38 protein-coding genes and 1 pseudogene are annotated in these 41,914 nt (G+C 64.5%); 15 read left to right on the forward strand and 24 right to left on the reverse strand.

The genetic code is table 11. The annotated features are described in order from the left end of the window. Nucleotides 1-187, forward strand: a pseudogene (locus VFH65_RS23400) (hypothetical protein); the annotation flags it as partial. Here the strand turns inward: VFH65_RS23400 and VFH65_RS23405 are convergent. Beyond that, complete coding sequence (locus VFH65_RS23405; RefSeq protein WP_353324664.1) at nucleotides 181-498, reverse strand: hypothetical protein; 318 nt, start codon at nucleotides 496-498, stop codon at nucleotides 181-183. The pseudogene VFH65_RS23400 and the gene VFH65_RS23405 sit on opposite strands and share 7 nt — an antisense overlap. A 484-nt stretch (nucleotides 499-982) precedes the next feature. Here VFH65_RS23405 and VFH65_RS23410 point away from each other — a divergent pair, with 484 nt between their 5' ends. From VFH65_RS23410 to VFH65_RS23420, 3 genes are all read left to right on the forward strand, one after another. Further along, nucleotides 983-1,675, forward strand: coding sequence for an O-methyltransferase (locus tag VFH65_RS23410; RefSeq protein ID WP_353324665.1), 693 nt, complete (start codon nucleotides 983-985; stop codon nucleotides 1,673-1,675). Between the two features lie 77 nt (nucleotides 1,676-1,752). Continuing rightward, on the forward strand, nucleotides 1,753-2,520 hold the full coding sequence (locus VFH65_RS23415) for a siderophore-interacting protein (protein WP_353324666.1): 768 nt from the start codon (nucleotides 1,753-1,755) through the stop codon (nucleotides 2,518-2,520). Between the two features lie 85 nt (nucleotides 2,521-2,605). After that, on the forward strand, nucleotides 2,606-3,637 hold the full coding sequence (locus tag VFH65_RS23420; protein WP_353324667.1) for a fused (3R)-hydroxyacyl-ACP dehydratase subunits HadA/HadB: 1,032 nt from the start codon (nucleotides 2,606-2,608) through the stop codon (nucleotides 3,635-3,637). Nucleotides 3,638-3,672: 35 nt separating this feature from the next. Here VFH65_RS23420 and VFH65_RS23425 read toward each other — a convergent pair whose 3' ends face one another. Both VFH65_RS23425 and VFH65_RS23430 read right to left on the reverse strand, forming a co-directional pair. After that, on the reverse strand, nucleotides 3,673-4,290 hold the full coding sequence (locus tag VFH65_RS23425; protein WP_353324668.1) for a class I SAM-dependent methyltransferase: 618 nt from the start codon (nucleotides 4,288-4,290) through the stop codon (nucleotides 3,673-3,675). A gap of 156 nt (nucleotides 4,291-4,446) precedes the next feature. Further along, complete coding sequence (locus VFH65_RS23430) at nucleotides 4,447-5,400, reverse strand: glycoside hydrolase family 6 protein (RefSeq protein WP_353324669.1); 954 nt, start codon at nucleotides 5,398-5,400, stop codon at nucleotides 4,447-4,449. Between the two features lie 191 nt (nucleotides 5,401-5,591). On the opposite strand from VFH65_RS23430, the gene VFH65_RS23435 reads away from it, so the two are divergent. Next, nucleotides 5,592-6,341, forward strand: a complete 750-nt coding sequence (locus tag VFH65_RS23435; protein WP_353324671.1) for a hypothetical protein — start codon at nucleotides 5,592-5,594, stop codon at nucleotides 6,339-6,341. An 85-nt stretch (nucleotides 6,342-6,426) separates the two neighbouring features. Here VFH65_RS23435 and VFH65_RS23440 read toward each other — a convergent pair whose 3' ends face one another. The 3 genes from VFH65_RS23440 to VFH65_RS23450 form a co-directional block, all read right to left on the reverse strand. Continuing rightward, nucleotides 6,427-7,632, reverse strand: coding sequence for a cytochrome P450 (locus VFH65_RS23440; protein ID WP_353324673.1), 1,206 nt, complete (start codon nucleotides 7,630-7,632; stop codon nucleotides 6,427-6,429). Between the two features lie 8 nt (nucleotides 7,633-7,640). After that, on the reverse strand, nucleotides 7,641-8,426 hold the full coding sequence (locus tag VFH65_RS23445; protein WP_353324674.1) for a spirocyclase AveC family protein: 786 nt from the start codon (nucleotides 8,424-8,426) through the stop codon (nucleotides 7,641-7,643). Nucleotides 8,427-8,864: 438 nt separating this feature from the next. Then, nucleotides 8,865-9,485, reverse strand: coding sequence for a TetR/AcrR family transcriptional regulator (locus VFH65_RS23450; RefSeq protein ID WP_353324676.1), 621 nt, complete (start codon nucleotides 9,483-9,485; stop codon nucleotides 8,865-8,867). Nucleotides 9,486-9,605: 120 nt separating this feature from the next. On the opposite strand from VFH65_RS23450, the gene VFH65_RS23455 reads away from it, so the two are divergent. Further along, nucleotides 9,606-11,168: an MFS transporter gene (locus tag VFH65_RS23455; protein ID WP_353324678.1), complete on the forward strand. Its 1,563-nt coding sequence runs from the start codon at nucleotides 9,606-9,608 to the stop codon at nucleotides 11,166-11,168. Between the two features lie 3 nt (nucleotides 11,169-11,171). Here VFH65_RS23455 and VFH65_RS23460 read toward each other — a convergent pair whose 3' ends face one another. From VFH65_RS23460 to VFH65_RS23485, 6 genes are all read right to left on the reverse strand, one after another. After that, nucleotides 11,172-11,978 (reverse strand): class I SAM-dependent methyltransferase, encoded by an 807-nt coding sequence (locus VFH65_RS23460; RefSeq protein WP_353324679.1) that lies wholly within the window; start codon nucleotides 11,976-11,978, stop codon nucleotides 11,172-11,174. A gap of 63 nt (nucleotides 11,979-12,041) precedes the next feature. Further along, nucleotides 12,042-13,178 (reverse strand): cellulase family glycosylhydrolase, encoded by a 1,137-nt coding sequence (locus VFH65_RS23465; RefSeq protein ID WP_353324680.1) that lies wholly within the window; start codon nucleotides 13,176-13,178, stop codon nucleotides 12,042-12,044. 135 nt (nucleotides 13,179-13,313) lie between these two features. Continuing rightward, nucleotides 13,314-13,847 (reverse strand): DoxX family protein, encoded by a 534-nt coding sequence (locus tag VFH65_RS23470; protein WP_353324681.1) that lies wholly within the window; start codon nucleotides 13,845-13,847, stop codon nucleotides 13,314-13,316. Nucleotides 13,848-13,917: 70 nt separating this feature from the next. Further along, nucleotides 13,918-14,565 (reverse strand): maleylpyruvate isomerase family mycothiol-dependent enzyme, encoded by a 648-nt coding sequence (locus tag VFH65_RS23475; RefSeq protein ID WP_353324683.1) that lies wholly within the window; start codon nucleotides 14,563-14,565, stop codon nucleotides 13,918-13,920. A gap of 302 nt (nucleotides 14,566-14,867) precedes the next feature. After that, nucleotides 14,868-16,520, reverse strand: a complete 1,653-nt coding sequence (locus VFH65_RS23480; protein WP_353324685.1) for a PQQ-binding-like beta-propeller repeat protein — start codon at nucleotides 16,518-16,520, stop codon at nucleotides 14,868-14,870. Between the two features lie 83 nt (nucleotides 16,521-16,603). Continuing rightward, a complete protein-coding gene (locus tag VFH65_RS23485; RefSeq protein ID WP_353324686.1) occupies nucleotides 16,604-17,581 on the reverse strand; it encodes a hypothetical protein in 978 nt (325 codons plus the stop codon). A 291-nt stretch (nucleotides 17,582-17,872) separates the two neighbouring features. Here VFH65_RS23485 and VFH65_RS23490 point away from each other — a divergent pair, with 291 nt between their 5' ends. The 4 genes from VFH65_RS23490 (at nucleotide 17,873) to VFH65_RS23505 (ending at nucleotide 21,397) form a co-directional block, all read left to right on the forward strand. Beyond that, on the forward strand, nucleotides 17,873-18,232 hold the full coding sequence (locus tag VFH65_RS23490) for an FCD domain-containing protein (protein WP_353324688.1): 360 nt from the start codon (nucleotides 17,873-17,875) through the stop codon (nucleotides 18,230-18,232). A 109-nt stretch (nucleotides 18,233-18,341) separates the two neighbouring features. After that, entirely contained in the window at nucleotides 18,342-19,382 is a 1,041-nt protein-coding gene (locus VFH65_RS23495) for a tripartite tricarboxylate transporter substrate-binding protein (RefSeq protein ID WP_353324690.1), read from the forward strand. After that, complete coding sequence (locus VFH65_RS23500) at nucleotides 19,379-19,888, forward strand: tripartite tricarboxylate transporter TctB family protein (protein ID WP_353324692.1); 510 nt, start codon at nucleotides 19,379-19,381, stop codon at nucleotides 19,886-19,888. The genes VFH65_RS23495 and VFH65_RS23500 overlap by 4 nt, the downstream gene beginning before the upstream one ends. 3 nt (nucleotides 19,889-19,891) lie before the next feature. Further along, nucleotides 19,892-21,397 carry a tripartite tricarboxylate transporter permease gene (locus tag VFH65_RS23505; protein WP_353324694.1) on the forward strand — a complete coding sequence of 502 codons (1,506 nt, stop codon included), beginning with the start codon at nucleotides 19,892-19,894 and terminating at the stop codon, nucleotides 21,395-21,397. Nucleotides 21,398-21,992: 595 nt separating this feature from the next. On the opposite strand, the gene VFH65_RS23510 is transcribed toward VFH65_RS23505, so the two are convergent. Together VFH65_RS23510 and VFH65_RS23515 are read right to left on the reverse strand one after the other, a co-directional pair. Beyond that, nucleotides 21,993-22,430 carry a hypothetical protein gene (locus tag VFH65_RS23510; protein ID WP_353324696.1) on the reverse strand — a complete coding sequence of 146 codons (438 nt, stop codon included), beginning with the start codon at nucleotides 22,428-22,430 and terminating at the stop codon, nucleotides 21,993-21,995. A 154-nt stretch (nucleotides 22,431-22,584) separates the two neighbouring features. Further along, nucleotides 22,585-23,697, reverse strand: a complete 1,113-nt coding sequence (locus VFH65_RS23515; RefSeq protein ID WP_353324720.1) for a coiled-coil domain-containing protein — start codon at nucleotides 23,695-23,697, stop codon at nucleotides 22,585-22,587. Nucleotides 23,698-24,565: 868 nt separating this feature from the next. On the opposite strand from VFH65_RS23515, the gene VFH65_RS23520 reads away from it, so the two are divergent. Beyond that, entirely contained in the window at nucleotides 24,566-26,647 is a 2,082-nt protein-coding gene (locus VFH65_RS23520; protein WP_353324721.1) for an AMP-binding protein, read from the forward strand. A gap of 237 nt (nucleotides 26,648-26,884) precedes the next feature. Then, complete coding sequence (locus tag VFH65_RS23525) at nucleotides 26,885-27,622, forward strand: hypothetical protein (RefSeq protein WP_353324698.1); 738 nt, start codon at nucleotides 26,885-26,887, stop codon at nucleotides 27,620-27,622. Between the two features lie 1,180 nt (nucleotides 27,623-28,802). On the opposite strand, the gene dnaB is transcribed toward VFH65_RS23525, so the two are convergent. From dnaB to VFH65_RS23575, 10 genes are all read right to left on the reverse strand, one after another. Continuing rightward, nucleotides 28,803-31,436 (reverse strand): replicative DNA helicase, encoded by a 2,634-nt coding sequence (dnaB, locus tag VFH65_RS23530; protein WP_353324700.1) that lies wholly within the window; start codon nucleotides 31,434-31,436, stop codon nucleotides 28,803-28,805. A gap of 484 nt (nucleotides 31,437-31,920) precedes the next feature. Continuing rightward, entirely contained in the window at nucleotides 31,921-32,379 is a 459-nt protein-coding gene (gene rplI / locus VFH65_RS23535; RefSeq protein ID WP_353324702.1) for a 50S ribosomal protein L9, read from the reverse strand. 32 nt (nucleotides 32,380-32,411) lie between these two features. Next, the gene (gene rpsR, locus VFH65_RS23540) at nucleotides 32,412-32,672 is read right to left on the reverse strand and encodes a 30S ribosomal protein S18 (protein ID WP_353324704.1); all 261 of its coding nucleotides are present in this window, start codon (nucleotides 32,670-32,672) and stop codon (nucleotides 32,412-32,414) included. Between the two features lie 32 nt (nucleotides 32,673-32,704). Continuing rightward, nucleotides 32,705-33,220: a single-stranded DNA-binding protein gene (locus VFH65_RS23545; RefSeq protein ID WP_353324706.1), complete on the reverse strand. Its 516-nt coding sequence runs from the start codon at nucleotides 33,218-33,220 to the stop codon at nucleotides 32,705-32,707. 74 nt (nucleotides 33,221-33,294) lie between these two features. After that, nucleotides 33,295-33,585 (reverse strand): 30S ribosomal protein S6, encoded by a 291-nt coding sequence (gene rpsF / locus VFH65_RS23550; RefSeq protein ID WP_029371044.1) that lies wholly within the window; start codon nucleotides 33,583-33,585, stop codon nucleotides 33,295-33,297. A gap of 117 nt (nucleotides 33,586-33,702) precedes the next feature. Next, nucleotides 33,703-34,341, reverse strand: a complete 639-nt coding sequence (locus VFH65_RS23555; protein WP_353324708.1) for a DJ-1/PfpI family protein — start codon at nucleotides 34,339-34,341, stop codon at nucleotides 33,703-33,705. A gap of 12 nt (nucleotides 34,342-34,353) precedes the next feature. Continuing rightward, the gene (locus VFH65_RS23560) at nucleotides 34,354-36,018 is read right to left on the reverse strand and encodes a glycosyltransferase family 87 protein (RefSeq protein WP_353324722.1); all 1,665 of its coding nucleotides are present in this window, start codon (nucleotides 36,016-36,018) and stop codon (nucleotides 34,354-34,356) included. Nucleotides 36,019-36,062: 44 nt separating this feature from the next. Beyond that, nucleotides 36,063-38,381, reverse strand: a complete 2,319-nt coding sequence (locus tag VFH65_RS23565; protein WP_353324710.1) for a transglycosylase domain-containing protein — start codon at nucleotides 38,379-38,381, stop codon at nucleotides 36,063-36,065. After that, complete coding sequence (locus VFH65_RS23570) at nucleotides 38,378-38,527, reverse strand: hypothetical protein (protein WP_353324712.1); 150 nt, start codon at nucleotides 38,525-38,527, stop codon at nucleotides 38,378-38,380. Before VFH65_RS23570 ends, VFH65_RS23565 begins: the two co-directional genes overlap by 4 nt. A 29-nt stretch (nucleotides 38,528-38,556) precedes the next feature. Next, nucleotides 38,557-38,982, reverse strand: coding sequence for a DUF5318 domain-containing protein (locus VFH65_RS23575; protein ID WP_353324714.1), 426 nt, complete (start codon nucleotides 38,980-38,982; stop codon nucleotides 38,557-38,559). Between the two features lie 111 nt (nucleotides 38,983-39,093). Between VFH65_RS23575 and VFH65_RS23580 the strand changes: the two genes are divergently transcribed. The 3 genes from VFH65_RS23580 to VFH65_RS23590 all read left to right on the forward strand — a co-directional run bounded on the left by VFH65_RS23580 (nucleotide 39,094) and on the right by VFH65_RS23590 (nucleotide 41,733). Then, a complete protein-coding gene (locus VFH65_RS23580) occupies nucleotides 39,094-39,954 on the forward strand; it encodes a DUF1707 SHOCT-like domain-containing protein (protein ID WP_353324715.1) in 861 nt (286 codons plus the stop codon). 114 nt (nucleotides 39,955-40,068) lie between these two features. Beyond that, nucleotides 40,069-40,611 (forward strand): PadR family transcriptional regulator, encoded by a 543-nt coding sequence (locus tag VFH65_RS23585; protein ID WP_353324716.1) that lies wholly within the window; start codon nucleotides 40,069-40,071, stop codon nucleotides 40,609-40,611. 45 nt (nucleotides 40,612-40,656) lie between these two features. Further along, nucleotides 40,657-41,733 (forward strand): inositol-3-phosphate synthase, encoded by a 1,077-nt coding sequence (locus VFH65_RS23590; protein WP_353324718.1) that lies wholly within the window; start codon nucleotides 40,657-40,659, stop codon nucleotides 41,731-41,733. The last annotated feature ends 181 nt before the right edge of the window (nucleotides 41,734-41,914 follow it).

Consider the following 41,914-nt stretch of genomic DNA (forward strand, 5'->3'; position numbering starts at 1 on the left):
AAGATCGGGGGGAGGGACCAAGGAAAAAGCCGGCGGCCTGACCGACCGGCAGATCCGCGGCGTCGACGCCCTGGTCACCGGCTGGCGGGGGCAGGGCGGCGTCGCGGTCGGATCGTCGCTACCGGCGCAACGGCTGGTGGCGGGGCGTCACGATGGTGCGCTGACCCTGCGTACGTTAGCTCAGTAGAGGCCGACGGGCGATGGCTCGCCCTCCATGATTCGGTACCCCACCTCGACCTGCCCGTGGGTCGAACCGGCGCGACCGGCGTGACCGTAGTACCAGGTGTGGCAGACGTTCATGTCCCACTTGACGTCCGGTTCCCTACCCCATTCGCCGACGGGCAGCGGCTGTCCGGGGCACCACACCTGGCTGCACATGCTCAGCATGTTGCACCTGGCTTCGGCGGTGCCGGGAGTCAGCGCGACGCCGGTGAGGGCAAGGCCGCCCGCGAGCACGGCGCCTGCGAGGAACCGGGTGCCCATCTTGTGAGTGGTCATGTGTGTCCTTCCGTGTGCTGCGCCACACCGTGTGGCGTCGTTGAGACAAGTTGACCCGACCCGCTCGGCTACCGATCCCAAAAATAGCGGCCGGTCCGCGCACGCTTATTGCGTAGTGTGCTCGACACGCCCGCCCCGGCACATGAGGCGTTTACCTCATATTTGCCCTACCCGGCCGACGGCCAGTGCTGGTCGGCGCGCCCTAACCGGTGACTCCCGAATTCACAGTCAGTGACTTCACCGCGACAACACCGACTCCGAAACTCGTGATCAAACGACTCCGGAATCAGCAGTCAAAGTCATTGGGGGGTCAAAGCCATGGCGAGGGTGAGCGCAGGTCCGCTTTGTAGCTTCCCGGGGTCTGTCCGACCACGGCGGTGAACGCCTCGATGAAACTCGTCGGGTTCGACCACCCACACTCCATCGCGGTGTCAGTCAACCCTTACTTAGACACCCGCCATGTGAATCATTCAAGGAGAACGGCATGGACACGCTCACCTCTACACCGGTCGCCGACGTGCTGGCGCGGTTGTTCGCCGAGGCGCAGGCTGCCGACGGGCCGCTGCAGGCTCAGTGGCTCGCGGCATTCCAGGACCGCAGTGATTCTCTTACGGAACTGCTGGCTCAGGAGGCGACAGACTACAAAGGCGTCTATCACGAGTTCGCCGACAACTTTCTGAACGTGTCGCCCGAATTCGGGCGATTCCTCTACGTCTGTGCGCGGTCGCGCCAAGCGAAACGCATCGTGGAGTTCGGTACATCATTCGGCATCTCCACGATCCATCTCGCCGTTGCCCTACGCGACGGCGGCGGAGGCCAACTCATCACCACCGAACTGGAGCAGACGAAAGCCCGTCGCGCACAAGAGAACCTGAGTGCCGCGGGCCTGGACGATCTCGTCGACATCCGCGTCGGCGATGCCCTGGAAACACTTCGCGAGGGTGTCGGTGACGGTGTCGATCTCGTCCTGCTCGATGGGGCATGGAGCCTGTATCTGCCGGTGCTCAAACTTGTCGAACCCCACCTGAACGCAGGGGCCCTGGTCATCGGAGAAAACGCCATTGAAGAATCCAGCGAGTATCTGACCTACGTGCGTAACCCCGACAACGGCTACCGCAGCATCCCTCTCCCCTTCGAACCAAGCCGCGGCAACGAATTATCCGTTCGCACGGCGTAATTCGGGGCACCCCCGGCTCGCGGACGGCACCCGTCTTTCGAACGTTGAATCCACAAACTGACTTCTTGGAGAAATTCGTGGCGACAATTATTGACACGATCCCGTTCCTCACCACGTTGCGCGACAGCGTGTTCCTGTCAGCAACCGTCAGCGAGATCGAGCATCTGACACCCAGAATGCGACGCATCCGGTTCCACGGTCCCCGACTGCAGGGGTTGACGTGGACGCCGGGTCAACATATTCGGCTGCAGGTCGCGGGGCTCATCGAATCAGCTCTGCGGCTGCATCCACACGACGCCCTGCGTACCTATTCCATCTACAACGCAGACTCAGACAGCGGCACCCTCGACATCGCGATGCTCGAGCAACCTGGAGAGCCGAATGTCGATACCCCCGCCAGACGCTGGGCGGCTGCCATCACGATCGGCGGCCAGGTCCAATTCATGCGCCCCCAAGGCAACTTCGTCATAAGCCAGGACGCGCCCTACCACGTGTTCGCCGGCGAGGAAACCGCGTCGGTCGCGTTCGCCGCGATGCTGCGATCGCTACCCGCAGATGCCGACGTCCATGGGGTTATCGAGGGCGCGACTGACACGGACCACCTGCCTCTCGCCCGACCCCTGACCCATGTAGAACGCGGGGACGTCTCCGCCGCGAACTCCGACGTCCTCGCTCGAGCCCTGCGTGGCCTCCAGCTGCCCGACCATCCCGGCGTCGCCTACCTCGCCGGTGAAGCCCGCACCATCCAAACCCTGAGAAAAATGCTGGTCACTGAACGCGGCTGGGATCGCCGCAACATCCGCACCAAACCCTTTTGGACTCCGGGCCGCTCCGGCATGGAATAGCCGGCCTCTACCGGCAGTCCCCCGCGCGTTAATGTGCTTCGATCGGCCTCAGCGAACAGGCCGGTAGAAAAGTTGAGCGATTTTCATGACCGCAGCAGCAGAAACGTCGGCGCTCGAATCCCGGGTCGGCCACTACTACCAGATGGACGACACCTATCTGGTGGGCCGCGAGAAGGTGCGCGAGTTCGCACGTGCAGTGCAGGACTACCACCCCGCGCACTGGAATCTGGCCGCGGCCGCGGAGCTGGGTTACCCGGACCTGGTGGCGCCGCTGACGTTCACGTCGACCCCGGCAATGGCCTGCAATCAGCGCATGTTCGAATCGGTGGTCGTCGGTTACGACATGTACCTACAGACCGAGGAAGTCTTCGAGCAACACCGCCCAATCGTCGCCGGCGACGAACTCCGTACCGACGTCGAACTGTCGTCGGTGCGCAGGATCGCAGGCAGAGACCTGATCACCGTCACCAACACGTTCACCGACGCCGCCGGCGAGCGGGTGCACACCCTGCACACCACCGTCGTCGGCATCACCGCCGAGGATGTCGATCCGGCGATCAGGTCGGCGGTGCAGGGCGTGATGATGCACGACGTGAACCTGCTCGGCGTCGACGAGTCCGAAACGGCGTATCAGAAAACAGTGCGCCCCGAGGGCGACGTGCGGATCGCCGAGGGCGGCACGGCCCGCACGCCGGGTACGGCGTCCTTCGATGACGTGAATGTCGGCGACGAGCTGCCGGTGCACCACACGCGGCTATCCCGCGGCGACCTGGTGAACTATGCCGGCGTGTCGGGCGACGCCAACCCGCTTCACTGGGACGAAGCCATCGCCAAGCTGGCGGGGCAGCCCGATGTGATCGCCCACGGAATGCTCACCATGGGTCTGGGTGCCAGCTTCGGCGCCGCGTGGTCGGGCGACCCCGGCGCGGTCACCCGCTATGCGGTGCGGCTGTCGCAGCCCGCGATTGTTCCTGCCGCCGGTGGCGCAGACATCGAGTTCAGCGGGCGGATCAAGTCGCTGGACCCGGCGACCCGCACCGGTGTCGTCATCGTCGGCGCGAAGGCCGGTGGCCGCAAGATCTTCGGCCTCGCGACGTTGAACGTCCGCTTCCGCTGACGCCGGCGGCCTCGGCCGCGGCTGATCCGATCTCGTCAGGGCAAGCGTCGCGCTCTCAGCACCACATCGTGAGTGTGATGTCCTCCGGGAGCGCCGGCAGGTACGTCTCGGACGCGCTGGGTATCGATCTGGACATGCCAGTGACCGTCGAGCAGCGCAGCAACGATGTCGGTCGGAAGGACGTAATCGGCGGGGTCGATTCCGCGGGCTCTGGCCTCCTCACCGTCGAACCCGGCGTGGTAAACCATCAGCAGCAGTCCACCGGACGCCACGGCTGCCAGAAGCGCGCGCTCAGCGTCACGATCTGCAGAACTGGGCAGAGCCGGGTACTGCGCGGACACCAAATCGAACCCCGCCAGTGTCAGCCCCGCCTCGACCAGGCCGGCATGCACCCAGTTCACTTGCACTTCTGCTTGTTGGGCGCGCTGCTCAGCACGCTGCAGCGCCACTTGTGAAACGTCCAGCGCCGTCACTGCCCAGCCCTGACCGGCCAACCAGACCGCGTCGGCGCCCTCACCACACCCGACATCGAGCGCTCGCCCCGGTTGAAGTCCGTTTACCTCGGTGACGAGCGCGAAATTGGGGTTACCGCTGAACATTTGCGCTGTGCTGGCATATCGCTCATCCCACTCCGCAGGGTCCTTAGGCGCCACCCATACACAAGGATCGCCCGAGGGTTCGCGACAAGACGAAGGTGTCATCGCTACAGCCTGCTCGACACGTGTCAGCGCTTGCAAACGAAGTTGCTGATATGGCAAGCAAGGCATTTCGCCTGCCGACGGCGGCACTCTGCGCGTGGGGCCCTACTACTAGCCCCCGTTGCGGGCGAGGTCGATGGCGTACTGATTCACGAAGTTGCCCGCCGGCGGATCACCTTTGTCGCAAGTTCCGTCGGATTCACCGGGGCGTTTGATCCACAGGTAGGCGTCCGCGTGTGCGCCCGCAGTTTCCGCGGTGGGCGCAGCGCCGAGTGCCCGGCCGCTGGGGTTGCACCAGTCGAGCGGCGAGTCGGGCGCTGGCCCGTTGCCGTTGCGCGACGTGTCGATCACGTAGTGCGAGCCGTTCGTCAGCCCCGAAATCGCTTCGCCGTAACCGATTTCATCCTCGGTGGTGAAGAAGTTCGCCGTGTTGAGGCTGAAACCCCGCGCGGTGTCGACACCAGCCTGGTTGAGCCGGGCGGCCATTTCCTCGGGGCTATGCCACCGCAGGTGGCCGGCGTCGACGTAGACGGCCGTGGCCGGATTGCGGGTGAACGTATCGACGGCGTAGCGGATCAGGTCGAAGCGTTCCTGACGCTGGTCTCCCGACAGGCAATCGGCCATGGCGAGTGCATCCGGTTCGAGGATGACTGCCGCCCGCATGGGACCCACATCGGCAGCGATGCGGTCGATCCATTGGCGATACTCCGCGCCCGTCGCGAATCCACCCGCGGCGAAGCTGCCGCAGTCGCGGTGTGGGATGCCGTAGAGGGTGAGCACCGGAATAGCACCCGCAGCCTGCGCGTCGCCGACGTACTTCGCGACCGTGGCCGCGGACGAGCCTGGGACGATCCAGTACGCCTGCGGCGTGTTGGCGATAGCAGTCAACTCGGGACTCGGCGGATCGGTCTTCTGCGCGGCGCGCATGGCCGCCGACGTGGGATTGACGTAGAACGGTGCTCCGGCCAATGGGTTCACCTCATCGACCAGGCGCACGGTTGGGGCAGGACCGACCAGCGCCGGGGCGCTGACAAGACCCATGCCTACAACGGCCGCAGCCGTCATAAAGGGGGCGATCCACCGGGCGACTGCGCCTACAACTGGGGATATCACTTCAGGAAAATTAGTGGGTCAAGGCATCGAGCGCCAATCAGCGTCGGCAGACGGCTCGTTCAGTCCCCCGGCACGCCTGGGCCATCTAGTCGCTGATTGCCGCGCGACGCAGAGGGTGACGGCACAGTCTCGGTCAGGTTGAGATGTGGTTTCACATCATCGGAGTTGGGACCGGCGATGACATCATCGGACGAGTGTCACGGAGAGCAGCGACGAAAACCGACAGCGGGCTGGCTGCTCGGCTCGCCGCGATCGCTTCACTTGGAGCCGCGGTAATCCACTTCGCCGTCGTACCGACGCACTGGAAAGAGTGGGTACCGTCAGGGCTGTTCTTCGTCTCAGTTGCTCTGTTCCAACTGATTTGGGCGCGAGTGCTGCTGGCCCGGACAACCACGGCAGTTCTCGCCGTTGGAATCCTGGGCAATGTCGGTGCCGCCGGTCTTTGGGTCGTGTCCCGCACCGCGGGAGCACCGTTCGGCCCACACGCCGGAGAACCTGAGTTCGTCCAAGCCGCCGGCCTGTGCACTCTGTTGCTCGAGGTTTACGTCGTCATGGGAGCCGGCTGGGTGTGGTACCGAGGCCGACAGCCCGCGCCGATTCCAGCCTTCGCAAACGCGATCGTGCTAGTCGGGCTCGGCGCCGTAGTCGCCTCCGCGGCAACGTTAGGAGTGGCTTCTGGCCTGCAACACGGCCACCACACCCCGGCTGGCGCAGAACCCGACCACCACACGTCGACTATCGGACGTGGCGACGGCGACCACGTTCATCCGGAGCAAGCGACTCCCCCGATTGCCGGGTCAATCCGCCCGTCCAGCACGCCGACACCCGTCGAAGCCCCGCCGCGAGCCGTCGATCCGTCGCATAACACCGACGGCGATCACCACCATGAGTGAAGCCGTTTCTTGCTTGTGACCCGCCTGATCCGCAGTGCGACTAATGCTCAACCGCAACGGTTTTCGTTGCATCAAACCAACGCATTCATTTGGTCTTGACCGGCAGCTGCGCCCAGCCACGCACGCTTGATGTGCGTGCTCTTCGCGCGTTGTCGTAGTCGACGTCCCAATCGGTCCATCGCTTGAGGACTTCTTCGAGTGCCACCCGCGCCTCGAGCCGCGCCAGTGCTGAGCCGAGGCAGAAGTGCAATCCCTGCCCGAAGCTCAGATGTCCGCCCTGGCGGTGAATGTCGTATCGGTTCGGGTCGGTGAACTTTGTTTCATCGCGGTTGGCTGAACCGTTGAGCAACAACATGTATGAACCCTCGCTGACGGTGTGCCCGTAATGTTCGACATCGCGGGCCACGTATCGCGCCTGCACCGGTGATGGCGGCTCGTATCGCAGGGTTTCCTCCACCGCCGATGGAATCAGCGATGGATTCGCGGCGAGTTCGTGTCGTTCCTCGGGGTGCTCACCGAGGAGCTGGCCCATGAATCCGATCAACCGAGCAGTGGTTTCGTTACCGGCCCCGGCAATCATCGCGGTGTATGCGAGGACCTCGGTGCGGTCGAGTTGACGTCGCGTTCCGTCCTGCTCTTCGACCTCGGCGCTGAGCAGCTCTGTCATCAGGTCGTCGGATGGATGGGTCGCCCGCCACTCGATGTACTCGGCGAACAGCGCGATCGCATCCTGGAAGATCGTCGGGCTGATATCAGCGGCGCCTGCGTCCGGTGAGCCCACCGTGATGCTCTTGTCGTTGAGATCGCGGATCTGCTGCTGGGCTTCCTCGGGGATTCCCAACAGGTATCCGATTGTGCGCATCGGCATTATGGCTCCGAGGTCGACCACAAAGTCGAACCCGTCGGCGTCTTGAAGGGGATCGAGTGCGCGCGAACAAAACCCACGCACCAGGTCTTCGACGGCCAGCATCCGGCGCGGCGTGAACACCCGCGACAACAGCCGCCGGTGCAGATCGTGTAGCGGCGGGTCCTCGAACAGCAGGATTCCTGGCGGGACTTCGATCCCGCTGAACAGGATGTCGGCTGTTGTGCCCCGCCCCGACCGATACGTCTGCCAGTCCGGCAATGCGTGCGCGACGTCGTCGTAGCGGCTCAGCGCATAGAAGTTGTACTTGTCGTTGAAGTACAGCGGCGCTTGTGAGCGCATCCGCTGCCACACCGGGTACGGATCATCGTCGATGCTGAAATCGAACGGGTCGTAGTACAGGTCCGCGGCCGGGTCCACAGTCACAGCACTCCCTATCTGGGTTGGTTCGGCGCACCGGGAAACAGTTGCTCAGACGGCCCGGAGGTCACATACCCGCCCAGTTTCGTTGCCAGGTGGGGCGCGAAAACAGCGCTATAGAGCAGGTTTCCGATAACGATGACTGACGCGATGGACACGATTGCCGATTGCGCACGGGTCTTCGATACCTTGTCGGCCAACATCTCGATGACGTTTCGCCCTTGCGAGTCGGTCCTGCCCAGAAGGTATGTGAAGACCATCATTTGCACGCCCATCGCGATGGCGTCATAAATCGGGTACTGGTTCTTGGTTCCCTCGAAGATCGCGAGCCCGGGAATCACGTAGGCGTAGTAGAAGACGCCGAGTTGTGCGCCGATGACCGCGTTGAAAAACAGGGCCCAGCAGAAGCCGACGACAAGGCCAACGGTCAGCAGCGTTGTGGGCCTTCGCAAGTCAAAGCGTTTACTCACCCACCGACCCAGTGCCGCACCGACCACCGCGGGCAGCACGAAATACGAGATGTAGCCCACGGGTACCGACGATGGCAGACCACCCCACGTCATGTTCAACGGCCACCACGAGGGCATGCGCGGTAGCGCGGGCGGAAACTGCGCGTACATCGCCCAGTCATAGGGCGCTTCGATCCATGAGAACGAGATCGCACAGATGCACAGGAGCAGTAGCGGGTGAAGTCGGCGGTGGCGAACACTCAGATAGATGCCGGCCGCGGTGAACAGTATGCCGCCGCCCCAGCCAAAGAACACAGCCCCAGTCAGCAGCGGCGTCAACTCGGTGTTCACTGTTCGCGTTCGTCGTTTGGGCGGCTTCGCGCTTCGGGATCGAAGTAGAGCACCACGCCGTAGATCACGACGATCAGTCCGAACAGAGTTCCGAGCATGATGAATTGGCCCACAACTAAGGCCCTCCTAAACGGTCACCGGTCCGGCGGTCGAGCGCATGTCGAAGCACAGCGTGAACATCAGCGGAGCGGGTACGCGCGGGACTTCAACTGGCCGCGTATAACCTAACATTTGTTCAGCCGAGTCTTTGATCCGTAAGGTGGCGCGCGTCGGTAACTGGCCATCGTGCGGGTGATCAGTAAGTGATGAGCAAAGGTTAGGTTGGTTCTGCAATCTGGAGATACGCATTCAAGTAGCGGCGATCAGCGGCACATATCACTAGCAAGCACGAATCACATTCGGTCACAGGCTAATTGGCCACATAGTGGTGGTCTGGGCTCAGGGGTGCGGCGCCGTGGCTCGGATGCCAGCGAGCACCACGTCGACGATACGCTCGGCGTCCGTGCGGGTAAACGGTCGCGTACCGCGGTTGACGATGAGGCGCACCGGTCCGGAGATCATCTCGCCGAGGAAAGCGCTGTCGACCGGTGGCAGCTCGCCCCGGTCAGCGGCGAGGTTCACCCGCTGCCGCATGGCGACCCCGCGCTGCTCGAGGATCCTGGCCACCGTCTGCCGGACGACGGGGTTCTCGTGGGTGGGCTGGAGGGCCAGTTCGAGAGCCTGGCCGAAAGGCGTGTCGAGACCACGGGCGATGGCCATCAGGTAGTCCACCAGGTCACGGTGCAGGTCGCCGGTGTCGGCGATGGACGCGAGGTCCTCGGCATACTGCAGCAGCGCCTCTGCGACCAGCTCCTCGCGGTCGGGCCAGTTGCGGTAGACGCTGGTCCTGTGCACGCCGGCGCGCTCGGCGACGTCCTCGTAGCGGAATCCCGCGATGCCGTCGCGCGCGACTAGCTCGGCCGTCGCGCCGAGGATCTTCGCGCGCACCAGCGCGTTGCGACCCCCGGGACGTCGTGCCGACGGCCGGTTCGCGGTGCCGTCGGCCATCCCCGTGCTCACCTCGTGTCCTCCGCCCGGGTGCCGATTGTCGTCATGTCGACCGTTGCGGTGCAAGCCAATCATGATTAGCCTTCGTTAAAGCGACAATTTGTCGCTTTAATCAGACCTGGAGCACGCACCTTGCATGTCCTCATTTCCGGAGCCGGTGTCGCCGGGCTCGCCAGCGCAATCGAACTCGGTACCCGCGGCCACGACGTGAACGACACGCCAGGCGCGCCCGCGCCCGTCGTCCAGGAGCACCGGTGGAGTAGACGACTCGTCATCTGGGTGGCCGTCCTGATTCTCGCCAACGTCCTGGCCGATGTCGTCATCGGCTCGCCGATGATGGTCCTGCCCCAGTTGCTGGATCAATTCGACACCGATCAGGCCGCGTGGCTCAATGCAAGCGCGATGCTTGCGGGGGCCATCTGGTCACCGCTGCTTGCGAAGAGTTCCGACATCTTCGGCAAGCGTCGGATACTCATCGCCGCGCTGCTGCTCGCGTGCGCGGGAGCGCTGGTTTGCCTCGTCGCGCCCAACGTCTGGATCTTCCTGGCGGGGCGCTTCCTCCAGGGCGCCGCCTTCGCGGCGGTCTTCATCACCGTCGCCCTCGCACGCCAGATCTGCACCCCGCGGGTGGCGATGGCCGTGGTCGGGCTGCTGACGTCGGGCTCATCGATCGTCGGAATCATCGAGCCGTTCCTGATGAAGCCGATCATTGATGCGTTCGGTTACCGAAGCGTGTTCATCGCGGCGGCGCTGCTCGCCGCGGCGGCGGCGCTCTGCGTGCGTTCCTTCATCCCGGAGTCGCCGGTCCGCAGCCCCGGCCGGATCGACGTGGGCGGGGCGCTCCTGCTCGGCGGCGGCCTCGGCGCGGTGCTCGCCTACATCAGCCTCGGGAGAGACCTCGGATGGATGTCCGGGGGCATGATCGCGCTACTGGCGGCCGGTGTCGCCGCGTTGGCGGGTTGGGCATCGCTCGCGCTGCGTGTCAACGAACCCATCATCGACATCCGGGCCCTCAGTCGCCCAATCCTGCTGACACTGCTGGCTTTGGTACTGGCAGCAGGCTCGTTCCGGAGCATGCTGCAACTGACGGGCATTACCGCCCAGGTGCCCCCCGACCTGAGTCTCGGCTACGGGCTGGGCAATGGAGAGGCGGTCGCGGTTTTGCTCGCCGCACCCAATCTCGGCATCGTCATCGGCGGTGTCTGCGCCGGATGGATCGCCGGGAGGTTCGGTCCCGCACTGCCGCTGCTCGGCGGCATCGCGGTCGGGATAGTGGCGACCTTCGCGATGCTGGCGGGCGTATCAGTGCTACCGCTGGCGATTGCTTGCGGAACCATGCTCGGTATGGCGGCGGGAGCCATCGGCGCCTCCGGCTACAACCTGGCGACCGACCTCGAAGCGCCCGAACGGCAGGGCACGATCGCCGGCCTGGTGTCGGTCGTGCTCGCCCTCGGATCGGTCGCCGTCAATGTCGCCGGAGGTGAAGTGCTCAAGGCCACCCAAGTCCCTGGCGTCTTCGCAGATGGCGCCCCGGTGAGCACGGCGACCGGCGTCCACCTCTACGTCCTCATGGCCGGGGTGCTCTTCGTGCTCGCCGCGCTGCCCGCGATAGCGCTGACGCGAAACCGGCGTGCCGCGTCGTCCCCGGACACAACACCGGCGTTTGCAGTGGTCAACAAGCGCGGCATGGTGTAACTTTCAGAGTCGGCCGGCGCCGACCAAAGCTGTTGCGACTACTCGTAATCCGTCTTCAGTGCAGGCCTTCTCGGCGACGTTGCGCAGCGCTGGGAGCAGTCGGTCGCGGTCAGCTTGGGAGAGCTCGGCGTAGGTTGGCATCCGTTCGTACAGCGGACCGCACTCGTCGAGGAACGCGTCGACGGACGGTGCCGACCAGACGACTTCGACCGTTCGGATGTCGACGTCGTTGAATCGGGCGGCTGCCATCTCCGCCCGAAACGCTTCAGGTGACCGGAGCGCGGTGACGCCCTCGGGTCGGGGAAGCGCGGGCGCATCGGGGAACGTCATGCGCAACGCCTCGGCGAGAAAGCCAAGCGGTCCCACAGTAAAAGGATCACGCCATGTACTGATGCAGCCGTAGCCACCGGTGCGGGTGACGCGGGCCAGCTCGCGGACAGCCCGGCGCCAGTCTGGAACGTTCACGACGCCAAACAGCGAAAATGCCGCGTCAAAGGAGCCGTCCTGGAGTCGAAGCTCCTGAGCGTCCATCACCCGGGCAGTGCAGTTTGGATACGGCTGCAGACGCTGAGCGGCCCTTTCCACCATGGCTTCGGACATGTCGGTGGCAAGTACTTGCGCGCCCGCCTCGGCGGCCGCGACGCTCAAACCGCCTGGGCCCGAGGCTATATCGACAACACTCATGCCGGGCCTGATCCCGCCCACCATCGCGAACGCCGACGGGATGCACTGCCGCGTCAAGGGCTCAGCGACAGCTTCGTACTGCGTTGCTTGCACACCATCGATGACGGCTGCTCGATCTTGTTCCATGCCTCCATGCTGCGGCCGACCAACTCATTCGGCAAGGGAACTTGCCAATTTGTCAAACCAGCCTCAGGTGGGGCGACCTGTTCCAGCGAGTTGTCGGATCACGCGTATCTCGTTGTCGTCATGGGGGCGTCCGTCGGGATACAGCAGATCGCTGAACCACGTTTCGGGAGGAGAGGCGTAGGGCCGTTTCCAGGAATCCCATGGCAGATACGTCTGCGTCCTTCCAGCGATGAAGCCCCAGTTGTAGGCGGCGACGTTGCGTCTCTTGGCAACCGGCAGGATGCCTTCCACAGTGCTGCCCAAGTTGCGCGCAAGGTACTCGGTGCAGAGAATCGGTCGTCCGTGCGGAGTGAGCTCGTCGATGCGGGCCTCGAACTCGGCTGGATCCCCGTAGCTATGAAAGCTGATGACATCTGAGTGCTCGAGCTGCAGGCTGCAGACTGCGCTGCGCCGCGCGGGTTCTTTCCAGTGCCCTTGCCAAACTCCACTGGTCAACGGCTGCACCGGGTTAACGGCGCGTACCCATTGGAACACGTGGGGAAGGAACGCGGCGACGAGTTTCTGCTTGTCCTCGTGTTCAACCTTGCGGTAATCGCGCGCGGGATTGTCCGGCTCATTCCACACGTCCCAACCGAGGACGCGAGGGTCGTTGTGGAACAGGCCCACCACTCCGGTGACATAGCTCTGCAACACGCGGGTATAGGCCGGATCCTGCAGCCGATGGGCCCCGGGGCTCTGCACCCAACCGGAGTTGTGCACTCCGGCTATCGGCGCCCGCTGACGGCCCGTCCTGGGCAACGGATCCCAGCACGAGTCGAAAAGCACGAAGAGCGGCTTGATGTTGTGACTCGCCGCGATACCGACGAACTGCGCAAGCCGGCGGCTGAATCCCACTTGGTCTGTGGCCCACAGTTGATCGTGGAGGAAAACCCGCACGGTGTTGAATCCGATTTGCTGTGCCAGGCGAAGTTCGGCGTCGATGCGGCGCGGGTCATAGGTGCCACCCTGGAACATTTCGATCTGATTCACGGCGGTCGAGGTGACATAGTTGGCGCCGAGCAGCCAGCCCTGCGCTGCATACCAGGCGTTGGCGCGGTCGGCCGACCATCGGGCCGCCTCAGCAGAGACGAGGGGCAACTTGGTCAGCGCCGCGGCTGCTGCCAGGTACAGCGGGATCTTGAGCGCGGTTCGCCGGTGCACGACGTGACCATAGTGGCCGTGGCCGAATTGACGCCGCATTCGTGTCGTCCTGCAACACAACAGGTTTCGAATCGTTACCCACTGGGCTCAATTCGCGGTCAGGACAGCGGAGTCACGCGCGCACCGGCTCGGGCGCTATAGCACCGCTTTGAGCAGCAGGACTGCGATGGCGGCCGCAATGCCTGTCACGATGCTGGCCGCGGCCCATGCTGCACCTTCGCGCTGCCACGTACGGCCATGATCCAGTGCCAGTACGCCCGCGCCTGTGCAGGCGATGAGCGCTCCTGCAGTCGCGTAGAGCAGCGGGAGCTGGTAACCAGCTTGGCCGAAGAGCCCGCCGGACCACGTGGCGCTGACGGCGTTGATCATCACGCCGATGACGATCGAACTGGCCAATGTGGTGAACAACCCCAGCAATAGCAGCAGTCCGCCGACGGCCTCGAGCAGACCGGCTACGGCGGCAAAGAAAACGCCTGGGCTGTAGCCGATCTGTTGGAAGGCCGCGCCGGTTTCGGTCAGGCCTGGCCCACCGAACCAGCCGAAGAGCTTCTGCAGACCCGCGGCGGCCAGAAGTCCACCGAAGACGACGCGGACGAGCAGCAGCCCCAGATCCGCGGTGCGTGCACGACTGGAAGTTTCTGAGGTGAGTTGTGAGTCAGTGATATTCATGAGTCATGACCGTAGGACCTCAACAATGATTTAGGTCAACTTCATCGGGCTCACAAGATTTGTGGCGCGATCAGGTGAGCCGGGACTGCAGCACGGACACCCCTGCGCCGTGGAGTCGGTCAAGCGCGACGGTGCGTCCGCACACCGCCAACATCACCTCAAAGCCTGGTCCGCGGATCGATGCGCCGTCGCCCCAAGTTCGCGCGGTGTCCTCGTCGTGTAGAGCGATACCGCGCAGGCGTCGGCGCGGGAGGAAGCCAAGTTGCGTTGGACTGGTCAGGAAGTCGAGCACCCGAGCGACATGCTGTGGATCCGGCCGATGCGGAAGTCCCAAGGGTATGCGCATATCTGCACCGTGTACTAGAACGTCGGTGAGGCCCGACAACGGGCCGGTCACCGGCGGGCTGAGCCTATGATCAGCTCGACAACGTAACGTCTCGGCGATCTCGGCGGCTGAGGCTCGCGCCCGGCGACGGGCCAGTGCGTCGATTCCCCGATCGATGCCGCCGTGACGAATGCCGCTGGCCATAAAGCCCCAGAATCCGTCGGCGAAATCGCTAACAAGGTGCGCGGCAACAGTTTTGATATCCCACCCAGCGCATAGACTTTCCGTGGCCAACTGGTCGGTGTTGAGGCCGTCGATCAAGGTGGCGATCGACCGCCGCTCGTCCGCCACCGCCGCGAAAACCCTCTCGCGTTCCGCTCGGCTAAGCCGCACGTGCGCAGAATATCGCGCTGGTGACTTGCTGCCTGGGAAGCGCGGGTCGCCAGCACGCGCCGACAAACTCCGCCTTACGTGAGAAAGGCACGGCTGGGCCGCCGCCGACGTCGATCGAGAACATCTCGCCGCCATCGGTTGCAACACGCCGAGAGGGCAGCTGATCATATTCAGCGATGTCCATGAACGGCTCCCGACACCTGCTCAATCATCACGGTATCTAGCCAACCGTAATCGGGGACTGTGCCGAAAGGTCGCCCTCCGCACAATGCCATTGTCTGTAACCCGGTCAGAGGCGGCCATCAAGGGTCTTCGGGCACCAGCCCGACCACATCGGCGGAACGGCACTGCACGACAATGGCACCCGCGACAGCTTGGACGCCCCGCGGGGATTGTCCACGCGGGCAGGGCGATTCGGCGGTAGTCGGCTCGGCAGTAGGTCGAGTCAAGTCCACGAGCTCAAAGCGGTGCTGGGGGTCGTAGGGGTTGGTGACGACCAGTCTGTTCTTGAGCCAGATTGTCTCAACATCCGCCAGCGCACTACCGGCAGGGATGCGAATTGGTACCGGCGTCGACCGATGGTTGCGGTAGTCGCGCAACACCCAAGTGTCGCCGCCACCGTAAACAAGAAGAACACCGTCGTGAGGCTCGGATGCCGGGTAGGTGCCAGGGACCTCATCGATCACCTTTCCGGCTGGATCCATCACGCGGGTCACATCCGTCGGTGCCGGATCACTATGTGGCAGCGGCGTTGCGATTACGTACGCGTCCGTGCCCGCCCGGGGGGTGTATTCGCCGGGCACATCGATTGTGTCCCCGCTGTGGGCATCCATGATCGACGGCTTTCCGCAGTCGAACCCGAACTGGCCGGCAGTCCCTGGAGTGAGGGTTGGATTGCTGCACGAGATAGGTCGGCTCCAGCGCAGTTGACCGGTCGCCGGATCGAATGAATAGAAGCGCGTGCGCGAGCGATCGGGACCCTCACCCGCGGAATCCGCCGTAAACACGGCCATGCCAAGCGCGTCGACGGATCCGGTCGCTGCGGTCACCTCGCCGCCGTCGTTGTATTGGCGGCGCCACAACACTTCGCCCGAGCTGCCGTCGAGTGCGATCAACCCGTAGTAGAGGAACAGGACGACGATCCCTGCGGTGTCGTCGCGGTCACGGCGCACCACCAGCAGCCGTCCGCTGGTCCCGTAATCGTTGACGTGCCAACGTTTGGCCCCGGTTGGGCCTTCATAAGCGGTCAATCCTCGTCGGGTGTCGACGAGGAAACCGTTGCCGGCGGCGTAGATATCGGTGGAGTATTCATTTGCGCCGAGAGGGATCCGGTAACGGACGGGCCCGATCGCGTCGGGAACTGCCGCCGGCGCAGTAGCGGCCGCAGTGAGTTCGGGATGCCAGACGCCCGCGCGGTAGTTCTGGACGGTCCGATAGGTCAGTAGCGGGAGGACTAGAACCACGACGAGAAAGCCGCACAACACTATTCGATGGCTGACAGAGTGTGCGAAGGCGGCCGCGCCTACGCCCAACACCACCGCCGCGATGGCGGCAAGCGACGCGGCGACCGCGATAACCGTGGCCCCCGTGGAATCCACAAACGGCAGCGCGCCACGAGATCTGTACAGGCCGATTCCGTTCCAAGAACTCCATACGCCCAGCCCCACGGCGACGAACGCGGCGAGTACGCCCAAACGCCTCACAGCCTGGTATCGCCTCAGCAGCGTGCTTCCCACCAGCGTGAGAACAACACAAACCCCAATTACGATGGCGACAACGCCCATTCCGGTCAGGGAACGCGACATGTAGTCACTCGACGACCGGACACCCCACATGACTATGGGTCCGATGATCGCTGCGACGGCTGCTGCGATCGCTGCACCGACGCAGAGGCTGATCGAGACCCTGCGCGCACGCCCTGGCCGCGGTTCGATCGAGGGGGATTCCTCTGGCATCCGTTAATCGTATGGGCCCGTAGGTAGTCCGAATGGCGGCAAAACTCACGTCAATCCCGCTTCGCGGCACTGCAGTTTGCGAACTACTTGGCGGCGAGTTTGACGATCTGGCGTCCTTGGTTGATGACGTAGACGTTGCCGTCGCCGTCGACGGTGATGTCGGACGGGCGCTGGAGGCCGCTGAACGGTAGCTGGGCCCAGTCGCCGCCGCCTGCAGACATCCGGGACACGGTGTTCGCCTTCACGTCGGTGGCATACAGATTGCCCGCGGCGTCGACCGCCAGGCCGCCCACGTGGTCGGTCACTCCAGCAACCGGCTCGGCAGTCGTCCCGTTCTTCGCGATCTTGACGGTCTTTCCCATCATGGATACGAACAGGTTGTCTTCGGCGTCGATCACCATGTGTCCCGGCCCGTTGACACCGTCGACAGCAAGCTCAGTCGGGGCCGTCGCACCGGGCGCGAGCTTCAACAGCTTGTGCTGGTCGTCGCCGAGGTAGACCGTGCCGTCCTGCGCCACTGCGATCTGGCTGAATTGTTTGAGCTTGTCGAAGGGCAGCGGTTGCGGAGTGGTGGATCCGGGTGTGAGGGTCTTGACGACACCGTCGAGGGTGACGAAGTACAGCGTGCCGTCCGGCGCTGCCGCCAAGGTCGCCACGGTGGGATAACCGCTGAGCTTCAACGGGTTCGGCTTGGCTGCACCTGGCGCCAACGTCGAAATCCCGCCCGCACCGGCCAGATAGAGGACGTTTTTCGCGTCGACGCCTATCGCCGAAATACCCATCGCGTCGAACGGAAGCGTGGTCTGTTTTCCCGTCTGCAACGGCACGTCCGCCGTTCGTGAAGTGGGCGCAGAATCCGGCGAACATGCCACCAAGCCACTCGCCACGACGATGGCGGCTACGCCGAGGAAGAATCCGAACGCCGCCTCCTGGCACCGCCGCCACGGCCTTGGGCGGGGTTCGACCATGACGCTTGGTATCGCCGCCGACCGCTCGACGGTGTTCACCAGCACCCGCAACCCTCGCCGCCAGCGCGTACAGTCCGCATTCGCCGTCTCCACGCCAGGGATCCTATTCTGGCTCTCCCCTCGGAGAGGTATCCAGGCGGTGGATCCGCTCGAAGGATTGCGCGATGACGGCCCGGACACTAAGCAGCGCAGTACCTTTGGCCGCCAGGTAGGCGAGGACCCGCCACCGTAGTCGCGGCTCGCCACAACCACCGTCGGAACCTGGGCTTCCCGGTATGTGGTCGCAGCCTCGAAAATCGTTGTCTCACAGCCACCGTCGAGAAGGTTTCGGGTCCGGCCGCCGTTGGCCCCAGCGGATGCGGAAAGTCCCACGTCTCCTCGACCTTGGACATCCAGGCCATCCGCACCACGCACGCCGTTCTCGAGCCCCTTCCTACACATCCAGCGATTGGACAACTGGTTGCGCATCGCGACTTCCACGCCGCGGTATACCGCGCCAGAGACAACGACCTGCTCATTGAGTCCTTGGAAGGGCTTTGGGACAAGGCCGACCGCATTCTGCGGCAAACTCCTGACCTCGACGATCGGGCGTGCCCGTATCGCGTGGTGAGACGCTGTAATCGGGCGTATCTGGTGGCGTTCTCCTCGCCCATGCCCAGAAGGAATGCAACGACCGTAGGTTTCGGCAGCGTGCACCGACAACCTGCGGGCGACTCACTCGATCCGGCAGGGCTCGTGTGCTGACGCTGCAAGGGGAGGGCGCCGTGCACACAAGGTGCATAAGATCGACCCAGGCAAGAGTGTGACCTAGGTCTCATTCCGATCCGGCCTCGTATCCGACGAAGGAGCTGCCATGACCACGTCTGTCGCCAGTTCAGATCGAAGCGGGGGGTCGCGCCTCCGCACGTCACGCTGGGCACTCGCCGGGGTTGCCGTCCTGGCCGTCATCAACCTCGCCGCCTGCGGCGCGCGAGACTCCGAACCCGCGGCGTACCCGGAGAAGGAGATCACCCTCGTGGTGCCCTTCTCGGCCGGTGGTCCGACCGACACCGTCACCCGGCTGATCGCGGAGCCCATGAGCGAAAAGCTCGGCCAGCAGATCGTGGTCAAGAATGTCGAGGGCGCCGGTGGCACTGTCGCCGCCGGGCAGGTCGCCGACGCCAAGGCCGACGGCTACGAGGTGCTCATCCACCACATCGGCATGTCGACCGCGCCCGCGCTCTACCCCGACCTGCCCTACGAGCCGCTCACGGATTTCAAGACGATCGGGCTGATCACCGACGTACCGATGACGATCGTCGCCCGCAAGGACTTCGAACCGCAGACGCTGCAGGAGCTGGTCACCTACGTCAAGGCCAACAACGACAAAGTCTCCCTCGCCAACGCCGGGGTGGGAGCCGCCTCCCAGCTGTGCGGGCTGCTGATCGAGCAGGCGATGGGCGTCGACCTGACCGAGGTCCCGTATGACGGCACCGGGCCGGCGCTCACCGATCTGGTCGGTGGCCAGGTCGACTTCATGTGCGACCAGACGACCAACACCGCGGGGCAGATCCAGTCCGGTGAGATCAAGGGCTATGCGGTGACCACCCCGGAGCGGGTCGAGGCGCTTCCGGACCTGCCGACCACGGCCGAAGCGGGTCTTCCGGACGTCAAGGTCGGCGTCTGGCACGGGCTCTACGCGCCGGCCGAAACTCCCGACGAGGTCGTCGGGAAGCTCACCGAGGCCCTGCAGGTGGCTCTCGCGGACCCGGCCGTCATCGACAAGATGGCCGACCTCGGCACCACGCCGGTGGCCAAGGACCAGGCGACCCCGGACGCCCACACGGTCAAGCTCCAGGAGCAGATCGAGCTGTGGACGCCGATCATCGACGCCGCCGGGGTCAAGGGCGGATGAGCGAGGACCCGGCGGCGGCGGAGAAGCCGGGGAGCCGGCCCGCCGTCCCTGACCTGCTGGCCGGCGGCACCTTCATCGCGCTCGGCCTCGCCTTCGCCCTCGGGGGCAGCTCGTACGAGATGGGGTCGGCGCTGAAGATGGGCCCGGGCTACGTACCGGTCGTGCTCGGCGGCATCCTCACCGTCCTTGGCGCGGTCATTGCAGTGCAGGCCTTCCGCGGCGGTGACCCGCACGTCCGCGAGGAAGAGGACGAGCGCGGACCGGTGCCCTGGGTGCGCGGAGGCATGGTGGTCGCCGCGATCGTGTTCTTCGGCGCCACCGTCGAGGGGCTCGGGCTCGCGCCGACGCTGTTCGTGACGACCTTCGTCGCCGCGCTGGCAGGCCACCGCAATGGTCCGCTCAAGGCGCTGGCAATCTCGGGCGGCCTGACGGTACTCAGCCTCGGCATCTTCGTCGGGTTGCTGCAGCTGCGCCTGCCGCTGTTCGGCGACTGGCTGGGCGGCTGAGTCGTGGATCTCTCCGGACTGGTCCTGGGGCTCGAGACGGCGCTTCAGCCGAGCAACATCCTGATCTGTCTGCTCGGCGTCACGCTCGGCACCATGGTGGGCGTGCTCCCGGGCATCGGGCCGACCGCCACCGTCGCGCTGCTGCTCCCGATCACCTTCGGCTTCGACCCGATCGCGTCGCTGATCATGCTCGCCGGCATCTACTACGGCGCACAGTACGGCGGCTCGACCACCGCGATCCTCATCAACCTCCCTGGCGAGTCGTCGGCCGCGGTCACCGCGCTGGACGGGCATCAGATGGCGCGACAGGGCAGAGCCGGACCGGCGCTCGCCACTGCGGCGCTGGGCTCCTTCTTCGCCGGGACCGTCGCGACCGCGATCGTCGCGCTGTTCGCTCCGCCGATGGCCTCCGTGGCGCTCGAGTTCGGCCCGGCAGACTACTTCTCTCTCGTCGTCCTAGGTCTGGTCATCTCCATCGCGCTCGCCAGCGGCTCGGCGGTGAAGGCGCTGGCGATGATCGTGCTGGGGCTGCTGCTCGGCACCGTCGGCCAGGACCTCTTCTCCACCGGAGTCCCCCGGTTCACCTTCGGCATCCGCGAGCTGTACGGGGGCCTCGACTTCGTCTCGATCGCGGTCGGCCTGTTCGGCCTGGCCGAGATCATCCGCAACCTGGAGCGCCGGCAGACCGTGAGCGCGGTGACCAAAAAGGTGAAGGGGCTGTGGCTCAGCCGCGACGACTTCCGCAGGATCCGGATGCCGGTGCTTCGCGGCACTGCGCTGGGCTCCGCGCTCGGCGTCCTGCCCGGCGGCGGACACGTCCTGGCGGCGTTCACGTCGTACTCCGTGGAAAAGCGTGTGTCGAAGCACCCCGAGAAGTTCGGACGAGGTGCGATCGAGGGCGTTGCCTCGCCCGAGTCCGCGAACAACGCCGCGGCGCAGACCTCCTTCATCCCGCTGCTCACGTTGGGCCTGCCGGCGCACCCGGTGATGGCGCTGCTCGTCGGCGCGTTCATCATCCAGGGGATCACGCCCGGACCCAATGTCATCAACGACGAGCCGGAGCTGTTCTGGGGCCTGATCGCGTCGTTCTGGGTGGGCAACCTGCTGCTGGTGCTGCTCAACCTCCCGCTCATCGGCATCTGGGTGCGGATGATTTCGGTGCCCTACGAGGTGCTGTTCCCGGCGATTATCGCGTTCGCCACCATCGGCTGCTTCTCCCTCGGCCTGAACCCCTGGGACGTTTACGTGATCGCGATCATCGGCGTTCTCGGCTATTGGCTCATCCGCTGGGGATGCGAGCCCGTGCCCCTGCTGTTCGGCTTCGTCCTCGCCCCGTTGCTCGAGGAGAACCTGCGGCGGGCGATGATCATCTCCCGGGGCGACCCGAGCGTGTTCGTGACGCGGCCAATCTCGGCTGTGTTGCTCTTCCTCGCCCTGGTCGCGCTGGTCATCGCGATCCTCCCGTCCGTACGACGTAAGCGCGAGGCCGTCTTCAGCGAGGAGGAGTGACCGAGTCAGCGTCCCCCGCACCGGGGCTCCCGCAGCTGGGCCATCGCCGCCTCGTGTAGCCGTCGGGGCCAGGCCCTTCGGAAGACTGGCCGCGCCGCCGTCAGGTCGGTACATGTCGAGCAGGACGAGGTCGACGGCCCGGGCCAGCACACAGCGACCTGTGTCGCAGTCTCACTTTCATGTCATATGCGACATCCGCACAACACGTGAATGGAGAATGCGACATCCGAAATGAAAAACGTTGATCACGCCTTCGCCATGTTCGTGCACTTCGACAGATCCAGCTGATGCGCAGCAGTGATGGTCTTGGTAGTTCAATTGCGGCGCCACCGATTTCACAGCTCAGCCGATTTCATTCCGCTCCGGTCACCACCGCCGTCTTCCGTCTCTGCGTTTAACGCTGAACTGTTGACGTGACTCGCATAGCTTCTCTTGACAAGATCCTAGGCGTGTCGCGCGAGCTTGTTGATGTTACCCGCTGCCGCCAGCAACTGATCGGCCCTAATACGGGCTCATGAGCGAAATTACTTGTAAGAGAACACTTCTGGCCCGTCACCACAGTAGGCCACGAGCCTCGGGAAAGCCGACACCCGCCTCACGCCGTGACCCACAGTTCGGCACCCGGGTGCGAACTAAGCGTGACGATCACCGTGCCGCTACCCGATTCGAATGTGGTGTTGGCATAACCGACGAAACCGTAGTGCCCGTCAATCGTCGATACCGCGGTGATGTCACTGCTTCCAGAGGCGCCAGTGTCGAGATTCGCCCAACCGGCGGTCACGGTAAGCGCGCACGATCCGTCGTAGATGCCGGCGTCGTAGTGGATCGCAACGCGGACACCGTCCTCGACACGGTCGTTGACCTGCACCGGTGTCACCTGGGCTTCGGCGCTGACGCTACCGGCACACGTCGGGGATGCCACGACCGGAACCTGACCGAGTTGCGCGAAGGCTTCGGCATGGGCCGTTGCCGCCCACAACCAGGGCGCAGTCAGCGCGATGGCGAGCGCGCCGGCCGTAGAAAACGGAGTCATGCCTCTGTATCGACGGCCGCCAGGGCGGCGTTAGCGCATGGTCAGAGCGCCTCGCCGCGGCTGCCGACTTGTACAGATGAGACGAACATTGACAGGACACGCCCGGCTACTTTGACAAGGCTCGGGCGTGTCGCGGGGCTTGCCGATTGGTCGGTTACCGGCGTGGTGTCGTGGTGATGTGCACGTGGTCGTAATGGCCGTAACCCGATCCTGCCGGACCGCTCGGCGTGTAGTACGTGCCGCGCCAGATCACATCCTGTAGACCGAATCGGGCCGCATTGGCCATCGCGAACGCGAGAATCTCGTCTCCGAGCGCGATGCCCTCGGGGCTTTCGGGATTGGGAATCATGATGTCGATCGCAAGGCCGTTCGGATGCCACGGCTTCGAGTCCGGCCGGACACCGTCGATGTCGGCAATCTGGGGGAACCTTTGGCTGACGGCGCGGGCAGCCACGATGGTGTTGGGCTGAAGTCCGGCCTCATACGCGACGCCGACGGGCAACGCCTCCGGGATATCCACGGCAGCCGCGGGGGGAGGGACAGCGGCGGCGGGAGGTGGGCCGGGCATCGCGTTGAGCAGCGGGTCTGCCGGAGCGGGCACACTCTGCGCCGGCGGCGGCGCGGTTGCGTTATCGACGACCGCCTGCTGAGCGGGTGTCAACGCTGCGTACTGGGCCTCCGCGGCGGCGATCTGACGCAGCAGTTCACTCAGTTTCGCCTGCAGGTCTGCGCGCACCGCAGCAGACCGCTCCGCGGCGCCGCGGGCGTCAGCGGCCGATGTCTCTGACGCCCTCGCGGCGGCTGCCGCACGCTCACGCGCTGCTTGAAAGGCCTTCATCTGACTGGCCGTCTCAGCGATGACTATCCGCTGCAGGGACAGCTGGTCGATCAGCTGTTGCGGAGAGCCTGCGGTCAGCACCGCCGCCATCTGACCGGTGCGTCCACTTACATACGTCATCGCCGCGACCTTGTTGGCTGCGGCTTGATTGGAGGCGAGCTGGGAGTTCGCGGCGTCGAGGGCTACCAGGTCGGCGCGATGTCGGTTTTCGGCCGCGGTCTGGGCAGCCAGTCTGTCGTCCGCTTCACGTTGTGCGGCGGTGACGGCTTCACGAGTCTGCAACGCCTGTTGGGACAACACATCGAGTCTGGTCAGCGCGTCGGCCGCCGGGTCCGCGTTGACGTCGCCCGCTGTCGAGATGACTAGCACCAGGACCCCGGCCGCGAATCCGCACACCGTTCGCCGAAGAGAGTGGCGGACCCGACTCATTCGGATTGTCACGATCCTTCGTTGCAGGCCCCCCGCAACATGTGTCTCGGACAGGTTAGGAACTGGCATCGACAATGTCTACTCGGCCGTCAACGTGATCGCCGCCCGCCGCGCCCCCGCGACCATCGAGAAGGCTAGTTGTAGGGTCTTAGATCGCGTGACATTTCGATCTTGTTTGACCGGCGCGTTCGCTGGTGTCTCACGGAATGTCATTTAGGTTGAGTCTCAGTTCCATGGCATGTCTTCAGATTTCGCGCTTTCTGCGTCGTAGCTTGTTCGGCGGCCCTGCTTGAGGTTGAGGTGCCCGGGTCCGGTTCGCCGGCGGGCCGCTGCCGTCAGAGGGCGAGGTCGAGATCCGTCGGGTGCCCGAGCCGGCCGTCAACGTCCACGTCGTGCCGAAGGCAGGTCATTTCACCTTTATGCACGACCCTCCGCCAGGCATCGTCGACGACGCCGACTTCGATCGCGACCAGTTCCCTCTCCGACCTCGCTCAGGCAACCCTAGAGTTCGTGCAAGGGCCCTAAAGCGGCTCGGCGTATGTCATATATCCACGTTCGCATAGCGCGAGCTCCAGGCCAGACTCCTAGATGGCGCTGCTCGGTCGACGACTAATAGGTGCACACACGTAGTCGAGATGCAGCGAAGATTGACGAGACACGCCTGGCTACTTTGGCAAGGCCTCGGCGAGCCAAGAAGGCCTGTCAATCTAGGCTGCTCACCGAGCACCTCGGAACCAGCATGCAAGTTGATGTTGCGTCAATGTCAACTTGCCCCAGCGGTCCAGTCGACGAAACAGGTCCGCATCGAGGCCGGATGAACCACAATGTGTTCTCTCAGTTGGCCTACGAACAACCTGGCAGGACCAACGTGGTAAGTGACGTGATCGCTTTCGGCGTGACGCTGGATCACTCATGTGTGGATATCTGGGGCATCCTGCAGGCACCCGACTGGTACCCGCGATTCTTCCGTGGACTCGGGTCGTGCGAGCAGGTTTCCGGCAAAGCGCGACAGTTCGAGGCCCGCCTGTCCACCCCCCGCGGCGCCGTCGTCGTTCACGAGATGCGGCAGACGATCCGTGAGGCGCGCATGGAGATGCGGCTCGACGCAACGCAGGTGAGTCGTTGTTTCGTGTCGATTCGTCTGACCCCCGAAACGGGCGGCACTCGAATCGCGTTGCGGATCTTCGCTATCGGCCTGCTCCACCCCGACATCGCGAAGGCCAGTGACAGCGCCGTCCAGAACTGGGTCCGGGAAGGCTTGCTGCGAATCTCGGACTATCTCGAAGGCAAGCAGTCGTCACTGCTGGCCAATATGGGCGACGGGCATTCTCTGCAACTCAGCGTCGTGAAGACCATGATCGTCAGCGGTGTTGTGCGCGCGTCCCGGCCCGATCGTGGTTTTCGACAGCTCAATTCCCTCGCCAAGTGGGGATTCACGCTCGCGGGCGGTCTTGGGGCGGCAGCCGCGCGGTCTCCGCACAACATAGCTTCGGTCGATCGGTACGGGACGTTGACCTTCGCGGACATGGCCGAGCGCACGACATGCCTGGCGTCGGGCCTCGCCGCAGGTGGCTTCACCAAAGACAGCAAGTTCGCGGTCCTCGCACGCAATCATTCCGCGATGGTCGAGTGCATGGTGGCTGCGAGCAAGTTGGGTGCAGACCTGGTGTTGCTCAACACGGGCCTGGCAGCCTCAGTCATCGAACAGATCGTCAAACGCCACGCGGTCGACGCAATATTCGTCGACGACGACTTCGACCCGCAGGTGCGCTACGTTCCCGCGGAGATCACGCGAATTTCGACACACCCCAATTCGATGGTGCCGCAGCGGCGTTCGGTCGATGAGTTGATGTCCGCCGGCACCGGTGCGAGACAGGTGGCGCCACCTAAACGACCCGGCAAGCTGGTCGTTCTCACGTCGGGTACCACCGGCACGCCCAAGGGCGCACGCCGACCCACACCACCTGGCTTCGGCGCGATCGCCGCGATGTTGTCGCGGATGCCGCTGCGTCGCGACGAAGTGATGTTGCTGTCCGCGCCGCTGTTTCACGCCTGGGGCCTGGCCGCGCTGCAGGTGAGCACTCCGATACTCGCGACGGTGGTGCTCATGGAACGTTTCGACGCCGAAGAATGTCTGAAAACCATTGCGCTGCACCGCTGTACCGTTCTGGTCGTAGTTCCGGTGATGTTGCAGCGCATTCTCGAGTTGCCCGCCGCCGTGGTCAACCGATACGACACGTCGTCGCTGAAGGTGGTCGCCAGCAGTGGGTCTCCGATTCCCGGTGCATCCGTCACCAAGTTCATGGACACCTTCGGCGACATTCTCTACAACTTCTACGGCTCCACCGAGGTGTCGTGGGCGACGATCGCCGATCCCACCGATCTGCGCCTCGCCCCGACGACCGCAGGTCGACCACCCCTCGGTACTCGTGTCGCCATACTCGATCAGAAAGGCCACCCCGTGCCGATAGGCGCCGTCGGTCGCATCTTCGTCGGCAACGACATGCTGTTCGACGGCTATACCAATGCGGCATCACCAGCCATCGAAGATCAGCTGATGGACACCGGCGATCTCGGGTATCTCGACGCCAGCGGGCGGCTCTTCGTCGCCGGCCGCGACGACGAGATGATCATCTCCGGCGGAGAGAACGTGTTTCCGCGGCCTGTCGAAGAAGCTATCGCCCTCTTGCCACAGGTCGCCGAGGTCGCAGTGGTCGGCGTTCCCGATCCGGAATTCGGTCAACGCCTCGCCGCGTTCGTCGTCCGCGCCGTAGGGACATCGCTGGACGAAGAGATGGTCAAGGGCTACGTCCGGAACCGCCTGAGTCGCTTCTCGATTCCACGCGACGTCACGTTCGTCAATGAGCTGCCGCGCACCGCGACGGGAAAGATATTGAAGCGCCATTTGACCGACGGACAGGTCCCACTGGAGACGGGCTGGCCGGGTTAGCGCGGTTTGGTCGGGCAGTTCGGTGTCGTTTCATGATCGGGTCACACGTCGCGGGAACGCGGCATAGCTCCTCCACGGAAATCACCTCAGCCCGCAGACTCCGGCGATGTTGCGCGCGGGGTCCCAGGGCGCCGCTTGTCGCCGACAACTGCGATCAGCGCAAGCCCAGGCGCTGGGACGTTGCCGTTAGAACGTTCTCGACATCCCGACGGACTTTCCCGGGGGCACCATGGAGAAATGGCGACCACACGCATCACAACCGTTTTGAGCGCGCTGATACTCGGCACAACACTCACCACCGGTGGTGGACTGTTGGCACCCCCGGCGCTGGCCGATCCCGTCGACACCACGACCGCCCCGACACCTGGCGGCTTCACCTACCAACCGTTGTGGCCGTTCGCTTCCCAAGACGAGGCGGACCGCTGGCTCCGGGACGACGCCGCCGCAGGGGCCGCGCCTTGGCATGCGGACCCGGACACCACGGCGCTGTTGTTCGCCCAGGACTATTTGGGCTTCGCCGAGATCGACCGCACCACCACCGTCACCGAGCACGTCGCCGAAGCCTGGGTCGGCGTCGGCTACGCATCGCCCAGCGGCGAGTCCACCACCGCCGCAACGATCCACCTGGCCCGCTTCGGCACCGCCCCGAACGCTCCGTGGGAAGTGGTTGGCAGCCTCGACGACGCGCTCACCCTCTCCACACCCCGATACGGCAGCACCGCCGGAACGCTGATCGAGGCCGGCGGCACCATCACCGGCGTGGACGAGAGCCTGCACCTGCAGGTCCGCCAAAGCACCCAGGAGGACGTGCTCGGGGATTACTGTTGCGTTCCGGCCGGCGGCGAGTCCCGGCCGTGGTCGGCTACGTTCAGCACTTCGCCGCCACAACCAGGTGCGCTCACGTTAGTGGTGTGGACCGGTGGGCACGTCGCCAAAGTCGAGAGATTCGCAGTCACCGGGCTTCGAGCCCAGTAGAGCGGCCGGTTCTCGGCGGTGACGGATACTCGACTGTGCTGGCGACCCGCGGTTTCTTCACGTCTCGCGACCGCTTTAAATTTGAAGTTCAGGGGGTCGTCGCCTACGTGCGCGGGGCGATGAGTGCTCCGGAATGAATCCCTACATACCCAAATGTGCGAACCGCTTGACGACCTGTTGTCGATCTAGTAAATATTAACTGACTCATCGGTAAGTTACCGAGTCGCCAGCGACGGTCCACGTTGCAACGCCGGACTTGCCACGTGCGACCGCGTTTCATGCCATTACCTGCATGAGCTGAACACCGCTACCGGGGTGGACAAGGAGTTTCAATGGTTGCTGGACGTGCGCACGGCCCCGACGGGCCAGACCTGCGGCCGACGGCTGCGACGCGCCAAGGGGCGGGTCGCATAGGCCCTTCCGACGCCAGCGCGTCGGCATGCCCGCAATAGGGGACACGATCGTCATCGCCTACCTGGTGGGCGCGGCGGTCCACGGTTGTGTTGTGTTCGGCGGCTGCCTGATGCGCGACCGCTCGGGGCTGAGGACGGCGACCGCACTTGGCATCGCGGCCGGCACGGCCTGGCCGGTGGTGGTGTTCGGATTCATTCAGATTCTGTTCATTGCGGCAGTTTTGGATGCGGCGCGCTACATCGCACGGACCAGAGTTCGTCGCGCCGATCGATCGGGCGTCCTGCGGCACTCTGCAGTGAGGAGGGCAGCGAAGAACACGACCGAAGGCGGGCGGGCGACGAGGGTCCAGACGGCCGGCTGGGGTATCACGTTCGGCCCCATACTCATTGCCAGCGTGCATCGAACGCAGTCACCACACGTCCTCAGGTCGATCTCGTCCCCCGCACCAGCGTCCACCATGCATTGCTGCTCGTGCTGCCTCGAGTGTTGACGCCCGCATGCGCCTGCAACCGTCGAATGCATGACCCAGGCTCCCGAGCTACCGCCGTTGCACTTTCGGCGCAACACGTCGCGCTCGTCGGCGTCAATACCGCTGGGGCTGGTCGATATTCGCGTCCAAGTACCATTGGCCGCGCCTGTCAGTTTGTTGGCCTGCGTGGCGGACGCCGACCGCCCCCCGGTTTGCAGCAGTGTCATTGAAATGGCGGAAGGCCTTTTGGCACCTTCGGGGCGAATAGATAAGGCGCCGCAACAGCAACAACGACCATTACGCCTTGGCCATGTTGGTGAACCGCGACAGGTGCAACTGATGCGCGACGGTGATGGTCTTGGTTGGGCCGTTGCGATGCTTGGCCAAAATGAGATCCGCCTCGCCACCGCGCGGATCGTCTCGCTCGAACGCGTCAGGCCGGTGCAGCAGGATGACCATGTCCGCATCCTGTTCGATCGCGCCCGACTCACGTAGGTCAGACAGCATTGGCTTTTTGTCGGTGCGCTGTTCCGGGCCACGGTTCAGCTGGCTCATCGCCACGACGGGAACTTCCAGTTCCTTCGCCAAAAGCTTGAGCTGCCTGGAGAATTCGGACACTTCCTGCTGCCGCGACTCGACCTTCTTGCCGGATGTCATCAGCTGCAGATAGTCGATGACGATCAGGCTCAGGTTGGCCTTTTGCTTGAGTCGACGCGCCTTGGCCCGAATCTCCATCATCATCAGGTTCGGCGAATCGTCGATATACAAAGGCGCTTCACTGATTTCGCTCATCCGCCGCGCGAGCCGGGTCCAGTCATCGTCACTCATCCGGCCCGACCGCATATCGGCCAACTTGATTCGCGCCTCGGCTGAAAGGAGTCGCATCACGATCTCGGTCTTGCTCATCTCCAGGCTGAAGATGACGCTCGACATGCGATTCTTGATTGAACAGGACCGCAAGAAATCTAAGCCAAGCGTGGAGTTGTGGGTTGGCACCATTGCGCGACCGGCCAAGTACATATGGTCATCGTTGTCGACCTGTACGCAACGAACTGGAACGCTCTCGACGGGCCTTACATCGACGATGAATCTCGAGCCCGACCGCGCTGTGCCACATGCAGCACGACGCTCCTTGTGTAGCAGTGCTTTTCGATGCAGCCCAAATACCTCGTCTTCAGTCGAGAAATTGAGCGTGTAAGCAACCGACGTCTCCTCACTGCGACCCTTCACTCGCTTGGTGGCGACCTGGCAACGGTATCCGAGACTTACAACCAGCTCCTGGACATCGCTCGCGAGGCGGCGGTCGGTGACCGAGAACTGCACCGCGCCTCCCGCTGTCACCGTGCCGTCGGTGTCGAGGAGTCCGGCCAACAACGCCCGCCGTTGTTGCTCAGAGGCGCGCAGATACTCGGCAGGTATGTGCTTTCGTCCGAGTACACCGATGGTGCGTAGCCGACCCTGGAAGGTGCCAAAGCTATGGCGGCAGCCTTGGCAGAGCCTCAGTCCACAAGATGGTCCCCCGCAACGCGAGCATGTCGGGGAAGCCACCGGCTCCGAAACGAATCGCGCGCGTCCACCGCACGAACGACCGCACGTCCGCACCTGACTGGTGTGCGGGACAAACAATTTCCCGCAGACCACACATTCGCGCTCAGCGATTGGTGGCGCATCCGGAAGGCGCAGTTGGTATCGATACTTCGCCGTGGCTGACGGGTGCGCGGCGATACCTTCTGCCTCGATGCGCATGATTACATCCAAATCCGCGGCCGTTATCTGTGCTGCCGCGGTCGTGCCGTCACCGAGCCAGGCGCCAAGTGTGTAAGGCGGGACCAGCAGTTCACGCTCCGCTGCCTGGATAGGTGCGGCATTGACGACGGAGTGGTTCAGCCGTCGATCGGCGGTAGGACACCGCAGCGTCTCGGCGATTTCCCGGGTCGTTCGAACTGATGCGAACGTGCGCTGGTTCTTGCAGCGGTTGTACCCGATCGCAGCGGCCTGTGCGGACTTCCGAGACGCCCGGGTTTCTGTCAACCACTGGTGCTGTTCGTCGGCCACAATGACTGTGCCGTCGGAGAACTCGACCTCGTAGCAAGGTCGACCGAGCATCACCTCTGTCGCGGCGACCACCTGGGTCGGCTGGCCATCTGCGCCGATTAACCAATCTCCAACGGCCACTTCGCCCATCGTGGTCCACCCCGTGGGAGTCGGGAGGGGCGTATCCAGCTTCAGTGCCTTGCCCATACCGGGTCGAGCCGCGATGACGATCATCTGGCCCGGGTGCAAGCCGTTGGTTACCTCGTCAAGATCAGTGAAACCGGTTGGCACACCGCGGGCTAGGCCGCCATTGGAGGCGATCGCATCGATCTCGTCCATCGTCGGCTGCAGCAGGTCCTCGAGCGGCACGAAATCTTCCGACGTGCGTCCCTCGGTGACGTCGTAAATCTCGGCCTGCGCCCGGTCCACGATCTCCGTGACGTCAGCACCCTCAGCGCCCGCATAGCCGTACTGCACGACTCGGGTGCCGGCCTCGACCAGCCGCCGCAGCAGCGCCTTCTCCGCCACGATGCCCGCATAGAACCCCGCGTTCGCGGCGGTGGGCACCGTCGAGATCAGCGTGTGCAGATACGGCGCGCCGCCGATCCGGCGCAGTAGTCCGCGGCGGTCCAACTCCGCGGCAACAGTCACCGCGTCGGCCGGCTCACCACGCCCGTAGAGGTCGAGGATCGCGTCGTAGACGTTTTGGTGCGCGGGACGGTAGAAGTCGCCGGGCCGTAGCCGCTCCAGCACGTCGGCGATGGCGTCCTTGCTCAGCAGCATGCCGCCCAGGACGGACATCTCCGCCGCGTTGTCTTGCGGGGGTTGGCGGCCGAAGTCCTCACTGGGTGGCGGGACGTCCATACCCGAATGGCCAAGGTCATCCACGACAGCCACGGAGCGTCTCACCCCCTCCTGGTTGTTATCGAACGTACATTCGATCAACGCTTACCGCGACTGTATGCCAGACGTCTGACAGCCACTACATCATTGGCGCCGGAACTGCCTAGCGACGGCCAACGCTAGACGTTGCTGGCAGGGCTGCAAAACGGCCCTGTTAATGAACCTGGGGATGGGGTGTGCATATCTCTGGACAGCCATGTTGAGTCGCTGGGGAGAACTTGTGCATAACCAACTTTGTTTGGTGTATCCGCGCAGATAGCCGCACCATAAAGCCAGTGAAGGTCTGGGGATGGTAATTGCCTCGGCGTGTCGGCCCAGGTTGCGACCTCGGGCGTGTTGTGTTTCGCCGAGGGGCCGACCAGGTTAACAGCCGGTTAGCTTCGCTGCAGACTAATTAATTCGAAATGTTCGCCAGCGGGTACAGCAACGACCGGGTGAAGACTTATCAAGGTCTCCACCCGGTCGATTGACGTTGGTGTTATTGCCCGGCGACGACGCTCAGTGCGACCGAGGCATCCACCTCGGGGTGCAGCCGCACGGCGATCGGGTGAGTGCCGACCGACTTGATGTGCGACTTGGGCAGCTGGACGGTCCGCTTGTCCAGATTCGGTCCGCCGGCCTTCTTGATCGCCGCGACAACGTCGGCCGCCGTCACCGATCCGAACAACTTGCCGGTGTCGCCGGCAGCCTTAACGGCCAGCTCGACCGAGCCGAGACCCTCGATGGCGGTCTTCAGCTCCTTGGCGTGCTCAAGGCCCTGGACGCTCTTGATCTCGCGCGCCCGTTTGATCTCCTCGGCCTGCCGCTCTGCGCCGCGTGACGCGACGATGGCCAGTCCGCGGGGCAGCAGGAAGTTGCGCCCGTAGCCGTCCTTCACCTCGACGATGTCGCCGGATGAACCGAGGTGGTCCACCTCTGCGGTAAGAATCAGTTTCATCTCTAAACGTCTCTCTTTTTGCGTGCGGATGCTTATCGCGTCGACGCGCTGAAGGGCAGCAGGGCAACCTCGCGGGCGTTCTTGACCGCGATCGCGATGTCGCGCTGGTGCTGCACGCAGTTACCGGTCACGCGGCGCGCGCGGATCTTGCCGCGCTCGCTGATGTAGGTGCGCAGCAGCTGCGTGTCCTTGTAGTCGATCGTCTGGTTCTTCCCCTTCTTGGAGCAGAACACGCACTTGCGGGTCTTGATCGGCTTCTCGGGCGCCGGGCGGCGCTTGGTGGCCTTGGCCATGTGTCTATCTCTTTCTGGTAATTAAAAGTTGGTCAGAAGGGCGGTTCGTCGTCGCTGCCGGAAAACGAGCCCGACGCAGGAGCGCTGCCCCAGGGATCGTCACCCTTGGGCGGCTCCGTGCCACCGCCACTGGCGCGGGAGCCACCGCCACCGCCGCCGAATCCGCCGCCACCGCCGCCGCTGCGGCTGGCCTTGTTGACCTTGGCCGTCGCGTAGCGCAAGGACGGGCCGATCTCGTCGACCTCGACCTCGAAGACCGTGCGCTTCTCGCCCTCACGGGTTTCGAACGACCGCTGCTTGAGCCGGCCCTGCACGATCACCCGCGAGCCGCGAGTGAGGCTCTCGGCCACGTTCTCGGCGGCCTCGCGCCAGATGTTGCACCGCAAGAACAGCGCCTCGCCGTCCTTCCATTCCCCGCTTTGACGGTCATAGATGCGCGGCGTCGATGCGACGGTGAAGTTGGCGACGGCCGCACCGGACGGGGTGAACCGCAGTTCCGGGTCGGCAGTCAGGTTTCCGACAACGGTGATGGTGGTGTCACCAGCCACGAGTTCCTCCTGGGGTGGGCAGCTTGTTGGGCGCGAGCCTACGCAAGGCTCGTGACACCCGACAGCCGTTCGGACTAGTGCTTATCGGTCCGCAGCACCTTGGTCCGCAGCACGGACTCGTTCAGGTTGAGCTGACGATCGAGCTCGGACACCGTCGCGGGCTCGGCCTTCACATCGACGACGGCGTAGATGCCCTCGGCGTGCTTGGCGATCTCGTATGCCAGCCGGCGACGGCCCCAGATGTCGACCTTGTCGACACTGCCGCCGTCCTTGCGGACAACGTTGAGAAACGTCTCGAGCGACGGAGCTACCGTGCGTTCGTCGAGAGTGGGGTCGAGAATGACCATGATTTCGTATGGACGCATGAGAACCACACCACCTCCTCTGGTCTAGAGCGGCCACGGACGATCCGCGGCAGGAGGGTTACCTGCGTCGGCAACCGGCCCAGGCTACAGGACAGAGGCTTGAGCTGCGAAATCGCGCTAGGACCGGTCCAGGTAGAACTCCGTAGCGAGTTCGCGCACCTCGTCGGAGGCCTTGGCCAGGTCGCCGGAGTCGAAAGGCGGCTCAGGATCGTACTCGATCATCAGCTGACTGGCCTGCGCCGCTTCGCGGCTGACCAGTAACTCGACCAGCCGCAGCGCCATGTCGATGCCGCTGGACACCCCCGCTGCGGTGATGAGGCGCTCCGGTGCGTGCTCGACCACCCGCTGCGGCACGTACCGCGCGCCGAGCGAATTCAACAGTTCCACTGCGCGCCAGTGGGTTGTAGCCGTCAGGCCCGTCAGCAGTCCCGCGGCGGCCAGCACCAGGCTGCCGGTGCACACCGACGTGGTGTACGTCGTGTGGTTGTGCGCCTCGCGCACCCAATCTCGCACCTCGTCGTCGTTGAGGAGCACACGCGTGCCGATGCCACCCGGGAACACCACGACATCCGGCCTGGTGACCTCGGCGAAGGACTTGTCGACCATCACGCCGAGCATCCCGTTGTCGCTGCGGACTTCGCCTAGTTGATGCCCGACGAACACCACATCGATCGACGGAACACGTTGCAGCACTTCATAGGGACCGATCGCGTCCAACGCGGTGAACCGCTCGAACAGGGGAATCGCCACCAACATCGGTGTACCTCCTTATGTGCTCCGCGCCAAATCCGGTTCGTCCTCCGAGTTAGTGGACTGATCGGGCGCCGGCGTTACGCGTGTGCGGTCCGCCTGCGGACGCAGCCAGTCGGGCAGCCACCCCGGCGGCGCGTCGGGAGCCCGGTTGAACACCCCTCCCGCCGGGTCGTCGAAGCGGCCACGGTCCCGGACCAAATCCAGCTCGGGCCGGTAGACCTGTCGGATCACCAACGCGCACAACGCAACAACCGCGACGTCCCGCAGCAGAACCGTCGCGGTGAACCACTGCTCGGGCAGCCCGCGGTTCTCCTCCCCGTACAGGTACATCATTCGCGGCACCCACACCAGTGCGTCAATGGTCATCCACGCCAACAAGATCCGGCGATGCGGCAGCGCAAGCACCGCAAGCGGCACCAGCCACAGCGAGAACTGCGGGCTCCACACCTTGTTCGTCAACAGGAACGCGGCGACCACCAGGAACGCCACCTGCGCAAGCCTCGGCCGCTGATTCGCCGTCAGCGCGATGTAAGCGATTGCGATGCAACACGATACGAACAGCACCGCCGACACGGTGTTGAGCACCGTCGGAGGCTGCCAGAACCCCAGGTCGGTGTCGAAACCACGCCACCCGGTGAACGACTTCACCACGTTGTAGATCGAGTCCATGTCGTCACCGCGACGTGTGTTGAGCCGGAAGAATTCCGACCACCCTCTGGGGAACAACACCATGATCGGCAGGTTGACCACCACCCAGACCAGCACTGCCGCCACCGCGGTTCTGCCTACCTCGCGGAGGCGGCCGACACGCACCGCCAAGACGGCCAGCGGCAGTAGCAATAACAGCGGATAGAGCTTGGCCGCGACGCCCAGCCCGATCAGCGCGCCGGCCAGCATCGGTTTTCGTCGCGCCCAGGCCAGCAGCGCACCGGTCGCGAAGGCCGTTGCCAGCGCATCGAAATTCGTGAAGACCTGAAAGATCAGGATCGGCGACGCCGCCACCATCGCCGCGTCCCAGATCCGTCGCGGCCCTGCGAGCCGGGCGGTGGCCCACACCGTCGCCAGCCACGCCAGCGCCAGGCCGAACGCAGCGATGTTGAAGAACATCACCACCTCGGCGACAATCGGCACCGATGCCAGCTTGGTCAGCGCGGTGTACGTCTTGGCCAGCGCCATCGACAGATACTGGTAAATGCCCGTCAGCACCGGGTATTCCATGTATCGCACGGCGGTGTTGCCGTCGTATTGGATGCGCGGCTTGCCGGTGCTGTCGGTTTCGACCCAGCTCGACTTGTACGGAAACTTGCCGAGGTTCAACAGTTCTGCCGTGTACAGCGGAACGGTGTCGGAGTAGCACAGCTCGTAATAGGCGCGCTGGTTCTGCCAGTTGCCGACGCGTTGATCGGCGGTGCCGGTGCCGGTCGTCTGCAGGCACGCGGCTTTGGTGGAGTAGCCGAGCGCGAGGAACACCAACGCGATGATCAGCATCACCCGCAGCGGCGTCAGAAATCGCTGCCTGCCGATGAGCGCGTGCCGGCCGACAGGCCCGCCGATGGTCTCCGACAGGGCGGCACCGATGGTGTCTGTGCGGCTGGGCATGTCGCGGTCATCGAGGCTGCGCCGGTCTTCTGCCGGCGGAGCCGGCGATTCAACCGATGCTAGGGGCTCCGGCGACACCATCGACCGCTGCGGTGCCGCCCCTTCGTCACTCACCGCGGATTCGGTCACGGGGGCGGCGGCGGGGCCGGCACCTGAGCCCCGGGAACAACCGGTCCCGGTGGGGTTCCGGCTGGCGGCGGCGGTGCGAGCGGCACGGTTGTCGGCGGGCCGATCGGAATCGTAATGCCAGGCGCCACTTCAATAGTCGGCTGAATCACAGTCTCCGACGGCGGCGGTGGCGTCGTGGGGGACGGCGGCGGTGGCGGAGCCTGCGGCACACCCGCGTAGCCGCCGATCTCCTCCGGCTTCGGGAAGGACTCGTTCTCGGTGTCCTCCAGCGCGCCGTCCATCGTCGCCTTCCAGATGTCCGACGGCACACCCGATCCGTAAATCGGCGAACCCCACTTGTTCTCAAGCGGCTTCGTACCTTCGGTGGTGCCCACCCAGACGGCCGTCGACAGCGACGGTGTGAATCCGACCATCCACGCGTCACGGTTGGCGCCCGTATCGCCCAACTGCACGGTGCCAGTCTTGGCTGCCGACGGACGGCCCCCTGCGAGGTTGTGGCCGTTGGAATATGCCGCAATGGGTTGCATGGCCGAGGTCACGTTGTCCGCGACCTTCTTATCGATCCGCTGCTCGCCGGTGTTGTCCTGACCGCTGGCGTCGAACAGCACCTCACCTTGGGCGTTGACCACCTTCTGCACGAAATGGGGTTTGTGGTACACCCCCGAGGCCGCGATGGTCGCATACGCCGACGCCATGTCCAGCACGCGAGTCTGATACTGGCCCAACACAATTCCATTGTTGGGCGGACCGCCCTTGCCGTCCTCGGACAGCGTGTGTTCCACGCCGGGGATGCTCTCGGCGATGCCGGCCTGGTGGGCCGCTTCTGCGACGTCGGCCGGCCCGTTGTTCAGCTTCAGCATCAGCCGGTAGTAGCTGGTGTTCAGCGATCGTTTCAGCGCCTCGGCGATGTTGCAGGTGCCGCAGCCGCCGCCCTCGACGTTGTTGATGGTGATGCCGTTGAGCGTCAGCGGCGAGCTGTCGATGTTGTAGCCCAGCCCGATGCCCTGCTGCAGCGCGGCCACCAACGCGAACACCTTGAACGACGACCCGGTCTGCAGACCCGCCTGCGCGAAGTCGAACCCGTTGGCGTCGGTGCCGCCGTAGTACGCCTTGACCCCTCCGGTGCGTGGATCGATCGACACCACTGCGGTGCGCATGTCAGGATCCTGGCCCTCGAGATATTCCGCTGCGGCTTCCTCTGCGGCCTTCTGCGCCTTGGGGTCGATGGTGGTGGTGACCTGCAGGCCCTCGGTGTTCAGCGTCTGCTCATCGATGTCGAACAGCTCGAGCAACTCCTTGGTGACCTGCCGCTCGATCAGGCCGTTGGGGCCGGTGGTCTGGTTCTGCGAGCTCGCCAGGTCCGGCGGCACCGTCGGCGGAAACACTTGCGCCGCACGGTCGGCAGGGGACAGCGCGCCGATCTCGACCATCCCGTCGAGAACCCAGTTCCATCGCTCCGACGCGCCTTCGGGGTTGACGGCCGGATCAAGGCCGGACGGCCGTTGGATCAGCGCGGCCAGCAGAGCCCCGTCGGCGACGGTGAGCTGTTCGACCGGTTTGTCGAAGTAGGCCCTGGATGCGGCTGCGATGCCGTACGAACCGCGCCCGAAGTAGATGATGTTCAGATAGGACTGCAGCACTTGGTCTTTGGACCATTCACCGGACATCTTGGTGGAGATCACCAGCTCCTTGGCCTTGCGGATCAGGCCGCCGACGCCGGAGCGTTCCGAACCCACCAACGCGTTTTTGACGTACTGCTGGGTGATCGTGGAGCCACCCTGCAGGTCGCCGCCGAACAGATTGTTCTTGATCGCGCGGGCGAATCCGGTGAACGAGAACCCGGGGTTGGAGTAGAAGTCACGGTCTTCGGCGGCCATCACCGCGTCGCGCACATGCACGGGTATCTGCTCGATGTTGACGTCGACGCGATTACCTTCGGGCGGAACGATTTTCGCCAGCTCACTACCGTCGCTGGCCAAAATCGTCGAAACCTGGCTGGTCCGGATGTCGCCCGGCTTGGGCACATCGACGATCATGTACGCCATCCCGAACGTGACAAGCGGCAGCACAATCAATACGGCGACCGCCACATAAAGCCCGCGGCGAACCAACTTCCAGTTGATCTGCTGGCTCAAGCTCCGCCGAGGCGGGGGTGGCCCGCCAGGCGGTCCGCCACCACCCGGCGGCTGGCGCGGGGGCGGAGGGGGCGGCTGCTTCGGGGCGGGTGTGCCGTCGAGCGCGGCCTTGACGACGTCGATCGGGTCTCGCAAGTGCGCAGGCGGCGCATTGCGGACAACAGGTATGACGGCGGTCAACCGGTCATCGGGAGGAGCGCCGGGGCGGTGGCGCGGACCATCGGGCGCAGGTGGGCGGTGGCGGCCACCGTCGGATCCCGCAGGACCATCGGAGCGTGGTTGCGGGCGCTGTCCAACACCATCAGCCGCGGGTCCCCTGCGGACATCACTGGCTGACCGGTCGTGGCGCCCTTCGCTATTCACTGGCCGTGCGCGCGCCATCGCGCGCCGTCCGCGTGCGACGCGGAGCCTTTGGAGGCCGGACCGCGCCAAGCACATACGACTTCACCAGGTGATTCCAGCTGCAGGTGCGGCATACCTCCACCACGTGTACGGAAAACTCGTCATAACGGGACGCGAGCAAGACCAACTCCTCGGCAGTGCGCGCCGATCCTGACACGGCGCCTAGATGGTCACCGAATACCCACGACACCAAGGTGAGCTGTTCCTTGCGGCAGATCGGGCACATCACCGAACTGGGCTTCCCATGAAACTTCGCTGCTCGCAGCAGGTAGGGATTGGCGTCACAGACCTCCGAGACACCGGTGCGGCCCGAATAGACCTCGGCCAGCAGGGACCGGCGCCGGAGCGCATAGTCCACCACCTGTCGCTGCAATCGCACGATGACCAGAGTACGTCGGCCATGCGACCACCGAGGCTCGACTACGCCGCCACATGCCCGCGGTGGGTATCTGGTCTGCGGTGATGGCGACCTAACTCTTACGATCTCTGCGTGGCGACGAGGCAGACAGCAGGAACGCGGGCCAAGGACAGCGACCGCAACGACACGTGCAGGATTCTCGACAACGCGCTGAGCGAAGGCCAGCTGTCGATGACGGAGCACGGTGAGCGGGTCAAAGCGGCCACCACCGCCACGACGCTCGGCGACTTGCAGTCGCTGGTGTCGGACCTGCAGAACTCCAACGCACCAGTTCAGCTGCCCGATCTGAAGAAGCCGTCGCGGGCAGGTGGGACTGGGGGCTGGGGCATTCGCCTCGCGACCGCGGCCGTGCTGGTGCTGCTCGGCATGGGCATCGGCTGGGGTCTGTACGGCAACACCAGCTCGCCGTTGAGCTTCGAAACTGACCCGGGCGCCAAGTCCGACGGCATCGAAGCCCGGGTCGTCACAGCACCACGCCAGCTGCAGTCGTTGGGAGGGCTGGAAGGGCTGCTGGAACAAATGCGCCAACGCTTCGGTGACACGATGGGCTACTCACTGGTCGTCTATCCCGAATATGCCGTCGTGGCTCGCCCCGATCCCGAGGATGAGCGGCGCGTACTCCGCTACACCTATCGCGGCGGTTTCGACGACCCGTCGACGTCGGCCAAAAGCGACAGCGAGCTGCTGGTAGACCTCGGCGCCTTCGACGTCAAGACCGCCGTCGCGACCCTGCGCGGAGCCCCGAAGATCGCCGGGATCGAGGAGGCGGACGTGGATAGGGACAGCACCTACCTCACCGTCGACCCGACGCGTGAACCACAAACCCCTGGCGAGCTGACGCTGCGAGCAAACGTATCCAGCGAGTTCGGCGACGGTTCGGTTACCTTCGCTGCCGACGGCACGATCAAGAACATCGACTACGCCGGCGACTAGCGGGCTGCATTGCCACGGATTGAGGCGGCACCGCTATAGCGCCGCATATATCGGCGCGATACACTTTTGCGAGGTGTCGAAGTGTCGTAGCGGCCAAGCAAAGGAGGTGGTTCGGTGTTGGAGCTCGCCATCCTGGGTCTTCTGCTCGAATCTCCGATGCACGGCTACGAGCTGCGTAAACGCCTGACCGGACTGTTGGGGGCGTTCCGCGCCTTTTCCTACGGTTCGCTGTACCCGGCGCTGCGGCGCATGCAGGCCGACGGGCTGATCGTCGAGGACGCGGCGCCGGATGGCACGCCGAAGATGCGCCGCGCGCGCCGTGTGTACCGGCTCTCTGAGGCAGGCAAGCAACGGTTCACCGAGCTCGTGGCCGACACCGGTCCTCAGAACTATTCCGACGACGGGTTCGGCGTTCACCTCGCGTTTTTCAACCGCACGCCGGCCGAGGCCAGGATGCGCATTCTGGAGGGTCGCCGTCGTCAGGTGGAGGAACGCCGTGAAGGCCTGCGTGAAGCAGTGGCGCGGGCCAGCAATTCGCTCGATCGCTACACCCGCCAGCTCCACCAGCTCGGGTTGGAATCCAGCGAGCGCGAAGTCAAGTGGCTCAACGAGTTGATAGCCGCGGAACGAACGGCGCAGGGACACGCTGAGTCTTAAGCAGTTTGAGCACTACTGAATTAGTAGGAGAGGGAGAACGTCGTCATGACTGAGAACACCGAAATTCGGGTCGCCATCGTCGGCGTGGGCAACTGCGCGTCCTCGCTGGTGCAGGGCGTGCAGTATTACCACGACGCCGACGAGAATGTGACCGTTCCCGGTCTGATGCACGTCAAGCTCGGCCGGTACCACGTCCGCGACGTGAAGTTCGTCGCCGCGTTCGACGTGGACGCCAAGAAGGTCGGCTTCGACCTCTCCGAGGCCATCTTCGCCTCAGAGAACAACACCATCAAGATCGCCGACGTGCCGCCCACCAACGTCACGGTGCAGCGCGGCCCGACCCTCGACGGCATCGGCAAGTACTACGCCGAGACCATCGAGGTGTCCGACACCGAGGCCGTCGACGTGGTCAAGGTGCTCAAGGACGCGAACGTCGACGTGATGGTGTCCTACCTGCCGGTGGGCTCCGAAGAGGCCGACAAGTTCTACGCGCAGTGCGCGATCGACGCCGGTGTGGCATTCGTCAACGCACTGCCGGTGTTCATCGCCTCAGATCCGGTGTGGGCCAAGAAGTTCGAGGACGCCGGCGTGCCGATCGTCGGCGACGACATCAAGAGCCAGGTCGGCGCGACCATCACCCACCGCGTGATGGCCAAGCTGTTCGAGGATCGCGGCGTGCAGCTCGACCGCACGATGCAGCTCAATGTCGGCGGCAACATGGACTTCCTCAACATGCTCGAGCGTTCGCGGCTGGAGAGCAAGAAGATCTCGAAGACCCAGGCCGTCACCTCAAACCTGCAGCGTGAGTTCAACACCAAGGACGTGCACATCGGTCCGTCCGATCACGTCGGCTGGCTCGACGACCGCAAGTGGGCCTACGTGCGCCTGGAAGGCCGCGCTTTCGGTGACGTGCCGCTGAACCTGGAGTACAAGCTCGAGGTGTGGGACTCGCCCAACTCGGCCGGCGTCATCATCGATGCGGTGCGCGCGGCGAAGATCGCCAAGGACCGCGGTGTCGGCGGCCCGGTGGTGGCCGCGTCGGCGTACCTGATGAAGAGCCCGCCCAAGCAGCTGCCCGACGACGTGGCACGCACGCAGCTCGAGGGCTTCATCGAGGGCTGATCATCCCGATTCGCGAAGCTAAGGGGACCCCGGCGGGGTCCCCTTCTTCGTTTCGAAAAGGTTTGCTGAATACGCGCGGAGCATGAGGTTTACGCAGTTGGCAGCGGGGTATGACGCAAGTGTCAATACTTTCTGCGGAGTCTCGATCGAAGGAGCACGCCATGCGAGACCAGTTGGAAGA

The organism is Mycobacterium sp. (genome assembly GCF_035697385.1).
GTDB lineage: Bacteria > Actinomycetota > Actinomycetes > Mycobacteriales > Mycobacteriaceae > Mycobacterium.

What these genes read in the sequence shown, in the direction of transcription:
- VFH65_RS23405 (WP_353324664.1), bottom strand. Translation starts at nt 498, where the DNA reads ATGACCACTCACAAGATGGGCACCCGGTTCCTCGCAGGCGCCGTGCTC.
- VFH65_RS23410 (WP_353324665.1), top strand. Translation starts at nt 983, where the DNA reads ATGGACACGCTCACCTCTACACCGGTCGCCGACGTGCTGGCGCGGTTG.
- VFH65_RS23420 (WP_353324667.1), top strand. Translation starts at nt 2,606, where the DNA reads ATGACCGCAGCAGCAGAAACGTCGGCGCTCGAATCCCGGGTCGGCCAC.
- VFH65_RS23430 (WP_353324669.1), bottom strand. Translation starts at nt 5,400, where the DNA reads ATGACGGCTGCGGCCGTTGTAGGCATGGGTCTTGTCAGCGCCCCGGCG.
- VFH65_RS23435 (WP_353324671.1), top strand. Translation starts at nt 5,592, where the DNA reads ATGTGGTTTCACATCATCGGAGTTGGGACCGGCGATGACATCATCGGA.
- VFH65_RS23460 (WP_353324679.1), bottom strand. Translation starts at nt 11,978, where the DNA reads ATGGAACAAGATCGAGCAGCCGTCATCGATGGTGTGCAAGCAACGCAG.
- VFH65_RS23470 (WP_353324681.1), bottom strand. Translation starts at nt 13,847, where the DNA reads ATGAATATCACTGACTCACAACTCACCTCAGAAACTTCCAGTCGTGCA.
- VFH65_RS23480 (WP_353324685.1), bottom strand. Translation starts at nt 16,520, where the DNA reads ATGCCAGAGGAATCCCCCTCGATCGAACCGCGGCCAGGGCGTGCGCGC.
- VFH65_RS23495 (WP_353324690.1), top strand. Translation starts at nt 18,342, where the DNA reads ATGACCACGTCTGTCGCCAGTTCAGATCGAAGCGGGGGGTCGCGCCTC.
- VFH65_RS23500 (WP_353324692.1), top strand. Translation starts at nt 19,379, where the DNA reads ATGAGCGAGGACCCGGCGGCGGCGGAGAAGCCGGGGAGCCGGCCCGCC.
- VFH65_RS23510 (WP_353324696.1), bottom strand. Translation starts at nt 22,430, where the DNA reads ATGACTCCGTTTTCTACGGCCGGCGCGCTCGCCATCGCGCTGACTGCG.
- VFH65_RS23515 (WP_353324720.1), bottom strand. Translation starts at nt 23,697, where the DNA reads ATGAGTCGGGTCCGCCACTCTCTTCGGCGAACGGTGTGCGGATTCGCG.
- VFH65_RS23525 (WP_353324698.1), top strand. Translation starts at nt 26,885, where the DNA reads ATGGCGACCACACGCATCACAACCGTTTTGAGCGCGCTGATACTCGGC.
- rplI (WP_353324702.1), bottom strand. Translation starts at nt 32,379, where the DNA reads ATGAAACTGATTCTTACCGCAGAGGTGGACCACCTCGGTTCATCCGGC.
- rpsR (WP_353324704.1), bottom strand. Translation starts at nt 32,672, where the DNA reads ATGGCCAAGGCCACCAAGCGCCGCCCGGCGCCCGAGAAGCCGATCAAG.
- rpsF (WP_029371044.1), bottom strand. Translation starts at nt 33,585, where the DNA reads ATGCGTCCATACGAAATCATGGTCATTCTCGACCCCACTCTCGACGAA.
- VFH65_RS23555 (WP_353324708.1), bottom strand. Translation starts at nt 34,341, where the DNA reads ATGTTGGTGGCGATTCCCCTGTTCGAGCGGTTCACCGCGTTGGACGCG.
- VFH65_RS23560 (WP_353324722.1), bottom strand. Translation starts at nt 36,018, where the DNA reads ATGGTGTCGCCGGAGCCCCTAGCATCGGTTGAATCGCCGGCTCCGCCG.
- VFH65_RS23570 (WP_353324712.1), bottom strand. Translation starts at nt 38,527, where the DNA reads ATGTCCGCAGGGGACCCGCGGCTGATGGTGTTGGACAGCGCCCGCAAC.
- VFH65_RS23590 (WP_353324718.1), top strand. Translation starts at nt 40,657, where the DNA reads ATGACTGAGAACACCGAAATTCGGGTCGCCATCGTCGGCGTGGGCAAC.